This window comes from Marinobacter sp., assembly GCF_041984545.1.
In the GTDB taxonomy this organism is placed as follows: domain Bacteria; phylum Pseudomonadota; class Gammaproteobacteria; order Pseudomonadales; family Oleiphilaceae; genus Marinobacter.
Window position 1 is genome coordinate 57,672 of record NZ_JBHIXV010000011.1, and the last position, 42,815, is coordinate 100,486.

Below are 42,815 nucleotides of genomic sequence, written 5' to 3' on the forward strand. Positions count from 1 at the left end.
GGTGAGGGTCGGAACCGGTCGCACCGAACGGCCGCCCGGATTCGTCGCCGTAGAATACCTGTACCGCGCCGGGGGTGAGCATCAGCGCGCCGGCAGCCCGCTTCTGCAGTATCGGGTCGTTGTCGGCAATCTGGCTGAACAGTTTCGTATCGTGGGAGGAGATATAGCTTAGCACGTTGAATGGGTCCGGCCCGTTCAGGCGCTGAGCGTAGTCGCTGTAGATGGATTCCATGGCCGGCAGACAGGCGGCACCGGCCCTGGCTTCCTCCTGCAGGTCGAAGTTGATGACGGCGTCGAATCCTGCATCGAAGTAGGCGCTCTTGCGCACGGAATGGGGGAACACTTCGGCCACCATCCAGAAGTCTTCTGCAGGCAGGGCGACCTGCGGGTTCCGTCGGCGATAATCGTCCAACGCCGCCTGGGCGGCCAGCTTGAGTTCCAGCCAGGCCTCGGGCTCCACGTGCTTGGCGGTGTCTACCCGGAAGCCGTCCACGCCGAATTCCCGCACCCAGTCGGTCAGCCAGGAAATCAGGTAGTCCCGGACCGTGGCGTTCTCCAGCTGGGTGCTGCGTGAGGTCTCCTTGTTCTGCAGGAAGATTGGCAGATCCACGGATTCGCTGGCTTCGGTCTTGAAGTCGGGCAGGAAGGCCAGGGAGCCGCGCTTTTCGTCAATGGAGGCGTTGGGGGGCGTATCGTAATCGGCAATGCCGGCTCGAACCCAGTCTTTGCCCCACCAGCGGCGCCAGTCCGGATGGTCGTAGTCGATAAAGGCGTGGTAGGCATGGAAATTCTCCCAGGACTCCGGCTGCCAGTCGCCCCAGCGCTCCGGCAGATGCTTCTCGAAGCCCTCATACAGGGAACCAAAGTCAAAGGTCCGCATGTCCTGCAGGGTGCTGTAGCCCGGATGATTCATCACCACGTCCATCACCACGCGTATGCCGCGCTCATGGGCCTCGTTCACCAGTGCCCGAAACTCCCCCCGGGTGCCGAAGTTGGCGTCCGGCACGGTGAAATCGAGGGCATAGTAGCCATGGTAGGCGTAGTGCTGGAAGTCGCCCCGGTCGCCGCCGCCAACCCAGCCGTGAATCTGTTCGAAGGGCGGGGTAATCCAGAGAGCGTTCACGCCCAGGGACTTGAGGTAGTCCAGCTTCTCGGTGAGGCCGACGAAGTCGCCGCCATGGAAGGTGCCGATCTCGTCCTTGCCGTCGGGTTTGCGGCCATAGTTCAGATCGTTGCTGGAAGTGCCGTTGGCAAAACGGTCGGTTACCGCAAAGTAAACGGTGGCGCCGGCCCAGGTAAATTGGCCGGTGGCGGCGTCGGCTTCTTCAAGCAGAACCAGACCCTCGGAATCGGTGCCCGGGCTCATGGTCACGGTGCCATCGCTTACCCTCGCGGTTTTTCCGGTGTAGAAATCCCGAACCAGGGTGCCGTCCGGGAAGGCGGAGCCCACCGGAATCGTCATTTCGGCTGACGTCGCCTCACAGAATCCCTTGGTATCATTGACCGATGGTGGTCCTGCCACCGCCATCGGTGTTTGTGGGTCCGTGCCCGGACCGGAGGCACAACCAGTTAAAAGCAGGGTGGTCGCGATACCGGCGAACAGCGGGCAGCGGCCCGGACAAAGTTTCGGGCTCCGTGGGACGAGGCGTGGCATAAGAGGCGCTCCTGTTCGGTTTTTCATTCTTGTGGGTGCCATAAGAACAGACTCCGCCGAGGGGTGGTAGACGGAATTTTCTACGCCTGACTACTCCCCTCTACTACGCCTCGGTGAATGAAATAAGGGGTGATGCGTAGTCGCGACATTTGTCACACAGTGCCAAGACTCGCAAAAGAAACCTTTGCGTTCGGTCCGGCCCAACCACCTCGCGACTGGCCGGAAAACAACAATAAGGCAAGAACACACAGAGGAATGACCTGATGAATCGTCGAACTTTTATCCGCAGTACCCTCGCCGCGTCCGTTATTGCTGCCACCTTCGGTGTTTCCGCGCCCGCTTACGCTGAAATTGAGGAAGGCAAGCTGGTTGTCTGGATTAATGGTGACAAGGGGTACGATGGCCTGCAGCAGGTCGGTGACTGGTTCACCGAGGAAACCGGAATCCCTGTCGAAGTTGCCCATCCCGACAGCGCAACCGACAAGTTCCAGCAGTCCGCCGCCACCGGCAACGGCCCCGACATCTTTATCTGGGCCCATGACCGATTCGGCGAGTGGGCCCAGAGTGGCATCATCTCCGAGATCAAGCCTTCCCAGGAGGTCATTGACGCCAACTACGATTTCACCTGGGACGCCGTCACCGTGGACGGCAAGAAGTACGGTTACCCGATGGCCGTGGAATCCATCGGTCTGATCTACAACAAGGACCTGCTGCCGGAGCCCCCGGCGTCCTTCGAGGAAATCCCCGCCATTCACAAGGAGCTGGCCAAAGACGGCAAGCGGGCGATTCTGTGGGACTACAACAACACCTACTTTACCTGGCCAATGCTGGCCGCTGCCGGCGGCTACATCTTCGGCGAAAATGCTGACGGCACGGTGGACGTTTCCGACACCGGTGTGAACACCGAGGGCGCTATCAAGGGCGCGAAAACCCTGAAAATGCTCATTGAAGAAGGTGTGATGCCCCGCGGTGCCGATTACAGCGCCATGGAGGCCAGCTTCAACAAGGGCGAGACCGCGATGATGATCAACGGCCCCTGGGCCTGGGGCAACCTGGAGAAAAGCGGTATCGACTTTGGCGTTACCACACTTCCGAAAGTGGCTGGAGAGCCCAGCAAGCCGATGGTGGGTGTGATGGCGGCGACCCTGAATTCCGCCAGCCCCAACAAGGACCTGGCCGTGGAATTCCTCGAGAATTACGCGCTCTCCGTGAAGGGCCTGAAAATGGTCAACAGCGACGTTCCCCTGGGTGCGGTGGCCAACAAGGAATTTATGGAGGAGCTGTCGTCGAATCCTCACATCAAGGCCACTTTCGAGAACGCCAAGCTGGGTGAGCCCATGCCAAACGTTCCCGCCATGGGAGCGTTCTGGTCGTCCATGGGGCCGGCGTTGCAGAACATTACCTCTGGCCGCCAGCCTGTTGAAGACGCACTGAACGCGGCGGCCCAGCGGATTACCCGCTGATAGGCCCTTGACCGCCGACCGGCCGTACGCGGACCGGTTGGCGGATGTTGGGACCTGTGTGACACCCGACCGTTGCCAAACGGGCAACGGTCTTCTGCGGGCTGACTACAATGATAACCGATACCCTGTCCTCCTCCGGTTTTGAAAGCAGACCTACCATGACCCGAGTCTTTCTTAAGTGGGGTGCACTGGCGGTACTTGTCGCCGCTGCGCTCTACCTGATCCTGGCGCTCTACGTTCAGCGTGAGTTCGTATTCGCCATGCTGTTCCTGGTGCTGACTGCCTCTGCAGTGGCGGTTTTTGTGAGCAGGAAGCTCTACGCGCATCGCTATATCTTTCCGGCCATTGCCGGCATGGGCCTGTTCGTGATTTTTCCGCTGATGTACACGGTGGGCATCGGCTTTACCAACTACAGCGCCAGCAATCTGCTGAGCTTCGAGCAGGTAAAAGAAAACCTCCTCAGCCGCAGTTATCAGTCCGATTCCGTGCGCTATGATTTCGATGCCTACAAGACGCCGGATGGCTATGTTCTTTACCTTGAGGGCAAGCATCAGGATCTGGTAACCCCGCCCATCAATCTGGCGGCCGGTGAAACCCGGGCTCCTCTGTTCCCGGCCACCTCGGTTCCCGACGGCGAGCCGCTGCAGATACGGGATGTGATCAAACTCCGCCAGGAATTGGCCGGTCTCAAGCTGATTACCGATGACAACCGGGAACTCAGCCAGGCGTCGCTGCGATCCTTCGCCGCGATTCATCCGCAGTTCACCCTGCACGACAACGGCACCCTGACCAACCAGCAGACCGGCGTGACCTATTTCCCCGACCATGACATCGGATTCTATGTCAGCCCGGAAGGTGAGAAACTGGTGCCCGGCTGGACCGTGAATATTGGTTGGGACAACTACGTCAAGGTTGTTACCGATCCGTCGATTCGCGGGCCGTTTTTCCAGATCTTCGTCTGGACGCTGACGTTTGCGGTGGCGACGGTGGTGTTCACGCTGGCGCTCGGCCTGCTTCTGGCCAACCTGCTGCAGTGGGACCAGATCCGGGGCAAGGGCTTCTACCGCACCATGCTGATTCTGCCGTACGCGGTTCCGGCCTTTATTTCGATACTGGTGTTCAAGGGGCTGTTCAACCAGAACTTCGGCGAGATCAACCTGGTACTGGAAAACCTCTTCGGCGTTCGTCCCGACTGGTTCAGCGATCCGGCCCTGGCCCGCACCATGATCCTGATCGTGAATACCTGGCTGGGCTACCCCTACATGATGCTGCTGTGCATGGGCCTGCTGCAGGCGATCCCCCGGGACCTGTACGAGGCCTCGGCCATGGACGGCGCAGGGCCGGTGAACAACCTGTTCAATATCACCCTGCCACTGATCATCAAGCCGCTGATGCCGTTGCTGATCGCCAGCTTCGCGTTCAATTTCAACAACTTTGTCCTGATTGCGCTGCTCACCGGGGGTGCTCCGGATATCATCGGTGCCAGCACCCCGGCCGGTACCACCGACCTGCTGGTCAGCTACACCTACCGCATTGCGTTCCAGGACTCCGGGCAGAACTTTGGTCTGGCCGCCGCCATTGCCACCGCAATCTTCCTGGTGGTTGGCGCGTTGTCTCTGATCAATCTCAAGCTGTCCAAGATCAAGGTGTAAGGAGCTTTTTATGGCCATGGTTGAACCCCGCTCCACCAAATACCGCGTGCTGGCGTCCCACCTCGGGATGCTGGCGTTCATCGCGATCATCCTGTTTCCACTGCTGATGGTGATTTCCATCTCGTTCCGCAGTGGTAACTTCGCCTCCGGCAGCTTGCTGCCGGAAAACCCCTCGCTGGAGCATTGGTACCTGGCGCTGGGTATTCCTTACACCGGGGAAGACGGTGTCACTACCCAGCCGCCGTTTCCGGTGCTGCTGTGGCTGTGGAATTCCATCAAGATAGCCGTCATATCCGCCGTACTGATTCTCGCGCTGTCCACCACCAGCGCCTACGCCTTTGCGCGTATGCGGTTTGCCGGCAAGGGCTTTGTGCTCAAATCCATGCTGATTTTCCAGATGTTCCCACCGGTGCTGTCGCTGGTGGCCCTCTATGCGCTGTTCGACCAGATCGGCAACCACGTGAGCTGGCTGGGCCTGAATACCCATGGGGCGGTGATTGTGGCTTCGCTGGGGGGCATGGCGCTGCACATCTGGACCATCAAGGGCTATTTCGACTCCATCGACCGCTCCCTGGAAGAGGCGGCCATTGTGGATGGCGCCACGACCTGGCAGGCATTCCGGTACATTCTGCTGCCGCTGTCAGTACCGATCCTGGTGGTGGTGTTCATCCTGGCGTTCATCATGACCATCATGGAGTACCCGATGGCGTCGATACTGCTGGTTGACACGGAAAAGCTGACTCTCGCGGTGGGTGCCCAGCAGTACCTCTATGAGCAGAACTATCTGTGGGGCGACTTCGCGGCCGCGGCGGTGCTCTCGGGCCTGCCCATTACCGTGATCTTCCTCTATTGCCAGAAATGGATTGTCGGCGGCTTGACCGCCGGTGGCGTCAAGGGATGATGCCGTTGTTGTTCCCCCGACTTCCCTGAAGTCTCTCCCGGGCCGGCACGGAAGATCCCGTGCGGCCCTTACGCGAGTATCGCGTCTTCCAGCGTTAACTTTCGCGACCCGGTCAGGTTACTTTCCCCCCTGCTGACCGGGCTTTTTTTGTGCCCATAAAAAAAGGCCGGTACGTGACAGAACCGGCCAAAGGAGTAAGCCCTCAAGGGGCGACGACAGATCGAAAAAATGAGGGGCCAGCGGCCCCTCGGGGGTGGGTCAGAAGTCGATGCAGGGTTCGCGGTAGAGGCGGGGGCAGGCGGTACCGTCCTGCCGGAACAGGTGGCATTTGTTGGCGTTCATGCCCAGGGTCACGCGGGTGCCTTCCTGAACCGGATTGCTGCCATCGGTGCGCATGGTAAGCACGCCCTCTACGTTGTTCACATCCAGGTGCACCAGGGTCTGGTAACCCAGGCGTTCAACCACGTGCACTTCGCCTTCCAGGTACATGTCCGCCTCCTGGCCCTCGGTGAGGTGCTCGGGGCGGATGCCAAGGGTGACGGTTTCACCTTCTGTAAGCCCGTTGCCGTTTACCGGTAGCTCCAGTTTGTGGTTGCCGGGAAGTACCACGGTGACCGCCTGGGCACTGGCAGCGGCCACAGTACAGTCGATGAAGTTCATCTTCGGGGAGCCAATGAAGCCTGCCACGAACCGGGTTGCCGGGTAGTGGTAGAGTTCCATGGGCTTGCCCACCTGGGCGATGGCGCCGTTGTCCAGAGCGACAATCTTGTCGGCCATGGTCATGGCTTCCACCTGGTCGTGGGTCACGTAAATCATGGTGGCTCCCAGCCGTTTGTGCAGACGCGAGATCTCGATGCGCATCTGCACACGCAGGGAGGCGTCCAGGTTGGACAGGGGTTCATCAAACAGGAACACCTCGGGCTCGCGGACGATGGTCCGGCCAATGGCCACCCGCTGACGCTGGCCGCCGGAGAGATCTTTTGGCTTGCGCTCAAGCAGCTTGTCCAGCTGCAGCAGGTTGGCAGCGTCCTGGACCCGACGGTTGATCTCGGCCTTGTTGGTTTTTGCCAGTTTCAGGCCGAAGGCCATGTTCTCGGCCACATCCATATGCGGATACAGGGCATAGGACTGGAACACCATGCCCACTTCCCGCTCTTTCGGGGGCAGGTCATTGACCCGATCGTTGCCGATGTACATGTCGCCTGAGGTAATGTCTTCCAGCCCCGCGATCATGCGCAGCAGTGTGGATTTACCGCAGCCCGAAGGCCCGACAAACACCACAAATTCGCCGTCCTGGATGTCCAGGTTCACGTTTCGGGTTACCTGGGCTTCGTCGTAGCTTTTGCAGATATTGCGTAAAGTGACGCTGGCCATAAGTCTCGTCTTCTTGTTGGTTCAGTGAGGTCTCAGATCCGGGCGATATCCACGCCCCAGGGTCCGAGGGTCAGTTCTTTGCCGTGCCATTGGCCACCCACGAAATCCGGGGTGTCCGGTTCGGAGATGCCGGCATCGGCCATGGCAATGGTGGTCGGGGTGTCACTGAGGTTCAGGGCGACCATCAGGGTTTTGCCATCCAGGCTTCGGGTATAGACCAGTGTGTTACTGGGGCTCTTTCTGAACTCGATGTCGCCCGTTAGCAGCACCGGCTGGTGTTTGCGCCATCCCAGGAATGCCCGGTAGGCCGCCAGTACCGAATTGTCTTCGGCGTGCTGGATCGCCACCGCGGCGTTGTAATGATCATCATAAACCGGCAGCCATGGCCGCGCATCGGAGAAGCCGGCGTGGGACTCCTGGTGATGCCAGACCATGGGAGTGCGGCAGCCATCGCGGCCCTTGTATTCGGGCCAGAAGTTGATGCCGTAAGGGTCCACAAGGTCTTCGTAGCGCAGTTCGGCTTCGGTAAGCCCCAGTTCCTCGCCCTGGTAAATGCAGACGCTGCCACGCAGGGTGAGCAGCATGGCCATGTAGGCCTTTAGCTGCTGCTCGGATTGCGCGTTCCAGCGGGTAGCAACCCGGGCAACGTCGTGGTTGCCGATGGCCCAGCAGGGCCAGCCGTCGGTGAGCTTGCCTTCAATGGTGTTGACGGTCTTGTGGAAGAAGTCGGCACCGTGCTGCTCGGTAAGCAGGTCGAAGGAATAGGCCATGTGCAGCTTGTCGCCGCCGCTGGTGTAGTCGGCCATGGTCTGTAGCGAATTATCGTCGCCGATTTCACCCACGGTAGTGGTGCCGGGGTACTGATCGAGCAGGGCCCGCAGGCGTTTCAGGAACTCGATGTTCTCAGGCCGGGTCTTGTCGAACTTGTGGAACTGGTAGGCGTAGGGGTTTTCCTTGCGCACGCCTATGGAGCCTTCAGCCACCGCGTTGCTGGCCGGATTGTCCCGAAGCCTGGTGTCGTGGAAGCAGAAGTTGATGGCGTCCAGGCGAAAGCCGTCCACGCCGCGATCCAGCCAGAACTTCACATCCGACAGTACCTGTGCCTGCACCGCCGGGTTGTGGAAATTCAGGTCCGGCTGGCTGGTCAGGAAGTTGTGCAGATAATACTGCCTGCGACGGCTGTCCCAGGCCCAGGCGGAACCGCCGAACACCGACAGCCAGTTGTTGGGAGGCGTGCCGTCGGCTTTCGGATCGGCCCACACGTACCAATCGGCTTTCGGGTTGTCCCGGCTGGCGCGACTTTCAACAAACCAGGGGTGCTGGTCTGAGGAATGGCTTAATACCTGGTCTATCATGATCTTCAAGTCGCGCTTGTGGGCCTCCGCGATCAGTTCGTCGAAGTCCTCAAGGGTGCCGAAAATCGGGTCCACGTTGCGGTAATCGGAGACATCGTAGCCGAAGTCCTTCATCGGCGAGGTGAAGAACGGCGACAGCCAGATGGCGTCTACGTTCAGGCTGGCAATGTAGTCGAGCTTCGCGGTGACGCCCGGCAGGTCGCCAATGCCGTCGCCGTTGGAGTCGTAAAAACTGCGTGGATAAACTTGGTAGATGACGGCGCCACGCCACCAGTCCGGGTTCTTGATCATGTAGCCTCGCTTGTTAAACCGGCGGTAAACATTCTTATTGTTGAGAGTGGGAGAAGAACTACCCAACTAGACTTGAGTCATACTGCGGCCGGCGGCGCTGCCATTCATCCTCCTGCGCTACTTTTTGTTGGCGTAGTTGGGGGGAGGAGGGGGGCGTAGTAGGGGTGAGACCGGGAGACGCCCCCGGGCGGGGGCGTCACCGTTTTGATTGTCAGGGCAGTGTGAGTGGGCCCTGGCAGGCGATACCGAGCGTGGTTACGCTGCTTTCCTTGTTTTCGAAGACACACCGGCCCAGAGGAGGCTCACCAGACCGGAGCCCGCCAGAGCACCGACGAAAGGCATCAGCGTCGGGATGCCGCCCGGGAAGCTGGCGGCTTCCAGGCCGGCTATGAGGCTGCCGCCGGCCAGCCAGCCGGGCAGAATGGCGCCAATCACGCCTGCCAGGCAGCCCAGGATCGCGGCTCGGGTGGTCATCCGGCCCCACAGGCCCATCAGCACCGGCAGGATGGCGGTGGCACACAGCAGGTCGGCAATCAGGAACAGGCGAAGCACCGAAATGCCCTGCAAGGCCACCAGAACCACCGGAATCATCAACAGCACGATAAACCAGCGAGCGCTGACGATGGACAGCCCCCGTTTCTCCGTTACCGCCAGGGAGGCGAGGGCATTCTGAAGGGTGTCCACGGATGAGGCCACCAATGTGATCGCCAGGATCAGGGCCGGCAGTGCCAGCCAGGCCGGCGCATCGGACAGCAGTGCAAAAAAGGGAATGGGCGGGCTGCCAAGATCGGCGCCGCTCATCGCGGCCATAATGCCGAGGCCACCGACCACCGCCACCACGCCAATGGTTACCACACCGCCGAGCAATGCACCCCGGCTGAGTGCATCAGTATCCCGGGCCGACCACAGCCGCTGCCAGTAGCCCTGGTGGAACAGGTTGGCAGCGGTTACCGCGATGATCAGGGTGAGGGCCACGCTCAGGGCAGACGAGGTCGGGATATCCGGAAGCGCCGCCGGTGCAGTCTCCGGCAGTTTGCCCAGAGCCACAAAACTGACGATAGCCAGCAGGCCAATCAACAGCACGGCCTGCCACTGATCGGTCACGATGCTGGCCCGAAGCCCCCCGATCGCCGTGTAGAGCAGGGTGGTAACCGCCACGCCAATCACCACAATGCGACCATCCACGCCGGACAGCAGTGATGTAATGGCACCGATGGCGGTGAGTTCAGCGGTCAGGAAACAGAGCATGTAAAGCACGGAAATCAGGGAAACGTAGTGGCGAACGCCTCGCCCGTAACAGGCATCTGCAAACTCTCCGATACTTCGGCCCTGCGGCAGGAAGCGCCGGATGGCGGGACCGCAGAACGCGAAAACGATGAACGGCAGTGCCGCCCCGAGGGCATAGCCGGCTAGCGCCACCGGGCCTACCAGGGCGCCTACCTCGGGCGGCGCAAACAGGATCCAGCCGCCCATTCCCGAGGCCAGAAACGACAGCCCCAGTGCCCTGGCGCCCTGGCTGTTCCGGGCGGTGACATAGTCATCGAGGCCGCCGTCAGCGAACCGGGCCCGAAGCCCCAGCCAGGCAAACAGGATCATGGCAGCCGCAATGGCCGCGAATGTGGTGTACAACATCAGGTGATTCTCCGCCGGGAATGGAAATAGCGCTGGCGCAATAGTGCCATAACGGCGTTATTCGGGCGAGGTTCACACCGGTGTCCCGTTTTTGACAGGCATCAATTCAAGGTTCAGCTTATGCTTTACTGTAGGCACATGTGATCCCCGCACGGGCAGGAGAGGCACTATGACGAACCGGAAATCGGAACTGGAAACGCTGCGGGCAGACCTTACCGCCCGGCTGTCCCGCTATGAGGCGCACCAGCATCGCACCGACGGCGCCCTGGACAAGGACTTCGAGGAGCAGGCCACCCAGACCCAGAATGACGAAGTGGTGGATTCCCTGGAAACCGAGACCCGGGCCGAGCTCGCCCAGATCGAGCGGGCCCTGGAGCGCATTGAAAACGGCGTGGGCGACGAGTGTGAGTCTTGCGGTGAGCCGATTGATCCGCGCCGTCTGCAGGTGCTGCCCTATACCACTGTCTGTGTGGATTGCGCGGACGACTGAGGCCGTTCAAAACTGGCAGGGACGGTGGCAACTGCGAGCTGATCTGATACAGATATCCGCTGCGCTCCGCATCGACGGCCACAGTCAGATGTGAATTCGTTAAACCGCAGTCCTGAGCGTTTTCGCCAACGGGAACGGCAGGAAATGTTGTCCTGGTCTGGCTAGACTGAAGCTTCAGAACAACAACAGCATCAGACCAATAACAAGGAAGCCCGACACCGTGGACCTGCTCGATACCCTTATTGTTGGCGGCCGCTACTTCGATGGAACCGGCCAACCCTCCCGAATGACCCATGTGGGTATCAAAGATGGGAAAGTTACCCGCCTGCTTGACGAGGAACCCGATCACGCCCTGGCGGGCGAGGTGATTGATGCCCGAGGTTGCTGGGTCACACCGGGTTTTCTGGACACCCACACTCATTACGATGCCGAGTTGCTGGTGTCGCCTTCGCTCTCGGAGTCTGTGCGACACGGCGTAACGACGGTGCTCATTGGCAGCTGTTCGCTCAGCATGGTCTGCTCCGAGGCCGAGGATGCCTCGGACATTTTCACCCGGGTAGAGACCGTACCCCGGGAAAAGGTCCTGCCCATACTCCAAGAGTACAAATCCTGGCGCTCGCCCCGGGAGTGGGTCGAGTTTGTGGATCGCCATCCCCTGGGCCCCAACGTCATCAGTTTCCTGGGGCACAGCGACTTGCGCACGGCTGTGATGGGGCTGCACCGTGCAACCGACCGGGCGGTCACCCCTACCGGAGCGGAGCAGGCACGAATGGAGGGTTTGCTGGAGGAGGCCCTGCAGGAAGGCTTTCTCGGCCTGTCGACCATGTGCCTGAAGTGGGACAAGGTGGACGGCGATCGGGAATGGTCCAAGAGCCTGCCGAGCACCTATGCCCGCTGGCGGGAGGTGAGCCGCCTGAACCGCATCCTGCGGCGCTACGGCCGGGTGCATCAGGGTGCACCCAACGCCGCCAACCCTCTCCAGGTAACCCAGTACCTGAGGGAAACCCTGGGCTGGCTGCGCCGCCCCCTGAAGACCACCCTGATTGCCATGATCGACCTCAAGGGCAACCCCACCGTGCGGCCTATGGCCAGCCTGGTGGGCTGGCTGGCCAATACCCTGGGCGGAAACTTCCGCTGGCAGTTGTTGCCGACACCCTTTACCGTCTACGCCGATGGCATGGACACCGTCCTGTTCGAGGAGTTCGGTGCCGGCGAGATGGCGCTGGATATCCGCGACCAGCTGGAGCGCAACGAACTGCTCAAAGACGAGCAGTACCGGCGCAAGTTTCGCAAGTTCTACAAGGAGAAGCTCTCGCCCCGGGTCTGGCAGCGGGATTTTGGCGATGCGGTGATCCTTGATTGCCCCGATCCGTCCGTCGTTGGTCGCAACTTTGCGGATCTTGCGGCGGAACGGGGTGTTCACGTGGTGGACTTCTTCCTGGACATGGTCGTGGCCCATGGCCGAGCATTACGCTGGTTCACCACCGTGGGCAATCACCGGCAGGACCGCCTCCGGAAGATGGTGACGCATCCCGGCGCGTTGATCACCTTCTCCGACGCCGGTGCCCACATCCGCAACATGGCTTTCTACAACCTGCCTCTGCGGTTTCTCAAGCTGGTGCGCGACAGCCACGAGGAAGGTGCTCCGATCATGTCACTGGAGCGAGCGGTTCACCGCCTCACCGGTGAACAGGCCGACTGGCTGGGTATCGACGCGGGCCATCTGAGGGTGGGTGACCGGGCCGATGTCGTCGTGCTGGACCCCCGCGGGCTGGACCAGGATCTGGAGCGAGTGGAATGGGCGGAAATGCAGAATTTCGGTCTTGAGCGCATGGTCAACCGGGTGCCCGGTTGTGTTAAACATGTGTTGATCAACGGGCGCAAGGCGGTCACCGAGGGTAAGGTCGAACCGGATCTTGGCCGCGACAGGGGGTTCGGTCGCTTCCTCAGGGCTGGCGCAAGGGAGCAGACAGTAACGGAAGGAGCGTGAATGACTGACAGACTGGCCCCCCTGGCATGGGTTATCGCCTTTCTCGCGGTGTTTTTGTGGTCTGCCATAGATCCGAGGGACAGGATGACCTGGGTGTTGGAAGTGTTGCCCGCGGTCATCGGTTTTGGCCTGGTGATCTGGTGTTATTTTCGCTACCCGCTGACCCCGCTGGTGTATCAGCTGATCCTTGTGCATGCGGTTATCCTGATGGTCGGCGGTCACTACACCTATGCCGAGGTGCCGGCCTTTGACTGGTTCCGGGACTGGTTCGGCTGGCAGCGCAACAATTACGACAAGCTCGGGCACTTTGCCCAGGGCTTCGTTCCGGCCTTGATCGCCCGCGAACTGGTGATCCGTTTCGGGGTGTTTGCGCGCCGGGGCTGGCCGTCTTTCTTTATCGTGTGTTTCTGCCTGGCCCTGAGTGCTTTCTACGAACTCATCGAATGGTGGGTGGCACTGCTGAGCGAAGAGGCTGCAGAGTCGTTCCTTGGCACTCAGGGTTATGTCTGGGACACCCAGTCCGACATGGCCTGGGCGTTGTCCGGTGCCATTCTTGCTCTGATGCTGCTGGGTCGGCTGCATGATCGGCAGCTCCAACTGCTACCCCGGGGAGGCCCTGCAACCGCCCGGTGACGGGACACTAATCCCCCTGAATCTTGCTCAGCAGGTCCTTGGCCAGTTCGATCGCCTCCGAGCGATGACTGATGTTCTGCTTCTGATACAGGCTGCGGATGTGGGTCTTGACCGTAGTCGAGGCCACCTTCAGGTGTTCGGCAATCTGGTCGTTGGAGAGGCCGGCGTGAATCAGGCTGAGAATTTGCCATTCCCGGCGGGTAAGCGGCGAGGTCCGGATCAGCTCGGGCACATCCGGGCGGTCAATGATGTCCTGAATGATGGCCTCGTCCAGAGAAATCCGGATCGCCCGGCTGAAATCCCGTTGCTGCTGCGCCAGCTGGATCAGGCGTTCGGCCCGTTGGAGCTCCATTCCTTCAATAGCCTGTTCGTTGATCAGCGCCTTGAGCAGAACAATCAGCTCCTTGCCGAGGCGCAGAAAACTGCCCACCGCACCTGTGGTGCTGGCCAGCTCCAGTGCGGTTTTCATGTGGCTCAAGGCCGTGTCGCGATCATCGAGCTGCCAATACAGATAAGCCAGGGCAATGTGGTTGCGGTTCAGGTCGGTTTTCAGACCGAACTCGCCGGCCACCGATGTCAGCGCCTCCAGCAGGGGCCGGGCAAGCTCGTACTGGCCAAGACTGATCAATGCCCGGGCCTGGTTGCGGCCATTGCACTGGTTGAAATGGTTGGTTGCCGACACCGGATCGCAGGGCGGGGCGATGGTCAGCCAGCGCTGGATGGCGTCGTGATCGCGCACTGCGTCCCAGTAGGAAAGCATGGTGGCGTGGGCATTGGCGACCCAGTCCAGGTGATAGTCACTGGAGGCCAGCATCTTCTGGATCTTGGCAATGTAATCGGCGCACAGACTCTGCCTGCCACGGGCCTGGGCCACCTTGGCGAGGGAGGTGTAGCTCTGCACGTACCAGCGTTCGCCCTGGGCCTCGAGAATTTCGATGCCCTGAAGGGCGCAGCGCTCAGCGCTCTCCAGGTGGTGCCACTCCCACATGATCTGGCTGCGGATCCGGAACAGGAATTCCAGGATCGGCAAATGGTTCAGGTGGTTTTCCTCGGCGTACTGGAAAGCGCGTTCCTGGATATTGTAGGCCTTCTGCAGCAGCCCCATGGCCACGCTGATCTCGCTCTGCTGGCACAGGGCCCAGAGCACGTTCTGGTGCGCCTGGTGTGCGCGGGCCAGGTGCTCGGTGTCCTGCATCCTGGCCAGCGCCTCTTCCAGTTCGCCCTTCACAAACAGCGCCTCGCCAATCACCGAGGCGGCGGCCACCCGCGAGGTTGGCAGGAAGCGGGCCTCCTGCTCTATTGCTTCGCGGGCGAGAACGAGGGCCCGGTCGCCGTCGCCGTAGTTCATGGCCACCTGCGCCCGGATCGCGCTGAATTCACCGTGCACAGCTCGCTGGGTGTCCTGGCTCATGGAGGCCTGCAGCCGGGCCTCCGCTGCCGACAGCCAGTTCTCCACTTCATCGAACTTGTACTGGCCCTGGGCCACCCAGGCTCGCAGCAGGGTCAGCGTGGGATCATCGGCAATAATCTCCTGGGGCAGGGTGTCCAGGCAGCGTTGCAGCAGGCTGAACTGGCCCTCGGTGAAGAACTTGCGACCGTGAAGAGTCAGTACCCGGGTGATGCGCTCCGGATCTTCTGCCGCAATGGCGTGCTTGGCTGCTTCTTCCGCGTGGTTGAGCTCCAGCCAGGCATCGGTTGCCCGTTGGTGAAGGTCGCGCTGGTTCTCGCGGGTGGTACAGGTAAGCAGATGGCGCAGATACACTGAAAAGAGAGGGTGGTACCGGAACCAGAGGGCGGAGTTGTCCACCGGAGTAATGAACAGACCCATGGAGAGCAGGCTGCTCAGTAGCGCCTGACCGTCGGTGTCGTCCATAACCCGCATCACCATGCCGGCGTTGAACCGGTCCAGAATACTGGTTCGCATCAGGAACCGCCGCTGCTGATCGGTCAGATCACTGCCGAGCAGTTCGTCGAAATAATCAAAAATGTTCTGATTGCCCTGTTCCAGCTGATCCACGAACTCACTGAACTCGATGCTGGTGGCGGAAGAGGCCGACAACAACTGGAGAGCGGAGATCCATCCCTCGACCCTGCGCACCGCACGTTCTATGTCCTCCCTCGAGGCCTCGAACGGCAGTCTGGCCTGCAGATAGTGCTGGGCCTCGTCCGGGGTGAATCCGAGATGGCGGCTGGTGATCTCCGTGAGCCTGCCCTGCATCCTCAATTGAGCCACCCCGACCGGCGGAACGGTGCGGCTGACCAGAACCAGGGTGAGGTAGCCCGGAAGGTGTCGGAGCAGGAAACGCAGTGAGTCATGGATGTCTGGATTGCTGATCAGGTGGTAATCATCCAGCACCAGATACAGTGGCTGGTCGTCCTGGGGCAGCGCTGCCAGCAGGTCCGTGAGAAACGATTCGAGGTTTGCGTAGCCACGGGTCTGCAGGCTGGCCAGCACGCCTTCACAGGCGCCGCCCGTGGCCTCGTTCAGAGCGTTGGCCAGGTAGCCGGCAAACCGACCCGGGTCGTTGTCGCCAGATTCCAGCCGGAACCACGCCGAGCGGGCCTCAAGCGTCGCCAATCGTTCGGCAATAGTGGTGGTCTTGCCGTAGCCGGCCGGTGCATGCACCAGAAGCAGGCTGACCGGTTCCAGGCCGTGGAGCAGGTCGTTGAACTTCTCTCTGGGCAACAGGGCAGGAGGCGGTACCGGGCTCTGGTTCTTGGCGGCAATAAAGGTGATCTGTCCCGGATTCAGTGTTGTTGTCATCAGGATCTACATCAGGAAGTGAAGGGTCTGGATAAGTGTTGATACCGGCTTTGGGTCCTATCGTCAACTGTTGCCAATTGCCCGAACGGTGTCTTGAACCAGTTCTCAAAAGCGGTGTGCATCCCGGCGGTTGCTGCCACAGATTTGAGGCACAGTTATCTTTCAGGCGCTGGTGATTTCGGTATCTTACCGTAACAACGTGTAACCCGGCGCTGGTCGGGGCCAATAAAAACAGGACGTTCGACTGACATGCTGCTGGTGCTCGCTGGATCCCTTCTCACATTCACCATGGTGCAGGAAGCCACCGTTGTGGAGCCGTTCGAGAAGAACACCATTGTTATCGAGCAGGATGTCGACGCCAGTCCGGTAGAACTGAGACTGGATGCGCGGGTAGAGCCTCTGGTGGAACAGAAGTATCGGAACATCGTTCGCCAGGCCTACGACTACAGCTGTGGCAGTGCCGCGCTGACGACGGTGCTGAATTTCTACCTGGGGCGAACCCTGTCGGAACGTCAGGTTATGGAAGGCTTGCTGCATTACGGCGAGAGCGAGCGCATTGTCGAGCGTCGGGCCTTTTCGATGCTCGACATGAAACGGTTGGTGACGGCCCTCGGCTATCCGTCTGGTGGATTCCGCGCCACCATCGATGATCTCAAGGACCTGGACCATCCAGCCATCGTTCCCATTCACCACGCCGGGTTCAAGCATTTCGTGGTGCTTCGCACCATTCGCGACGGTCGGGCCTATGTGGCTGATCCCTCGGTCGGAAACATTTCCTTCACGCTGGCGCAGTTTGAAGAGAAGTGGGACGACAACGTTCTGTTCATCGTGTTCCCGGGCAGTGACAAACCGCTTGATAACCTCGAGCTCAAGGAAGAGGACCTTCGCTTTGTGGATGACCAGACAATGACCCTCCTGGCGCTGGAGCGGATACCGGCATTTCACGAGGCCACCGAAAGGCGCATCCAGAATCTGCTGGAACGGCAGAAGAACAACCCCGACGGCAGTGTCGAGAACACCCGAAAACAACTGCACTACCGCCGGAACTAATCTTCCGGGGCTACCCCGGGTCAGGACTGAGACAAATAAAATAAGGGAGTCAGGATGAATCGTTGGTTTGTGCGAGGTTTTATCCTTGTTTCCACGGCAGGTCTGCTTCCGGGTATGACCCTGGCGCAGGAAGGCAGTGTAGACCAGGCCCGCGAGGCACTGGCCAAGCAAGAGGGCGACGAAGATGCGTCCCAGCAGCTTGAGGAAGTGTTCCAGGCAGCCGAGAAGAATTACTCGCTGCAGAAGAAAGGCTCCCATTCGCTGAACTACTCGTTCGATTACTCCTACACCGCAGACCAGCGTCTTGATCTGGCCATTACCAATGGTTCGGTGCGCAATCTGGATGTGGTCCCGTCGGCGACCCACAACTTCACCAACGCGTTCTCCTACGATTACGGTCTGCTGGATAACCTGACCGTGGGCACCCGGATTCCGCTGGTGGTGAAGTACGATACCCAGGATGAGTTGACGGTTTACGATTTCGGCGACATTTCCTTCACCGGGCGCTGGCAGCCCTTCGCCTATGTCCCTGGCAAGATGTCGACAACGCTGTTTGGCACCCTGACGACCAAGACCGGTGTCAGCCCCTACGAAATTGACATTCAGGAGCAGCTGTCCACCGGCAGCGGTTACTACTCCATCGGCGGCGGCGCAAGCCTGTCGAAAGTGCTGGATCCGGTGGTGGTGTTCGGTTCGGTCAGCGCTACCTATAACCTCCCGGCGGAGGATCTCCAGCAGGTACGCGGAGCTCGCCTTCTGGAAGAAGTGGATCCCGGCTTCGGCCTCTCTGGCTCTGCCGGCTTTGCCTACTCCCTGTCCTACGATATTTCGCTGAGTATTTCGGCCCAGCTGAGTTACAGCGATGAAACCGTGCTGACCTTCTCCAACGGCGACCAGGCGGTGGCGCAGGACCAGATGACCGGTTTCCTGAGCATGTCTCTGGGTACGCGGGTGAGTGACACGACCATCATTAATACCAGCCTGGGAATCGGCCTCACCGAAGACGCGCCGGACTTCTCGCTGGGCGTCTCCCTGCCCATCAATTTCTCCGGACTCAAAGAGTGATTGGTGTCGTTCGCGATCAACGGGAAGGGAAGCATTTCATGGCACAGAACAGCCACAACCGGCAGATTCTCGCGGCCCTGATCGCCACCACCATCTCGTGTGGTGCCCAGGCTCAGCTGGCTCAGAACCTGACCATCCATCCCAAGGCACTGGCCCTCGGGAACGCGGTGACGGCCGATCCGCCAGGGCTGATGGCCATCCATTATAACCCTGCCGGTCTGACCAAGCTCGAGGGTCGTCAGCTTGAAGTCAACCTGATGAGCGTCTACCTCGATATCGACGCCGATTTCACCGCTCCGGAAGGCTATGAAATTTTCGGAATCGACGGTCTTGAGATTGATCCGCTGACCGGAAAGCAGCGGGATCCGGTAGCCAATACCCACAGCCACACCAACAATGTAGCCCTGTACATCCCCGGCTACGGCATTCTGCGCGCTCCGCCGGGTCCGGCCGTGGCACCATCGGCGGGAGTCAGCATCAATCCCCCCGGATCCAAGCTCACCTTTGGTAACGCCTTTTACCTGCCGCTTGCGGCCGGCTTCTATCGGGACAAGGACGATCCCGGTCGCTATCAGCCGCAGGCTACTGCCCTGCAGAGGACCACCTATCTGTCGCCCACCGTCGGGTACGAGATCAACGACGAATGGTCCGTGGGGGCGGGGATTCACCTGTCTCACATGGGTATTGCCGCCGATCAGTACATGCGGGCCCCGAATATGCTGCTGGGCGTGGCGGAGATTCTGCAGGATGCCTTTAACTGCGAAAGCGGTGATGAGCCGCTGCAGCCGTGGCTGGCGCTGTGTGGGGGCAACGTTGGCCCCTGGGACGACATTGGCGCCCTGAACATCAACGTGCAGGAGACCCTGTCGCCCACCTATGCCCTGGGCGTGATGTGGGAGCCAACGGACTGGTTCAGCTGGGGGGCGAGCTACACCTCCGAAGCCGATATGAACATGAAGGGCACCTTCGAGATCCAGTACACCGATGACTGGTCCGGCTTCTGGCAGAGCGTCAACGGCTCCGTTCTGGGTGCCATCACCTCGGCCATCCTCAGTCTGCCGTCCGGCGCGCCGAGGGAGGCCGGGAACGTCAGCATGGATCTGGTGTACCCGCAGCATTTCCAGACTGGTATTAGTGTCGATGTGCATCCCAAGCTCACCCTGAATGCGGACATTGGCTGGACCGACTACAAACAGTGGGACGCCTTCGTGTTCCGTTTCGACCGCAACCTGGAATTCCTCAATGCGGCCCGTATCCTGTCACCGGATAACGCAACTCCCAATACCCTCAGGCTGCCCCTGGGCTTCAAGAGCCAGTGGAACTGGGCCTTCGGCATGGAATTCCACGCCTCCTCCCGACTGGATCTGCGGGCTGGTGTCGAGATCCGTGACTCGGTCATTCCGGACGATCAGCGGCAGGTCATGGCGCCCTTCGGTGGCGCCAACCTGTACAGTGTCGGCATGGGTTACAAGTGGGACAAGGACACCGAGATCGACATGAACCTGAGTTACCTGCATTCCATCGAATCCATTCCTGCCGACACCAGCTGTAACGTAAACTGCGACAATATCACCAACATCATCTACAACCCCTACGCCGGGCTGGATATCAAGACGTCGTTGAGGGTTGTCATGGCGGGGCTCAGTTTTCGAACCAAATTCTGAGGTCCGTTACCGTCCGGGGAGATGCAAACTGTCGTGACCGAAGCCGCGAGACTGAAACCGCTATGCATCCTGTTGGCTGCTGTTCTGGCCGGCTGCCAGCTGGGCGGGTCGACGGTCTCGGAACGGGAAGGTTATTTCACCTGGGTGGATGAGCAGGGCAGGGTCCGTTACTCGCCCATCGTGGATGGCAGCTCCGGAGAGGCCGAAAAACCGGCGCAAACTGCCAACAGGCCGGATGCCGCCGAACCGGGTTCGGGGAAAAACAGAACCCCGTCTCCGGCGCTTGAAGAGGAAACCGAATACACCCTGGAGAATTACCCGGATGCCGAGCAGCTGGCCCGTGACGGCTATGTTCGCCCGGGTGAGCGCCAACCTTATTTTACCTGGCGGGATGCCCAGGGCAATGTCCGGGTCAGCTACTACCGGCCGGATACCCGCCCGGAGGGTGAGAAAGGCCGGGTCGAGCCGCCGGTGCAGCTTACCGAGGCCAGCGTTTACCACCGGCCATCGGAAACAACAGCTACGCAGTCCCCACCCGCAGGTGACCCCGAGGCCTTTGCCATTCTCGGTATCGACTCCGGTGGCCCGGGTTTTCTCCAGCGTTTTACCGACACTTGCTGCGACTCGCTGGACGCGGGCTATGAGCAATGGCAGCCGGATCGGGAGTTCGGCATCAGTCTGGATCAGGATTCGCCCAGACATGACTTTCTCACCGGAAACAGCCGGTACCAGTTGATCCAGCTACCGGAGCCCGGGGCAGGTGGAGACGCGTTCCTGTTCCGCCTGCGCTCTTACGTCAGGAACGGCGTGTTCGTGCCTTCGGTAGTATTTCTGGATGACCAGCGGCAACCTCTGCGTCTGGTTACCGATCTGGTGATGGCATTCACACCCGAGAACTGGCACCGCCGGGGTTATCTGGAAGCCGTCATTCCGGCCTTTCCGGGACGGGGAGAACGATGGCTGCTGGTACTGACCAGGTCGGAGGACCTGGCCGGCCAGACAGTGATCGAGACCGGCTCCGGCCCCAAGAAAATTCCCCATGTTCCGGTGGGCGAAATCGGTTTGGAGGAACTGGAGCCCTGAGGGCTCAGTCTTCCGGTTGGCTCAGGTCCAGCCATTGCTGGGAAAGCCAGTAATAACGCCCGTTGCCGGCGGGGTGGGTACAGTTGTAGCGAAAGCGCCGGCTGTCAAAGCCGCCGGGTGCCGTCACCCGTACGGTGTCATTGATCACCTCAAAATCTATCCGCCCTTTTCCTGAGGCAAAACAGGTCAGGCGGCTCGCATCCATCGCATCCACCAGCGGGAATTCGAGCGTGGGCGGGTTCTTCGGAATCACACCATCGGGCAGCTTACCGGTGTCAATCGGAAACGCCTTGCTGGTGAGTTTGGTTTCCAGGCTGCCCAGCTGGCCATAGGCGTTCGCCATCGGAAAGCGTGGCAGGCGGGTCGTTGCGGTTTTCGGGCCAATGGCGCCGGATTGTTGGCCGAAACCGTACCAGCCGCGCTTTTCAATCTCGCGCTCAAGGCCCTCATCGAATTCGCCGTAGGGATAGGCAAACATCGGGGCGGGGTCTTCGAGCTGGCTTTCCAGGGCTTCCTGGGCCTCATCCAGGCTCTGTGTAATCCGCTTCTGCCAGGCCTCGGGGGATTCACCGGGCTTGCGGGCCAGGTGTCCGTGGTCGGCGCTGTGGTTGGCGATGGTGACCCCTGGTCGGGCGGCCAGTTCCCGAATCTGATCCCAGGTCATGTAGCCCCGACCGCCAACGGCATCGGTATTGACGAAAACGGTGTAGGGATAATCCCGCTCGGCGAGCATGGGGGCAGCCTGGTGGAAAACAGAGTCGTAGGCATCGTCGAAGGTAATGGCGATCCGGTTTTCCTCGGGCTGATTGCCGTTCCGGGTGTTGCGGGTGCCTTCCAGGAGGGGCACCACCTCTAGGCCAAGGTCGTCGATCATTTCCAGCTGTTTGCGAAACAGCGACACCGACGTGGTTGTCGCCGGCGGCGTGCTGTCACTCACATGGTGATACTGGAGGACCACGAGATCGGCCCTCGCGGCCGCGCTGACGGTAATAAGGATGGCCGCAGCCGCAAGCGGGCTCAACAAGGCTTTCATTGGCATGGATCTCCTGTTTTTCATCATGATTTTTCAGGTCTCGTATGGCTGGCGGTGGCTCAGGCGCTGTTACGAAAGTGAGCCTTAAGAACCGCAAACGCCTGGTTCAGGTGCTGGATGGTCTCGGTGTTGCCGCCCCGATCGGGGTGCGCGCGCATCACCGCACGGCGAAACCGTTGTTTAACCGTCGGGAAGTCCGCCGGCACCGATTCGAAGCCCAGGGTCTCGGCTGCCGCCCTGGTTTCCGAGGGCGCCGGGCATTGGCCGGGAACGCCGGCCCAGAAGTCATCCATCATCTGGTGGATTGCTTCCTCGGGCAGCCGGTACTGCGAGAGGTCCAGGTAGAACGCCCGGAGACTGTCGATATCGCCCGGAGGTCCACCACCGTCCACCACGGACTGTTGCTCAAGGCGGATATTGAGGGGCGAGATGTGAAGTGACTCGCCGCTCTCCGCCAGCTGATCCCGGAGTCGGTAAAGTACGTGGAACAGCAGGAAATGAACGGGATAAAGCCGCTCTGGCTCGTTGAACACAACCTCTCCCAGCAGTTCCCAGGGCGGCCGTTGCAGCGCCTTGATCAGGGACAATTCGCTGATGCCCGAGGGCGTGGCCCTGAGCTCGTGTTCAACCGCCACCAGCAGGTGAGCAATCTGCTGTTCCAGATGGTGGTCGGTTGCCGCCGGCCCCGGGCCGGCAGAGATCTGATTAGGGGCGGGCTTGGTCATGGGGTTCATGGTAGGGAAGTCTCGCCGTTCAGGAAAGTCCGGCCAGCTCCGGCAGGCCCCCCAGGAACAGGCGGGTTGAGAATCGAGTGGCGTTTACCGCCTCGTCGTCGGCGGACCCGGGATCACCCTGGGCCCGTCGGGCAAGGGCCAGGCTGGTTTCCCAGGCCACGCCAAAGAACGCAGCACACAGGTACTCCCGATCGATGGAAGGAAGCAGGCCCCGATCCATGGCGTTCCGCACATCGTCCTCCAGGGATTGCATGGTCAGGCCCACGATATCTGCCCCGAAGAGCTCCTGCAGCGCCCGCTCATTACGGTGTGCCAGTTCGTAGACCAGAGGATCCCGGGCGGTGGCCTGGTAGAGTGCCAGGTAGGCGAAGTGAATGAAATCCTCGGTTGATGCTGCGGCCCGCCGGTGCCGGGTCAGGTTGCTGTTGAGCCGGGTCAGGAAATCGGTCAGCAGGGCGGCGAAGATATCCTGCTTGCTCGAGAAATAGTTGTAGAAGGTGCCGGCGGCCAGGTGGGTTCTGCGCACAATATCCCGGATGGTGGTCTGCTCGTAGCCCTGTTCCCGGAAACATTCCCTGGCTGCATGCAGAATGGCCCTGCGGTTGCGTATGCGGTTCCGTTCCCGTTTGCCGGAGGCTCCGTCGTTCGCTTCTAACCTATCCATGTTGGTAACCTGTCCCTTGATCCATGTGACGCGTATAATCGTCGCTCCATTTTCCCTGTGAACGACGTTGGTATGTCCGAAGCTATAATCGCCAGTTCCGAACCATCCCTCAACTCTGATCCTGCTTCTGAGCGCGACCGCCGCCAGAAACTGGAGTTGAACAAGCTGCAGAAACGTCTGCGCCGCGAAGTCGGTCAGGCGATAGCTGATTTCTCGATGATTGAAGCCGGCGACAAGGTCATGTGCTGCCTCAGCGGCGGCAAGGACTCCTACGCCATGCTCGATATTCTGCTGAATCTGCAGAAGAGCGCGCCGGTGGACTTCGAGCTGATCGCCGTCAACCTCGACCAGAAGCAACCGGGGTTTCCGGAGGAGGTTCTGCCGGAGTATCTGTCATCGATGGGCATCGAGTATCACATCATCGAGAAAGACACCTACAGCATTGTTAAGGAAAAAGTGCCGGAAGGGAAGACTACCTGCGGTTTGTGCTCTCGCCTACGTCGCGGAATTCTTTACAATTTTGCAGAAGAGCACGGGGTCACCAAGATTGCACTCGGCCATCACCGGGATGACCTCCTGGAAACCCTGTTCCTGAACATGTTCTACGGTGGCAAGCTCAAATCCATGCCGCCGGTGCTGCACAGCGACGATGGTCGCAACACGGTAATCCGGCCGCTGGCCTACAGCCGGGAGAAAGACATTGCCCGGTATGCGGCGTTGCGTGAATTCCCGATCATTCCGTGCAACCTGTGCGGTTCTCAGGAAAACCTGCAGCGACAGGTAATAAAGGACATGTTCAAGTCCTGGGACAAGCAGCACCCGGGTCGGCTCGAAACCATGTTCCGGGCCATGTGCAATGTGGAACCGTCCCATCTGGCTGATACCGATCTCTACGATTTCCGGGAGGGCAAGCGGCTTGGCGGCAAGCGCCAGGCGGTTCAGACCGCCGAGCCCGAGGCGGCTCCGGATTTCGGACGGCTGGACGTTCTGAACATCTAGTCAATCAGTGGCTACCCAGCCCTGAGAACGGCAGCGTCCACAGGCCGAACAGGATAAGCAGGCCACCGGTCACTTTCCGGAACAGCCCGTTGCCCTGCAAGGCCTTGACCCGGCTGGCTGCGTAGCCCGTTGCGAGCATCGACGGCAGGGTCCCCAGGCCGAAGAACAGCATGGTCAGGGCCGCCGAACCCACGGTTGGCTGCAGGGCGGCCCAGCCCAGGGTGCTGTAGATCAGTCCGCAGGGCAGCCAGCCCCACAGGGCACCCAGCAAGAGAGCCTGGCCGCCGTGATTCACCGGCAGCAGCCGACGGGTCAGGGGAGAAAGCCGGGCCCAGATCGGTGCGCCAACCCGCTCTACATAGCGAATGCCTTGCCACCACTGGCCCATGGACAGCCCCATGAAAATCAGCAGCGCGCCCGCCAGGGTGCGCAGTACCAGACCGGCCTCCTGCCACTGATTCGCGGCCGACGTGCTGGCCACAGCCACAAGGGCCGCAATCAGGCAGTAACTGCCAATCCTGCCGGCGTTGAACGCCAGTAGCATCATCGTCTGGCGAAACCGGAAACCCCGCCCCACGGGCAATGCCATGGACAGAGACGCACTGATACCGCCGCACATGCCCAGGCAATGGGTGCTGCCAAGCAGGCCGATCATGAAGGCGCTTGGATAACTGAGGTAGAGGTCCGGGTTCATCCTGTGCGGTGGCTGTTCCTGTCCGGCGCTTCCTGTCCAGAGGGCTCGTCGGTGTCGAGCTCCTCATTATTGTCAGCTTTGACGTCCGTCCTTGCTTCCGGCGGAATCTTGTCCTTGTCATCGTCGTACAGGATGCGGTGGGCAGGACCTTCCAGATCGTCGTACTGGCCGTTCTTGACCGCCCAGGAGAAAAGCACGATGCCCACGGTTACCAGAATGAGCATCAGCGGAACCAGGAACATGACGATTTGCACGGTGAACTCCCGAGGAACAGATTTCCAATTTACGGTATCAGGACAGCGCCTCGACGCCAACCGGGGGATTGTCCGGATGCGACCGCGCCGGTCTCTTGCCAAGCCTGAGCGCATTCAGCACCACCACCAGAGAACTCAGTGACATGCCAATGGCTGCCAGCCAGGGCGGCACCATGCCGGCGGCGGCCAGCGGCAGCGCACAGACGTTGTAACCCAGGGCCCACCAGAGATTCTGCCGGATGATAGCGCGGGTCTGACGGCTGGTCTGCAGGGCTTCCACCAGCTGCAGCAGCTGTCCGTTGAGGAGCACAGCGTCGGCTTTGAGCTGGGTCAGGTCCGACGCCGAGCCCATCGCAACGGAAATGCCCGCTCCGGCCATGGAGGGCAGATCGTTCAGGCCATCCCCCACCATCATGATCTGTCGGCCTTCGGCCTTGAGTTTTTCCAGGACGGAGAGCTTGTCCTCCGGCGATGCCTGGCCGATCGCTTCATCAATGCCCAGTCGCTCGGCGATCGATGCCACGTGCCCGGAGCGGTCGCCGCTCAGCAACAGGGTCCGGATACCGGTTGCCTGCAAGGTTTCGATGGCCGTGCGGGCATCGTCCCTGGGCTGGTCGTCAAGCGTGAAGCAGGCGAGCCATTCCCGGTTCGATGCCAGCCACACCGTCATACCTTGTTGTTGATCAGTGTCGGGCGCGGGTGCCGAGACACGTTCGGCAACAAACTCCCGGTGCCCGATGAATACCTCGGTGTCACCGAAATGGCCGGAGAGACCTCCACCCAGGTGATTCTGCACGTTGCCGACGCTCGCTGCTTGCCGATGCCGGAAAACCTTCGCAATCGGGTGCTCTGAATGGGCTTCCAGTCCGGCGGCCAGCGCCAGACAGGTCTTCTCATCCAGGCTGCCGGTGATCCGGGTGGCCACCAGGGTCAGTTCGCCCTGGGTCAGGGTTCCGGTTTTATCGAATACCACGGTATCGATATTGTTCATGGACTCGAGGGTGTGTCCCCGTGTCGGCAGAAATCCGAGTCGCCGGAGCCTCACTGTGGCCGAGGTGATGGCCGTTGGTGTGGCCAGTGAAAGCGCGCAGGGGCAGGTCACCACCAACACCGACAGGGTGATGTCGAAGGCGTTGTCGGCGCCGGCCCACCACCAGCCAATCCAGACCACCGGCGCCAGGATCAGCACGCGACCAACGAACTTGCCCGCCATCCGGTCGGCCATCCGGGCAACGCGGGGTTTTTCCGACTGTACCCGGTCGAGTATGCGCAGAATGCCCGAAAGCCGGGTCTGGGCGCCGGCTTTCTCCACCCGGATGTCCAGGGGATGCTCACCATTGATGCTGCCAGCATGGACCGGATCGCCCGGGTAACGCGTTTCTGGAAGGTACTCGCCGGTCAGTGCCGCTTCGTTGAGGGTGGACTGTCCGCTCAGGATTTCCCCGTCCACCGGGAGCGTCTCGCCGGGGCGTACGCGGATAATGTCGCCGGGTCGCACGTTGTGCACTGGCACCACATCGGTGGAATCGCCGATGACCAGGGTGGCCACCGAAGGCTGGAACCCGGCCAGAGCATTGCCCGTCAGACCGGCCCGGTATCTTGCCTGGAGCTCAATGTAGCGGCCCAGCAGCAGGAAGAAGGTGAACATGCAAACGGACTCGAAGTAGACTTCGTCGCCCCCCACAACGGTAACCCAGGCGCTCGCCAGGTAGGCGAGCCCGATGGCAATGGCCACAGGAACATCCATGGTCAGGTGGCGGCTGAGGATGTCCCGCCTGGCATTCCGGAAAAATGGTCGGGCGCTGTAGAACACCACAGGTGTTGCCACCAGCAGGCTGAACCACCGGAAGAAGCTGACAAAACCTGGCGAGAGGTCGTTGACCAGTTCGAAGTACAGCGGGAAGGCCAGCATCATGCTCTGGAACGAGCCAATACCGGCAACCGCAACGCGAATCAGCATGGAACGATGTTCTGCCTTCAGGGCCTGTTCCGCCTCATCGGCCTGGTAGGGCCGGGCGGAGTACCCCAATTGCTGGACGGCGATCAGCAGGTCACTGAGACGGGCCTGGTCCGGAGCCCACACCAGCCTCGCCCGTTGCGTGGTGTGGTTGACTGAAAACGACACCACACCTGGCTGCTGGGCCATGTGGTTTTCAAGCAGCCAGATGCACGCCGCGCAGGTGATGCCACCAATCAGAAGCTGGGCTTCCTGGCCGCCTTTTACCGGCGACACGAAGGACTCCTGAACCAGCGGATGGTCCAGTTCCCGCAGTCGGTTTACCTCGGCTGTCGTCAGCGTCCTGGGAGTGACCGCGTTGCGGGTCCGGATATCGTAGAAGCCGGTAAGACCTTCCTGATGAATGGTCTGACACACCGCCTTGCAGCCCTGACAGCAGAAATGCCGCGTACTGCCGTCAAGCTCAAGGGTAATCGGGGGCTCGCCGTCTGCCGGCTCACCGCAATGGAAGCAATCCGGGCTGGTCAACCTTGGGCCGACTCCCCGGCCTTGACCGTAATTCCATTTGCCGCAGGCAACAGGGCTTCGCCCTTCAGACGCCACTCATTGGCGGGGCCGCGAAGGTCGTAGTACCAGCGCCCATCAATGTCTTCCAGCAGTTTGCCGGCAAAGCGGCCCGGTTCGATTCGCTGAAACTGGATGGTGCGGTCCTTGTCCGACAGGGTCGGGTGGAACAGGTTGAGAATCAGATAGGGAAAGTCCGCCGGTCCGTTGGTGGTGTCCAGGTCAACGATGACATTCCGGTCCCGGAAATCGATGTGGGCGGTCATGCCCAGATCCGCAGCCTTCTGGTCACGGGCGATGGACATGTTGATACCCCGACCTTCTTTCGACCAGTCATCAGTGACCATCGCATTTTCTGTGTTGATAGCGATGGTGATGGCAATGGCGCAGTAAATGATCGAGGCGCCAGGAAAGATCAGCAAAAACCAGAACCAGGGCTGGCGGTACCAGGGACTTACCGGTGTTTCTTCAGTCATAAATCAGCATCTCATGTCGTTTCTGGTCCAGGCCGTGGCTGGTGTCAGCGGGTTGGACCAACGAATCGGCTTTCAGTTTCAACAACCAGGGAGGCATCCGTCTCGGATTGCGCCCTGAATCGGATCTCGTTGTTCGATTGGTTGATGGACTCCGGCGGGACATCCACAACGGTGGGCAACGACCGGTTCTCTCCACTTTCAACGGTGACCGAGGTATTGGTCAGAATGCGTATGTCCGGAAGCCCGCTGACCGACACATTAAAGGTCTGCGGGACTTCGGTCATGTTGGCGATCTTGAGCGTGTAGGAGTTCTCGATTCGACCTTCACCGTTAAAGCTGTACAGCGCACCACGGTCCCTGAGCGCGTCCAGCTGGGCAGGTACCCGGGTTGCGATGGTGAAGATAATCGCGCCGATCATCAGCAGCAGAACGGCACCGTAGCCGAAGGTTCTTGGCCGCAGCAGCCTCGAGGGCTTGCCCTCAAGCTCGTTTTCGGTGGTGTAGCGAATCAGCCCCCGTGGGTACTCCATCTTGTCCATGATTTCGTCACAGGCATCGATGCACAGGGCACAGCCGATGCATTCGTACTGAAGCCCATCGCGAATATCGATGCCGGTGGGGCACACCTGCACGCATTGCCCGCAGTCGATGCAGTCTCCAAGGCCCAACTCTGAGGGAGCCGTGCCTTTTTTGCGGCCGCCACGGGGCTCACCCCGATTGGGATCGTAGGAAACCACCCGGGTGTTGGGGTCGAACATGACCGACTGGAAGCGGGCGTAGGGGCACATGTACAGGCATACCTGCTCGCGCATCCAGCCGGCGTTCAGGTAGGTGGCCGCGGTAAAGAAAGCGACCCAGAAGTAGGCCCAGCCGTTGGCCCGGAGCGTGAACAGATCCGCAAGCAACTCACGGATGGGGTAGAAGTAGCCAACGAAGGTCAGGCCGGTTGCCAGGGCGATCAAAAGCCAGACCGTGTGCTTGGCGGATTTCTTGAAGATCTTGGCGCTGGAGCTGGGTGATTTGTCCAGCTTCATGCGTTTGTTGCGGCTGCCTTCAATACGCTCTTCCACCCACATGAAAATAAAGGTCCAGACCGTTTGCGGACAGGTGTAGCCGCACCAGACCCGGCCAAAAAGGGTGGTGATAAAAAACAGCCCGAAGGCGCAGATGATGAGCATGCCAGACAACAGGAAAAAGTCCTTCGGAAAGAAGGTCATGCCGTACAGGTGAAATTCCCGGGCCGGGAGGTCGAAATGGATGAGCGGCTGGCCGTCCAGGGTCAACCAGACAAACAGGAAATACATGCCCATCAGCAGCGTGAGGCTTACGTTGCGGATGCGCTGGAAAAAGCCCTTGACCTCTTTGACGTAGATCTTCTTGCGACTTGCGTAAAGTTCGACGGTTCCGGATTTCTTGTTTTTGTCGGAGGGGTCAGAGGATGGGTCAATCTGCTTGACCGGAATCTCACTGCTCATCGTTACCTCCAGGGGAAGGGTGTTACGAGGCGGCAGGCCATTGGCGTGCTGATCCTTTCAAGCCTGTACCCGCCAGGCAGGCACAGGGTTGAAAAGACCGGGCCGGGGCAAGCCCGGCCGGTAGATTCAGTTTGACAGGCTGTACACGTACGCTGCCAGAATCTGAATCTGGTCGTCCGAGAGGCGGCCACTCTGCGCCGGCATCTGGTTCTGACGACCGTTCATGACGGTTTCCTTGATCCACTCGTAGGTGGAGCCGTAGAGCCAGGTGTTATCGGTCAGATTGGGTGCGCCCATGGCCTGGTTACCCTTGCCGTCAGCCCCGTGGCAGGCAACACAAGCCTGGGCAAACACGGCTTCACCGGCCTTGGCGGCCTCGGCATCCTTCTCACGACCACTGAAGCTCAGCACGTAGTTGACCACCTGGTCCACCTGCTCGTTGGTCATGCTGGGCATGGTGCCCTTGGCCGGCATGTTGCCCATGCGACCGTTGTGCAGGGTTTCCAGGATGGCGTCTGGCGTTCCGCCGTACAGCCAGTCGTCATCTGTCAGGTTGGGAAAGCCCACCTGGCCGCGTGCAGCCGAGCCATGGCACACCGCGCAGTTGTTGGCGAACAGGCGCTGGCCGATTTTCATGGCATCGCCGTTTTCGGCAAGCTGTGGAACCGGTGTCTCACCGTACTGGGCGTAAATTTCCCCGTACTTTTCCTCTGCCTCTGCAACCTCTGCCTCCCACTGGTTGGCCGAAGACCAGCCCAGAATACCCTGGAAGTTCCCGAGGCCCGGGTACAGAACCAGATACCCGAGTGAGAAAATACAGGTGGCGAGGAACAGGTAGAACCACCACTTGGGCAGAGGGTTATCGTATTCTTCGATGCCATCAAACGAGTGGCCCGTTGTGCGTTCGGTCTCGACATCGGTGGACTGGCTCTTGCGGGTTGCCCACAGAAGCCACATGCAGCCGAATATGGTACCGAGCACGATCACACTGATCCAGAGGCTCCAAAAGGTACTCATTGTTTCTTCTCCGTTTTTTCCTGTTCGAGCGTACGCTTTTCCACTTCGTCATCGTCGAAGGGCAGGTGAGCCGCCTCGTCGTTGGCTTTCTTGCGGCGGGCGCTGTACGCCCACCAGACGATACCGAGAAAAGCCGCCATTACGAGAAGCGTGTGAATTCCGCGTAACTCATTGATATCCATCGGTTCACCGTTTTTCTGAAATCACTGTACCCAACTGTTGCAGGTACGCGACCAGAGCCTCGATTTCAAACTTGCCTTCCACCTGAGCAGAGGCCTCTGCGATCTGCTCGTCGGTGTAGGGAACGCCCAGGGTCTGCAGCGTTTCCATCTTGGCAGCGGTCTTGGTGTGATCTACCCGGTCTTCGAACAGCCAGGGGAATGCCGGCATGTTGGACTCGGGGACGACACTGCGCGGATCGTACAGGTGCTGGCGTTGCCAGGCATCGGAGTATCGACCGCCTACACGGGCCAGATCCGGACCGGTACGCTTGGAGCCCCACAGGAACGGGCGGTCATAAACGAACTCGCCCGCAACGGAGTAGTGGCCATACCGCTCGGTCTCGGCCCGGAAGGGACGGATCTGCTGGGTATGACACACGTGGCAGCCTTCGCGGATGTAAATGTCCCGGCCTTCCAGTTCGAGGGCGGAGAGGGGCTCAAGGCCTTCCACCGGTTCGTTGGTTTCTTTCAGGAAGAACAGGGGGACAACCTCCACCAGGAAGCCACCACTGATGGTCAGGATGATCAGAACGATCATCAGACCGAGGTTTTTCTCGACTACTTCATGTTTCATCTGATCTCTCTCCCGTTACGCCGGCTGGGTCGCCGCGTTGTCCTGCGCTACTGCTTCTTTCTGGCGTACGGTCATGTACACGTTGTAGGCCATAACAAGCATGCCGCTCAGGAAGATCGCGCCACCGATAAACCGCACGAGGTAGCCGGGGTAGGAGGCTTCAAGTGCCTCAACAAAGCTGTAGGTCAGGGTGCCGTCTTCGTTGACTGCACGCCACATCAGGCCCTGCATAATTCCATTTACCCACATGGCAACGATGTACAGGACCGTGCCCACGGTGGCCAGCCAGAAGTGCACGTTGATCAGGCTGGTGCTGTACATGGCCTGCAGGCCCCAGAGTTTGGGAATGAGGTGGTAGACCGCCCCGATGCTGATCATGGCAACCCAGCCAAGAGCACCGGAATGAACGTGACCAATGGTCCAGTCGGTGTTGTGCGACAGCGCATTCACGGTCTTGATAGCCATCATCGGGCCTTCGAAGGTGGACATGCCGTAGAACGACAGGGAAACCACCAGGAAGCGCAGAATCGGATCGGTGCGCAGTTTGTGCCAGGCGCCCGAGAGGGTCATCATGCCGTTGATCATACCGCCCCAGGACGGCGCAAGCAGGATCAGTGACATCACCATACCGGCGGTCTGAGCCCAGTCAGGAAGCGCGGAGTAGTGCAGGTGGTGGCCACCGGCCCACACGTAGGTGGCAATCAACGCCCAGAAGTGAACGATGGACAGGCGGTAGGAGTAAATGGGACGGTTGGCCTGCTTTGGCACGAAGTAGTACATCATGCCCAGGAAGCCGGCAGTCAGGAAGAAGCCCACTGCGTTGTGACCCCACCACCACTGCATCATGGCGTCGGTGACGCCGGCATAGGCGGAGTAAGACTTGAACGCACCAGCTGGCAGCGCCAGGTTGTTGCCGATATGCAGAACCGCCACGGTAATGATGAAACCACCGTAGAACCAGTTGGCAACGTAGATGTGCGGGCTGCTGCGCTTCATGACGGTGCCGAAGAACACCAGCGCGTAGGTTACCCAGACAACCGCGATGGCGATGTCGATGGGCCATTCGAGTTCGGCGTACTCCTTGGAGGAGGTCAAACCCTGAGGCAAGGTGAGGATGGCGGCAATCATGATGGCCTGCCAGCCCCAGAACGTAAATGCGGCCAGGCTGTCAGAAATCAGCCTCGCCTGACAGGTCCTCTGGACAACATAATAGGACGTGGCAAACAGTGCCGAGCCCCCGAAGCCGAAGATAACCAGGTTGGTATGCAAGGGACGAAGACGGCCAAAGTGCGTCCAGGGCAAATCCAGGTTCATTGAGGGCCACACGAGCTGGGATGCGATCAACACGCCCATGCCCATGCCAACAATGCCCCAGACCAACGTCATGATGGCGAATTGTCTCACCACCTTGTAGTTGTAAGTCAGGTTTGCATTTACTGTGCTCATAGCCTTACCAATGGGTTTAGAGTGGGGAATTATGCGGGCGCAAGTATGGAGAAACGATTAGCGGTTTGCAATGACTCAGGTCAACTCCTGACATCCGTCAAATGCGCCCAAATCAGCAACATGGCTTCCTTTATACTGCGTTCGTTGGAGTTGTTTCAGCGGTTGGAAAATGTGTTGCTGGAACTGCAATGATAGTCGCTTGAACGAACGAGGTGAATTTTGTGCCGTTGATTACGACCAAAGGCTATGAAAATACGCCGGACGTAGTACTGATTCTTGCCCATGGCGCCGGTGCGCCAGCGGATTCCCCGTTCATGGAGGGTCTGTCCGACAAGCTCTTTGGCCAGGGTATTGACGTTGTACGTTTCGAGTTTCCTTACATGCAGAAGCGCCGGACCGACGGCAAGAAACGCCCGCCAGACCGACAGCCGGTTTTACTGTCGCATTTTTCCGAGGTTCTGGACCGGGTTCGCCAGGAGGTGGGCGAACAGTGCCGGATTCTGGTCGGCGGAAAATCCATGGGCGGCCGGATGGCCAGTGTGCTGGCCAGCGAGGGCCAGGGCGTGGATGGCGTGGTGTGTTTTGGTTATCCGTTTCACCCGCCCGGCAAGCCCGATCGATGGCGCATCGAGCATTTCGCCGCGCTCACGGTGCCGGCTCTTGTGGTGCAGGGAACCCGGGACCCGTTCGGACGCAGGGAGGAAGTTGAGGGTCGTAGTGAAGCACTGGGCAATGTACGGATTCACTGGCTCGAGGGTGGCAACCACGACTTTCAGCCGCTGAAAAGCCAACCGGACACCCAGGAAACCCTGCTGGCTTCGGCGGCTTCCGCCACCCGTCAGTTTGTCGACGAATGCCTGGGAGCCTGAGCGCTCTGCTCCTGGTCTGTGCCGGACATCATCACCCGATTACGTCCGGCGTGCTTGGCCCGGTAAAGCGCCTGATCGGCCCGGTCGAACAGGTGGCCCTGATCCTCGCCACTCTCGAGGGTGGCAATGCCGGCGCTCAGCGTGATTCTCACGTCGGAGCCGTCGGGGGCAGGGATGGGGGTTTCGGCGAGGTCCTCCAGCAGGGCGATGCAGACCTTGAGGGCGCCGGCGGCATCGGTTCCCGGTAGCAGCAGGGCAAACTCTTCGCCGCCGAAACGAATGGCCACATCCCTCGGGCGCTTCACATGCCGGGTCAGTACCTCGGCGATGAACTGCAGGCAGGTATCGCCGAATCCATGGCCCCAGGTGTCGTTGATGGATTTGAAATGATCAGCGTCCACCAGTGCCAACGCCAGAGGCTGTCCGCTTCGGCGGGCTTCGCCACAGAGTTCAGGCAGTATGTTGTCGAGGTAGCGTCGGTTATGGAGTCCGGTGAGAGCATCATTCAGGCTGAGTGATGACAGTTTGCGGTTGGCTTTCTCGAGCTCTCTCATGGTGTTGCGCAGCTGTGCCGTGCGCTCGTGCACCTTGAATTCCAGTTCGGTGCGGGCATTGTGCTCCACGTCGAGAAGTTTCTGGTTCAGGAGGCGCCAGCGCTGCACCATGGCGTAGTTGAGCAGAATGACCTGGCCGCCCACCGCCACCTGCATCATGGCCTCCCGTGCCAGGAAATCAGTCAGGTAGCCAAACGCGGCCATTGCGTAAATCAGCCCGCCAACCAGCATGATCAGCCAGGCCAGTAGATACCAGGTGGCCGGTTGGTAACCCTGCCGCCAGCGCACGGCGGCAATCACGAACAATGAAGCGATCACTGCAAGTGCCAGCGTGGTATTGAGCAGAATGCTCTTGTTATAGGGCAGTACCACGGACAGAACCAGCAGGCCGATACACAACCAGGCCTCGCCACTCAGAATCTTGGCCGATACCGTGCCCCTCTCCACTTCCAGAAAGGACCGCCCGAACATGAGCATCGCCAGGGCGCACAGCGCCAGTGACAGCGGGATCGACATATTGGCGAAGCCGGGACTGTCCGGCCAGAAATACTGGTTGGCGAACCCGCCCATGGCAAAGAGGAAGAGCCCGAGCGCTGCCAGATAAAACGCGTTGTAGAAGTAGTAGGTGGTGCCGGCACTGAAAAACAGCAGCAGATTGAATACCGCAAAAACCAGCAGGGCACCGTAGAAGAGCCCGTGGGTGAGGGTTAAGTGGTTGCTATCGGCAATCACCTCTTCGGCGGTTTCCAGGCTCAGGGGTACATTGAGCGCGCCGTTGCTGTGTACCCGCAAAGTCAGTGACCGCGTCTCGCCGGCATCCAGCGTGACGGGGAACAGGAAATGGCGGTAGTCTACGGGCCGGTCACTGAACGGGCGCTGATCTCCGGTCACCAGTCGCTCTGTAGTATCATCCCCCTCCTGCCAGAGGGTGACCTCGTCCAGCAGCGGATACCCCAGTTTCAGGTACCAGGCGGCCCGCTCGCTTCCGAGATTGGCAATGTGCAGGTGAACCCAATAAATGGAGCGGGTGTGGCTGAACACCAGATCCCGACCGTTGGCCGGTGTCCAGTCCATGTCGGCCGGTAACTGGCCGGGTTCGGAAGCGTCGTGACTGGGTGTGCCGGGCGGCGCGCTGTGGTAACAAATGTACTGCATCAGCGCGGCGCGGGCGTTCGGATTACTGGCGTCCAGCGTCGCACAGCCCGACTGGGCAGACCCGGAATCCGCCAGGGCCAGGGCGGGAAGCAGCCAGAGGCTGAAAAGGGCGATCAGGCGTGCGGAGCGGGGCATTCAGGGATTCCTGGGCAGTGTAAGTCGGCAAGTGTAGCCAGAGAATACAAACGACGCTGTTAAACAGTTTGAAATTTCGTGGGTTGGCGCAGCCCCGTAGAAAAGGTGAGGCATGGACCAGATACTTCTGTTCTGTCGGCCCGGTTTCGAAACCGAGGCCGGCAGGGAAATGACCGACAGGGCCTCCGAGAAGGGGATGTTTGGCTATTTCGAGCCAGAAGCAAACCAGGGGCGGGTGCGGTTCCTCATATCGGCGCCGGCCAGGGCCGAGGACATCATGGCCATCCTGCCGCTGGACGAGCTGGTATTCGTGAGAGATTGGATGGTTGTGTTGGGTGCACTGCCACTGCCGGCGAGTGATCGGGTCGGCGCCGTTATTGCGGGATTGCGGTCCCTGGATCTTGGCTGGCCTGGCTGCGCCCGGCTCGAAATCCGGGTGCCGGAGAACAATGCCGATCGGGATCTCGGCAATTTTGCCCGTAAATGGGTTTCGCCGCTGTCGCGGGGGTTGCGAGGTGCGGGCCTTCTTAAACCCGACCAGAATGCGCCGGCCCCAGCCCGCCTGGAAGTGTTTCTTCCCGATTTTGAAACCGCGTTGCTGGGCTACAGTCTTTCAGAAAACCGGGCCCGTTATGTGGGCGGAATTCCCCGACTGCGGTTACCCGCTTCGGCACCGAGCCGTTCCGCGCTGAAACTGGAGGAGGCGTGGAAGGTGTTCCTGCCCGAGGGTCGGGAGCTCGACTACCTGGGCGGCGGCAAGAAGGCGGCTGACCTGGGCGCCGCGCCCGGTGGCTGGACCTGGCAACTGGTCCGGCAGGGCATGCTGGTGACCGCGGTGGATAACGGCCCGATGAACGATGAGCTTATGGCCAGCGGGCAGGTTGAGCATGTGGAGGCGGACGGCTTTGCCTGGCGGCCGAAACGGGGCATCGACTGGATGGTCTGTGACATCGTCGATCAACCCCGGAAAACCGCCCGGCTGGCGGTCACCTGGCTGGGCGAGGGGTTGTGCCGCTACGCTCTGTTCAATCTGAAATTACCGATGAAAAAGCGCTATGAAGAATGGCTGATTTGCCGCGACATACTCGAGAGTGGCCTGGAAGCGGCCGGGGTGCATGCACGCCTGAGGGCGCGACACCTGTATCATGATCGCGAGGAGATCACCTGCTTTATAGAGCGGGTTGGTTAGAATGCGCTCTGCTCAAGAACGGTGATGTGTTCTTCCCGATCCATCATCGGGGCCAGTTCCAGCATCAGCTCCCGGCGTTCTTCGGAGTGCAGCCAGCGGTCCCAGTCGGCTTCGGAGCGCCAGTTGGCCAGGGTTATGCGATGGTTCTCGTCGTGGGCGTCGATCAGGGTTTCGCCAGAAATGAATCCGGGTGCACTGACTGCTTGTTGAAGAACCTTGCGCGAACGTTCCTCGTATGCTGACTCCAGTGACTCGGCAATGTGGCGCTCGATCAATACCCGAATCATGGCAAACCTCCAAGCATGTTAACGGTCTTATTAACGAATCTAGCAGAAAACTCAGAAAAATCAGGTTGATTAACAGGAGATCGAGAGTGGAAGCATCGGAATTTGACGCAGAGTTGGACGCCCGGGGGCTGTTCTGTCCCGAGCCTGTGATGATGCTGCATAACCGAATTAACGATGTGCAGCCGGGCGGCATCCTGCGGGTGGTGGCTACGGATCCTTCCACCACGCGGGACATACCCAGGTTCTGCCAGTTCCTCGGGCACGAACTGGTTCAGCAGCTGGAGGACGAGGACCTCTTTATCTACCTGATTCGCAGGGGCAGTTAGGCGTCTCTGCCTACCTTCCTGAGGTGGTTGAGGAACTGTTCGCGGTCCATTTCACCCAGCACCCGGTGCTCGGCCAGTTCATCCCCGCTCTGGTTGTAGAACAGAATGGCCGGAGGACCGAACAGGCCCAGCTCGTCGAGAAGTGCCTGCTGAGCAGGCGTGTTGTCGGTCATGTCGATTTGCAACAGCGTATAAGGGGCCAGGGCCTGAATGACCTCGGGCTTGCTGAATACGTTGCGTTCCATCACCTTGCACGAAATACACCAGTCGGCGTAGAAATCGAGCATCACCGGCTGTCCCTCAAGACTGGCCTGCTGGAGCATGGCCCGGACCTGTGCGGGATCTTCCACGCGGCGGAAGGGCGCATGGTCGGCCGCGGCAGGGGCCACTGAGCCACTTGCCGTGCTTGCCACGGTAAACGGCGCAAGAGGCCTGAGGGGATCGCTGGCGCCACCCACAGCGCCTGCCAGCAGCGCCAGGCCATAGGCGAACAGCACCAGTCCCAGCCCTTTTCGTGTTCTTTCCCAGCCGGCCCTGGCAGCATCGAATGCGCCCAGTTGCACGCCGGTGATGGCCACCAGCAGGCCCCACAACACCAGTGCCACCCAACCCGGCACCAGCCGTTCAACCAGCCAGATAGCGACGGCGAGCAGCATTACTCCGTAGAAATGCTTTACCGCTGTCATCCAGTGCCCGGTGGTTGGCAGCAGCTTCCGGCCTCCCACCGCCACGAGGATCAGGGGTATACCCATGCCCAGGCCCAGTGAGAACAGCGCGATGCCGCCGATGACAGCATCCTGGGTTGTCGAGATATAGAGCAGGCTGCCGGCCAGGGGCGCAGATACACACGGCGACACGATCAGTGCCGACAGAGCGCCAATGCCAAACAGGCTGGCCACCCGGCCTCCGGTCAGGCGATGGCTGGCATCGTTCAGTGGCTCCCGGATGAACCGCGGCAACTGGATTTCAAAAAGATCGAACATTGAGAGCGCGAATATTACGAACAGCAGGGCGAAGGTGCCCAGAACCCAGGGAGACTGTAATTGAGCCTGCAGATTGAAGCTCGCGCCCAGCAGTCCGGTGAGAACACCAGCGGCGGCGTAGGTCAGCGCCATGCCCATCACGTAACTGCCGGACAGCATCAGGGCCTGACCAGTGGTCCGGGTGTTTCGGCCGGAAACAAGGGAAGAGATAATGGGCACCATCGGCAGTACGCAGGGCGTGAAGGTCAGGCCCAGGCCGAGCAGCAGAAACACGCCCGCGATCACCGCTGTGGACTGGCGAGAGAGAAAGCCGGCAAGACCGGTGGCGGTCTCGGTGTCGACGGTCGAACTGTTACCGCTGTCATTCTGGGTGGTGGTTGCGCCACTGTCGGCGCTGTTACCGCTGCCGGGGTAGAAGAGCACCTCTCGCGTTTGCGGCGGGTAGCAGAGACCGGCTTCGGCGCAGCCCTGGTAGGTTACCTGAAGCACGGCTTCCTTGGCGCCCTCGGGCAGGGTGACGGGCACGCGGGCTTGCACCGGTTCGTAGAAGACCGTGCTCTTACCGAAATATTCATCCTCGGTTTCGGTACCGGTTACCGAAAAGGCAGGCTCACCCAGCACAACCCCCTTTTTGTCGGTGGCAATACTGATCCGCTCCTGGTAGAGGTAGTGGCCCGGGGTTATGTTCCACTCCAGAACCACGCCATCAGTCGTTGACGTGAAGTCGAAGGGCAGGGCCTCGTCGACCGGCAGGAATTCTCCGCCCTGGCCTCCGAACAGGCTGCCACCGCTGCTGCCGAGAGCCCAGGCGGGACTCGTTGCGGATAACATGACAGTGAGCAGGAGTATCAGGGACAGGGGATTGGACATCATCGTTGAACGGTTTTCCTGTTGGTGTCTGATCGGGGCGCAGGGCCACGGTGAATCGTGCAGTGGACACAAGGGCCGGGTCAAAGTTCCCTCTGGTATTGGGGGCCGTAAAGTCGCACAATAGCCCACCAATGAATCACAGCCCGAATGATCTTATCATGCTGTTCAATGACCTGTTCCGGGAAGCCTACCGGACAGTGCTGGTCAGAGGCAGCGATGAACCTGAATATGTGCCCGCCAGCGAACCGGATGGCTTCGCCAGGGTGGTTTTTGCCCATGGCTATTATGCCAGTGCTTTGCATGAAATCAGCCACTGGTGTATTGCTGGAGAGCATCGGCGCACACTCCACGATTACGGTTACTGGTACTGTCCGGATGGCCGCACGCCGGAGCAGCAGCAGGCTTTTGAGACGGTGGAGGTCAAGCCGCAGGCAATCGAGTGGCTGTTCGCCCTGGCCGCCGGGTTTCGGTTCCACATAAGCCTGGACAACCTCTCCGGTGCCGGGGCAGCCCAGGAAACGCGTTTTCGGCAGAACGTCTGCACCCAGGCTGGCAGGTACCTTGAACGCGGGCTTCCCGACCGGGCACAACGCTTTCTGGAAGCGTTGGCAGCGTTCTATGGGACCGGAGCTACCCTGAAAGCCCGTTGGCACGAGGATGTCCGGCGGATTGCACCATCGACTTCTGAACCAGCATTACCCCAGGAAAACTAGGACTCTATGACATCTGACCCAAAACATACCGGCGATCTGAGATTCAGCGACCTGAACCTCGACAAGCGACTGCTGGATGCCATAACCGCCATTGGTTTCGAGTATTGTACCCCCATTCAGGCAGAAACCCTGCCCTGGACTCTGGCCTGCGAGGACCTGATCGGTCAGGCCCAGACCGGTACCGGCAAGACCGCCGCGTTCCTGATCACCGCCATCCAGAGCCTGCTGGAAACTCCGGTACCGGAGAAGGACCGGTTTGCCTCCGAGCCTCGCGTGCTGGCGCTGGCCCCGACCCGCGAGTTGGCCATGCAGATTGCCAAGGATGCCGAGCAGCTGTGCCAGTATACCGGCCATAATGTGGTCACGGTGGTGGGTGGTATGAACTACGACAAGCAGCGGGACCAGCTGCAGAACGAGATCGTGGATATTCTGGTGGCCACCCCGGGGCGGCTGATCGATTTTCTCGGTTCCCAGGACGTGTTTCTGGATCAGCTGGATATTCTCATCCTGGACGAAGCGGACCGCATGCTGGACATGGGGTTCATACCCGATGTGAAGCGGATCATCCGCAAGTGCACCCCCAAGGACGAGCGCCAGACCCTGCTGTTCAGCGCCACCTTCAATCAGGATGTCCTGAACCTGGCATCCATGTGGACGCAGAACGCGGAGTTTGTGGAAATCGAGCCGGAACAGAAAACCGCGGAACGGGTGGATCAGACGGTGTATCTGGTGGCCGACGACGAAAAGCTCACCGTTCTGGTCAATTACCTTAAACGCCCGGAAGTGGAGAAGGCCATCGTCTTCGCCAACCGCCGTGACCAGTGCCGGGACCTTGAGGAAGACCTGAAGAACCAGGGCGTTAAGGTGGCCCTCATGTCCGGCGAAATTGCCCAGAACAAGCGCCTGAAGACCCTGGATCAGTTCAAGAAAGGCAGCATTCAGGTGCTGGTGGCAACGGATGTGGCTGGCCGGGGGATTCACGTAAACGGGGTTACCCACGTCTTCAACTACAATCTTCCGGACAACGCGGAAGACTATGTCCATCGTATCGGTCGCACCGGTCGTGCCGGCAAGCATGGCGTATCGGTGAGTTTCGCCGGTGAGGACGACTCCTTCGCCTTGCCCGCCATTGAGTCCTACATCAGCCAGAAGCTGAAAACCGCTGTGCCGGACGAAGCCTTGATGGCGACCATGGACAACCCGCCGATCACCCGTAAACGTGGGCGGCGGCCCCAGGGCGGTCGCGGACAGGGCGGACGCAATCCGCGACAGCGCAGGAACTGACAGGACCGGGCACCACCATGTTGATCGTAGCTGACGAGAACATACCCCTGCTGGATTCTTTCTTCGGTGACATTGGCGAGATTCGCCGTGTCTCCGGCCGCTCCATGACAGCGAGCGATGTCCGGGACGCCGATGCCCTTCTGGTGCGCTCGGTTACCCGGGTCAACCGGGAGCTACTCGAAGGCAGTCGGGTACGTTTTGTGGGCACTGCCACGATCGGCACCGATCATGTGGACCTGCCATGGCTGGAAGAGGCCGGTATCCGGTTCTCGGCTGCTCCTGGCTGCAACGCCAACAGCGTGGCTGAGTATGTGCTATCGGTGATTTCCCTGCACGCGGAAAAACAGGGCCTGGAAGACTGGACCAACCTCAGTGTCGGTATTGTCGGCGTCGGCAACGTTGGCAGTGAGCTGGCCCGCAAGCTGGAGCGTTTGGGATTTGAGGTTCGGCTCTGCGATCCTCCAAGGGCTGAGTTGGAAGAGTCCGGGCAGGAGTCTGGCGAAAACTTCGTCACGCTGGCCGAGACGCTCAAATGCGATGTGGTTTCGCTGCATACGCCGCTCACCCGGGATGGCAGCCACCCCACGTTCCACATGATCGGTCCACAGGAGTTGGCAGACCTGAACGCCGGGCAGCTTCTGATCAATGCCGGTCGGGGCGAGGTGATTGATACATCTGCATTGCTGGAGCGGCTGGAGCAGGGTAACGCGCCGACGGTCGCCCTTGATGTCTGGGAGCAGGAGCCAAGGATCAACCCCGAGCTGGTGGATCGTGTCTGGCTGGCAACGCCCCACATCGCCGGTTACAGCCTGGAGGGCAAGGTTCAGGGCACGGAGATGATCTACCAGGCCCTGAGTCAGTTCCTGGGTCTGCCCATCCGCAAGAAGGCCGGGCAGTTTCTGCCGGAGCCGGCCCTGAGCAAGCTATCGTTCACCAGTTCCGCCGACGAGGACGATGCCATTCGCATTGCCCTGAGGGCCTGCTACGACCCGCGCCGGGACGATGCCAGGCTTCGGCATGCCATGGACGGAGCACCCGCAGAGCGGGGCCCGGCGTTTGACCGGCTCCGCCGGGACTACCCGGTGCGGCGTGAATGCTCGAGCGTGAAGATTCAGTTGAAGGGCACCAGCAAATCGCTGCAGGACAGCTTCAGGGCCATCGGCTTCAAACTGAAGATCTGATAACGGTCGGTCCTGCAGAACAAAGCCGGGGCAAGTGCCCCGGCTTTTTTGGTGCGCCCGGCACGGGCGCACTCCTGGAGGTGCAAGTCCTCCCGTGAGC

At 60.3% G+C, this 42,815-nt stretch carries 37 protein-coding genes (1 of these 37 only partly in view); 17 read left to right on the top strand and 20 right to left on the bottom strand.

Translation table 11 applies throughout. From position 1 onward, the window contains the following. Window positions 1-1,654: the 5' portion of an alpha-amylase gene (locus ACFC20_RS07355; protein ID WP_375192431.1), read on the bottom strand. It extends 206 nt beyond the left edge of the window; the window shows 1,654 of its 1,860 coding nt (coding positions 1-1,654); the start codon lies at window positions 1,652-1,654; its stop codon lies beyond the left edge, outside the window. A gap of 263 nt (window positions 1,655-1,917) precedes the next feature. Here ACFC20_RS07355 and malE point away from each other — a divergent pair, with 263 nt between their 5' ends. The 3 genes from malE to malG all read left to right on the top strand — a co-directional run bounded on the left by malE (window position 1,918) and on the right by malG (window position 5,670). Beyond that, on the top strand, window positions 1,918-3,117 hold the full coding sequence (gene malE / locus ACFC20_RS07360; protein WP_375192432.1) for a maltose/maltodextrin ABC transporter substrate-binding protein MalE: 1,200 nt from the start codon (window positions 1,918-1,920) through the stop codon (window positions 3,115-3,117). A 158-nt stretch (window positions 3,118-3,275) separates the two neighbouring features. Further along, window positions 3,276-4,769 (top strand): maltose ABC transporter permease MalF, encoded by a 1,494-nt coding sequence (malF, locus tag ACFC20_RS07365; protein ID WP_375192433.1) that lies wholly within the window; start codon window positions 3,276-3,278, stop codon window positions 4,767-4,769. A 10-nt stretch (window positions 4,770-4,779) separates the two neighbouring features. Beyond that, a complete protein-coding gene (gene malG / locus ACFC20_RS07370) occupies window positions 4,780-5,670 on the top strand; it encodes a maltose ABC transporter permease MalG (protein ID WP_375192434.1) in 891 nt (296 codons plus the stop codon). 258 nt (window positions 5,671-5,928) lie between these two features. Here the strand turns inward: malG and malK are convergent, their stop codons facing one another. The 3 genes from malK to ACFC20_RS07385 all read right to left on the bottom strand — a co-directional run bounded on the left by malK (window position 5,929) and on the right by ACFC20_RS07385 (window position 10,322). Then, complete coding sequence (gene malK / locus ACFC20_RS07375) at window positions 5,929-7,044, bottom strand: maltose/maltodextrin ABC transporter ATP-binding protein MalK (RefSeq protein WP_375192435.1); 1,116 nt, start codon at window positions 7,042-7,044, stop codon at window positions 5,929-5,931. 32 nt (window positions 7,045-7,076) lie between these two features. Beyond that, entirely contained in the window at window positions 7,077-8,690 is a 1,614-nt protein-coding gene (locus ACFC20_RS07380; protein WP_375192436.1) for an alpha-glucosidase, read from the bottom strand. Window positions 8,691-8,945: 255 nt separating this feature from the next. Next, complete coding sequence (locus ACFC20_RS07385; RefSeq protein ID WP_375192437.1) at window positions 8,946-10,322, bottom strand: sodium:solute symporter; 1,377 nt, start codon at window positions 10,320-10,322, stop codon at window positions 8,946-8,948. A 169-nt stretch (window positions 10,323-10,491) separates the two neighbouring features. Between ACFC20_RS07385 and ACFC20_RS07390 the strand changes: the two genes are divergently transcribed. The 3 genes from ACFC20_RS07390 to ACFC20_RS07400 all read left to right on the top strand — a co-directional run bounded on the left by ACFC20_RS07390 (window position 10,492) and on the right by ACFC20_RS07400 (window position 13,435). Further along, entirely contained in the window at window positions 10,492-10,812 is a 321-nt protein-coding gene (locus tag ACFC20_RS07390) for a TraR/DksA family transcriptional regulator (RefSeq protein WP_375192438.1), read from the top strand. Between the two features lie 220 nt (window positions 10,813-11,032). Next, a complete protein-coding gene (locus tag ACFC20_RS07395; RefSeq protein WP_375192439.1) occupies window positions 11,033-12,802 on the top strand; it encodes an amidohydrolase family protein in 1,770 nt (589 codons plus the stop codon). Further along, window positions 12,803-13,435 (top strand): DUF2238 domain-containing protein, encoded by a 633-nt coding sequence (locus ACFC20_RS07400; RefSeq protein WP_375192440.1) that lies wholly within the window; start codon window positions 12,803-12,805, stop codon window positions 13,433-13,435. 7 nt (window positions 13,436-13,442) lie between these two features. On the opposite strand, the gene malT is transcribed toward ACFC20_RS07400, so the two are convergent. Beyond that, window positions 13,443-16,199, bottom strand: coding sequence for an HTH-type transcriptional regulator MalT (malT, locus tag ACFC20_RS07405; protein WP_375192441.1), 2,757 nt, complete (start codon window positions 16,197-16,199; stop codon window positions 13,443-13,445). A gap of 249 nt (window positions 16,200-16,448) precedes the next feature. On the opposite strand from malT, the gene ACFC20_RS07410 reads away from it, so the two are divergent. Genes ACFC20_RS07410 through ACFC20_RS07425 form a run of 4 tightly spaced genes read left to right on the top strand, consistent with a single transcriptional unit; the run spans window position 16,449 to window position 21,061 of the window. Then, on the top strand, window positions 16,449-17,249 hold the full coding sequence (locus ACFC20_RS07410) for a C39 family peptidase (RefSeq protein WP_091986039.1): 801 nt from the start codon (window positions 16,449-16,451) through the stop codon (window positions 17,247-17,249). A gap of 54 nt (window positions 17,250-17,303) precedes the next feature. After that, entirely contained in the window at window positions 17,304-18,314 is a 1,011-nt protein-coding gene (locus tag ACFC20_RS07415; protein ID WP_091986037.1) for a flagellar protein FilC, read from the top strand. 38 nt (window positions 18,315-18,352) lie between these two features. Beyond that, complete coding sequence (locus ACFC20_RS07420; protein WP_375192442.1) at window positions 18,353-19,978, top strand: OmpP1/FadL family transporter; 1,626 nt, start codon at window positions 18,353-18,355, stop codon at window positions 19,976-19,978. A gap of 33 nt (window positions 19,979-20,011) precedes the next feature. Continuing rightward, on the top strand, window positions 20,012-21,061 hold the full coding sequence (locus ACFC20_RS07425) for a MalM family protein (protein WP_375192443.1): 1,050 nt from the start codon (window positions 20,012-20,014) through the stop codon (window positions 21,059-21,061). Between the two features lie 4 nt (window positions 21,062-21,065). Here ACFC20_RS07425 and ACFC20_RS07430 read toward each other — a convergent pair whose 3' ends face one another. Genes ACFC20_RS07430 through ACFC20_RS07440 form a run of 3 tightly spaced genes read right to left on the bottom strand, consistent with a single transcriptional unit; the run spans window position 21,066 to window position 23,492 of the window. After that, on the bottom strand, window positions 21,066-22,100 hold the full coding sequence (locus ACFC20_RS07430; RefSeq protein ID WP_375192444.1) for a polysaccharide deacetylase family protein: 1,035 nt from the start codon (window positions 22,098-22,100) through the stop codon (window positions 21,066-21,068). Between the two features lie 53 nt (window positions 22,101-22,153). Beyond that, window positions 22,154-22,828, bottom strand: coding sequence for a DNA-J related domain-containing protein (locus ACFC20_RS07435; RefSeq protein WP_375192445.1), 675 nt, complete (start codon window positions 22,826-22,828; stop codon window positions 22,154-22,156). Window positions 22,829-22,847: 19 nt separating this feature from the next. Further along, window positions 22,848-23,492 carry a TetR/AcrR family transcriptional regulator gene (locus ACFC20_RS07440; RefSeq protein ID WP_375192446.1) on the bottom strand — a complete coding sequence of 215 codons (645 nt, stop codon included), beginning with the start codon at window positions 23,490-23,492 and terminating at the stop codon, window positions 22,848-22,850. A gap of 72 nt (window positions 23,493-23,564) precedes the next feature. On the opposite strand from ACFC20_RS07440, the gene ttcA reads away from it, so the two are divergent. Next, window positions 23,565-24,491: a tRNA 2-thiocytidine(32) synthetase TtcA gene (gene ttcA, locus ACFC20_RS07445; protein WP_375192447.1), complete on the top strand. Its 927-nt coding sequence runs from the start codon at window positions 23,565-23,567 to the stop codon at window positions 24,489-24,491. 4 nt (window positions 24,492-24,495) lie between these two features. Here the strand turns inward: ttcA and ACFC20_RS07450 are convergent, their stop codons facing one another. The 9 genes from ACFC20_RS07450 to ccoN all read right to left on the bottom strand — a co-directional run bounded on the left by ACFC20_RS07450 (window position 24,496) and on the right by ccoN (window position 33,169). Continuing rightward, window positions 24,496-25,185, bottom strand: a complete 690-nt coding sequence (locus ACFC20_RS07450; RefSeq protein ID WP_375192448.1) for a sulfite exporter TauE/SafE family protein — start codon at window positions 25,183-25,185, stop codon at window positions 24,496-24,498. Beyond that, complete coding sequence (gene ccoS, locus ACFC20_RS07455; protein WP_375192449.1) at window positions 25,182-25,439, bottom strand: cbb3-type cytochrome oxidase assembly protein CcoS; 258 nt, start codon at window positions 25,437-25,439, stop codon at window positions 25,182-25,184. The genes ACFC20_RS07450 and ccoS overlap by 4 nt, the downstream gene beginning before the upstream one ends. A gap of 37 nt (window positions 25,440-25,476) precedes the next feature. Further along, the gene (locus ACFC20_RS07460) at window positions 25,477-27,924 is read right to left on the bottom strand and encodes a heavy metal translocating P-type ATPase (RefSeq protein ID WP_375192450.1); all 2,448 of its coding nucleotides are present in this window, start codon (window positions 27,922-27,924) and stop codon (window positions 25,477-25,479) included. Continuing rightward, the gene (locus tag ACFC20_RS07465; RefSeq protein WP_375192451.1) at window positions 27,921-28,436 is read right to left on the bottom strand and encodes a FixH family protein; all 516 of its coding nucleotides are present in this window, start codon (window positions 28,434-28,436) and stop codon (window positions 27,921-27,923) included. The genes ACFC20_RS07460 and ACFC20_RS07465 overlap by 4 nt, the downstream gene beginning before the upstream one ends. 44 nt (window positions 28,437-28,480) lie before the next feature. Continuing rightward, window positions 28,481-29,911 carry a cytochrome c oxidase accessory protein CcoG gene (ccoG, locus tag ACFC20_RS07470; protein ID WP_375192452.1) on the bottom strand — a complete coding sequence of 477 codons (1,431 nt, stop codon included), beginning with the start codon at window positions 29,909-29,911 and terminating at the stop codon, window positions 28,481-28,483. A gap of 126 nt (window positions 29,912-30,037) precedes the next feature. After that, window positions 30,038-30,928: a cytochrome-c oxidase, cbb3-type subunit III gene (gene ccoP / locus ACFC20_RS07475; RefSeq protein WP_375192453.1), complete on the bottom strand. Its 891-nt coding sequence runs from the start codon at window positions 30,926-30,928 to the stop codon at window positions 30,038-30,040. Beyond that, entirely contained in the window at window positions 30,925-31,110 is a 186-nt protein-coding gene (locus ACFC20_RS07480) for a cbb3-type cytochrome c oxidase subunit 3 (protein WP_091986005.1), read from the bottom strand. The genes ccoP and ACFC20_RS07480 overlap by 4 nt, the downstream gene beginning before the upstream one ends. A gap of 4 nt (window positions 31,111-31,114) precedes the next feature. Beyond that, window positions 31,115-31,723, bottom strand: a complete 609-nt coding sequence (ccoO, locus tag ACFC20_RS07485) for a cytochrome-c oxidase, cbb3-type subunit II (RefSeq protein ID WP_091986003.1) — start codon at window positions 31,721-31,723, stop codon at window positions 31,115-31,117. 15 nt (window positions 31,724-31,738) lie between these two features. Continuing rightward, a complete protein-coding gene (gene ccoN / locus ACFC20_RS07490) occupies window positions 31,739-33,169 on the bottom strand; it encodes a cytochrome-c oxidase, cbb3-type subunit I (RefSeq protein WP_091986001.1) in 1,431 nt (476 codons plus the stop codon). A 221-nt stretch (window positions 33,170-33,390) separates the two neighbouring features. On the opposite strand from ccoN, the gene ACFC20_RS07495 reads away from it, so the two are divergent. Continuing rightward, window positions 33,391-34,038, top strand: coding sequence for an alpha/beta family hydrolase (locus ACFC20_RS07495; protein WP_375192454.1), 648 nt, complete (start codon window positions 33,391-33,393; stop codon window positions 34,036-34,038). Here ACFC20_RS07495 and ACFC20_RS07500 read toward each other — a convergent pair. Further along, entirely contained in the window at window positions 34,008-35,882 is a 1,875-nt protein-coding gene (locus tag ACFC20_RS07500) for a diguanylate cyclase (protein ID WP_375192455.1), read from the bottom strand. The two genes, ACFC20_RS07495 and ACFC20_RS07500, sit on opposite strands and share 31 nt — an antisense overlap. Window positions 35,883-35,994: 112 nt before the next feature. Between ACFC20_RS07500 and rlmM the strand changes: the two genes are divergently transcribed. Beyond that, window positions 35,995-37,071, top strand: a complete 1,077-nt coding sequence (gene rlmM, locus ACFC20_RS07505; protein WP_375192456.1) for a 23S rRNA (cytidine(2498)-2'-O)-methyltransferase RlmM — start codon at window positions 35,995-35,997, stop codon at window positions 37,069-37,071. Here rlmM and ACFC20_RS07510 read toward each other — a convergent pair. After that, window positions 37,068-37,358 carry an antibiotic biosynthesis monooxygenase family protein gene (locus ACFC20_RS07510; protein ID WP_375192457.1) on the bottom strand — a complete coding sequence of 97 codons (291 nt, stop codon included), beginning with the start codon at window positions 37,356-37,358 and terminating at the stop codon, window positions 37,068-37,070. The two genes, rlmM and ACFC20_RS07510, sit on opposite strands and share 4 nt — an antisense overlap. Window positions 37,359-37,444: 86 nt before the next feature. Here ACFC20_RS07510 and tusA point away from each other — a divergent pair, with 86 nt between their 5' ends. Continuing rightward, window positions 37,445-37,684: a sulfurtransferase TusA gene (tusA, locus tag ACFC20_RS07515; protein WP_375192458.1), complete on the top strand. Its 240-nt coding sequence runs from the start codon at window positions 37,445-37,447 to the stop codon at window positions 37,682-37,684. Here tusA and dsbD read toward each other — a convergent pair. Further along, window positions 37,681-39,540 carry a protein-disulfide reductase DsbD gene (dsbD, locus tag ACFC20_RS07520; RefSeq protein ID WP_375192459.1) on the bottom strand — a complete coding sequence of 620 codons (1,860 nt, stop codon included), beginning with the start codon at window positions 39,538-39,540 and terminating at the stop codon, window positions 37,681-37,683. The two genes, tusA and dsbD, sit on opposite strands and share 4 nt — an antisense overlap. A 155-nt stretch (window positions 39,541-39,695) precedes the next feature. Here dsbD and ACFC20_RS07525 point away from each other — a divergent pair, with 155 nt between their 5' ends. The 3 genes from ACFC20_RS07525 to pdxB are packed head-to-tail and all read left to right on the top strand — an operon-like array spanning window position 39,696 to window position 42,715. Then, on the top strand, window positions 39,696-40,250 hold the full coding sequence (locus tag ACFC20_RS07525; protein ID WP_375192460.1) for an elongation factor P hydroxylase: 555 nt from the start codon (window positions 39,696-39,698) through the stop codon (window positions 40,248-40,250). Window positions 40,251-40,256: 6 nt separating this feature from the next. Further along, window positions 40,257-41,534 (top strand): DEAD/DEAH box helicase, encoded by a 1,278-nt coding sequence (locus ACFC20_RS07530; protein WP_375192461.1) that lies wholly within the window; start codon window positions 40,257-40,259, stop codon window positions 41,532-41,534. A 17-nt stretch (window positions 41,535-41,551) separates the two neighbouring features. Next, on the top strand, window positions 41,552-42,715 hold the full coding sequence (gene pdxB, locus ACFC20_RS07535; RefSeq protein WP_375192462.1) for a 4-phosphoerythronate dehydrogenase PdxB: 1,164 nt from the start codon (window positions 41,552-41,554) through the stop codon (window positions 42,713-42,715). The last annotated feature ends 100 nt before the right edge of the window (window positions 42,716-42,815 follow it).

What these genes read in the sequence shown, in the direction of transcription:
- malE (WP_375192432.1), top strand. Translation starts at nt 1,918, where the DNA reads ATGAATCGTCGAACTTTTATCCGCAGTACCCTCGCCGCGTCCGTTATT.
- malF (WP_375192433.1), top strand. Translation starts at nt 3,276, where the DNA reads ATGACCCGAGTCTTTCTTAAGTGGGGTGCACTGGCGGTACTTGTCGCC.
- malG (WP_375192434.1), top strand. Translation starts at nt 4,780, where the DNA reads ATGGCCATGGTTGAACCCCGCTCCACCAAATACCGCGTGCTGGCGTCC.
- malK (WP_375192435.1), bottom strand. Translation starts at nt 7,044, where the DNA reads ATGGCCAGCGTCACTTTACGCAATATCTGCAAAAGCTACGACGAAGCC.
- ACFC20_RS07380 (WP_375192436.1), bottom strand. Translation starts at nt 8,690, where the DNA reads ATGATCAAGAACCCGGACTGGTGGCGTGGCGCCGTCATCTACCAAGTT.
- ACFC20_RS07385 (WP_375192437.1), bottom strand. Translation starts at nt 10,322, where the DNA reads ATGTTGTACACCACATTCGCGGCCATTGCGGCTGCCATGATCCTGTTT.
- ACFC20_RS07390 (WP_375192438.1), top strand. Translation starts at nt 10,492, where the DNA reads ATGACGAACCGGAAATCGGAACTGGAAACGCTGCGGGCAGACCTTACC.
- ACFC20_RS07400 (WP_375192440.1), top strand. Translation starts at nt 12,803, where the DNA reads ATGACTGACAGACTGGCCCCCCTGGCATGGGTTATCGCCTTTCTCGCG.
- malT (WP_375192441.1), bottom strand. Translation starts at nt 16,199, where the DNA reads ATGACAACAACACTGAATCCGGGACAGATCACCTTTATTGCCGCCAAG.
- ACFC20_RS07410 (WP_091986039.1), top strand. Translation starts at nt 16,449, where the DNA reads ATGCTGCTGGTGCTCGCTGGATCCCTTCTCACATTCACCATGGTGCAG.
- ACFC20_RS07415 (WP_091986037.1), top strand. Translation starts at nt 17,304, where the DNA reads ATGAATCGTTGGTTTGTGCGAGGTTTTATCCTTGTTTCCACGGCAGGT.
- ACFC20_RS07420 (WP_375192442.1), top strand. Translation starts at nt 18,353, where the DNA reads ATGGCACAGAACAGCCACAACCGGCAGATTCTCGCGGCCCTGATCGCC.
- ACFC20_RS07430 (WP_375192444.1), bottom strand. Translation starts at nt 22,100, where the DNA reads ATGCCAATGAAAGCCTTGTTGAGCCCGCTTGCGGCTGCGGCCATCCTT.
- ACFC20_RS07435 (WP_375192445.1), bottom strand. Translation starts at nt 22,828, where the DNA reads ATGAACCCCATGACCAAGCCCGCCCCTAATCAGATCTCTGCCGGCCCG.
- ACFC20_RS07440 (WP_375192446.1), bottom strand. Translation starts at nt 23,492, where the DNA reads ATGGATAGGTTAGAAGCGAACGACGGAGCCTCCGGCAAACGGGAACGG.
- ttcA (WP_375192447.1), top strand. Translation starts at nt 23,565, where the DNA reads ATGTCCGAAGCTATAATCGCCAGTTCCGAACCATCCCTCAACTCTGAT.
- ACFC20_RS07450 (WP_375192448.1), bottom strand. Translation starts at nt 25,185, where the DNA reads ATGAACCCGGACCTCTACCTCAGTTATCCAAGCGCCTTCATGATCGGC.
- ACFC20_RS07465 (WP_375192451.1), bottom strand. Translation starts at nt 28,436, where the DNA reads ATGACTGAAGAAACACCGGTAAGTCCCTGGTACCGCCAGCCCTGGTTC.
- ccoG (WP_375192452.1), bottom strand. Translation starts at nt 29,911, where the DNA reads ATGAGCAGTGAGATTCCGGTCAAGCAGATTGACCCATCCTCTGACCCC.
- ccoP (WP_375192453.1), bottom strand. Translation starts at nt 30,928, where the DNA reads ATGAGTACCTTTTGGAGCCTCTGGATCAGTGTGATCGTGCTCGGTACC.
- ACFC20_RS07480 (WP_091986005.1), bottom strand. Translation starts at nt 31,110, where the DNA reads ATGGATATCAATGAGTTACGCGGAATTCACACGCTTCTCGTAATGGCG.
- ccoO (WP_091986003.1), bottom strand. Translation starts at nt 31,723, where the DNA reads ATGAAACATGAAGTAGTCGAGAAAAACCTCGGTCTGATGATCGTTCTG.
- ccoN (WP_091986001.1), bottom strand. Translation starts at nt 33,169, where the DNA reads ATGAGCACAGTAAATGCAAACCTGACTTACAACTACAAGGTGGTGAGA.
- ACFC20_RS07500 (WP_375192455.1), bottom strand. Translation starts at nt 35,882, where the DNA reads ATGCCCCGCTCCGCACGCCTGATCGCCCTTTTCAGCCTCTGGCTGCTT.
- rlmM (WP_375192456.1), top strand. Translation starts at nt 35,995, where the DNA reads ATGGACCAGATACTTCTGTTCTGTCGGCCCGGTTTCGAAACCGAGGCC.
- ACFC20_RS07510 (WP_375192457.1), bottom strand. Translation starts at nt 37,358, where the DNA reads ATGATTCGGGTATTGATCGAGCGCCACATTGCCGAGTCACTGGAGTCA.
- dsbD (WP_375192459.1), bottom strand. Translation starts at nt 39,540, where the DNA reads ATGATGTCCAATCCCCTGTCCCTGATACTCCTGCTCACTGTCATGTTA.
- ACFC20_RS07525 (WP_375192460.1), top strand. Translation starts at nt 39,696, where the DNA reads ATGCTGTTCAATGACCTGTTCCGGGAAGCCTACCGGACAGTGCTGGTC.
- ACFC20_RS07530 (WP_375192461.1), top strand. Translation starts at nt 40,257, where the DNA reads ATGACATCTGACCCAAAACATACCGGCGATCTGAGATTCAGCGACCTG.
- pdxB (WP_375192462.1), top strand. Translation starts at nt 41,552, where the DNA reads ATGTTGATCGTAGCTGACGAGAACATACCCCTGCTGGATTCTTTCTTC.